The sequence below is a fragment of the Streptomonospora alba genome (assembly GCF_000826685.1).
GTDB classification, from domain to species: Bacteria; Actinomycetota; Actinomycetes; order Streptosporangiales; family Streptosporangiaceae; genus Streptomonospora; species Streptomonospora alba.
Genome location: NZ_JROO01000065.1, coordinates 1 through 41577 on the forward strand (window position 1 = coordinate 1; position 41577 = coordinate 41577).

Annotated in this window: 32 protein-coding genes and 1 tRNA gene; 14 read left to right on the plus strand and 19 right to left on the minus strand. The window is 73.5% G+C overall.

The window, feature by feature from the left end:
• The first annotated feature begins 206 nt into the window (after positions 1-206).
• Both LP52_RS24670 and LP52_RS24675 read left to right on the plus strand, forming a co-directional pair.
• Complete coding sequence (locus tag LP52_RS24670) at positions 207-470, plus strand: mycoredoxin (protein WP_040276814.1); 264 nt, start codon at positions 207-209, stop codon at positions 468-470.
• 77 nt (positions 471-547) lie between these two features.
• On the plus strand, positions 548-1042 hold the full coding sequence (locus LP52_RS24675) for an ANTAR domain-containing protein (RefSeq protein ID WP_052810243.1): 495 nt from the start codon (positions 548-550) through the stop codon (positions 1040-1042).
• Positions 1043-1116: 74 nt separating this feature from the next.
• On the opposite strand, the gene nudC is transcribed toward LP52_RS24675, so the two are convergent.
• Positions 1117-2085 carry an NAD(+) diphosphatase gene (nudC, locus tag LP52_RS24680; RefSeq protein WP_040276815.1) on the minus strand — a complete coding sequence of 323 codons (969 nt, stop codon included), beginning with the start codon at positions 2083-2085 and terminating at the stop codon, positions 1117-1119.
• Positions 2086-2222: 137 nt separating this feature from the next.
• Positions 2223-3611 carry a dipeptidase gene (locus tag LP52_RS24685; protein WP_040276816.1) on the minus strand — a complete coding sequence of 463 codons (1389 nt, stop codon included), beginning with the start codon at positions 3609-3611 and terminating at the stop codon, positions 2223-2225.
• A 255-nt stretch (positions 3612-3866) separates the two neighbouring features.
• Here LP52_RS24685 and LP52_RS25960 point away from each other — a divergent pair, with 255 nt between their 5' ends.
• The 4 genes from LP52_RS25960 to LP52_RS24705 all read left to right on the plus strand — a co-directional run bounded on the left by LP52_RS25960 (position 3867) and on the right by LP52_RS24705 (position 9564).
• Positions 3867-6377 (plus strand): sensor histidine kinase, encoded by a 2511-nt coding sequence (locus LP52_RS25960; protein WP_052810244.1) that lies wholly within the window; start codon positions 3867-3869, stop codon positions 6375-6377.
• A 9-nt stretch (positions 6378-6386) separates the two neighbouring features.
• Positions 6387-7043, plus strand: a complete 657-nt coding sequence (locus tag LP52_RS24695) for a response regulator (protein WP_084723471.1) — start codon at positions 6387-6389, stop codon at positions 7041-7043.
• 320 nt (positions 7044-7363) lie between these two features.
• Entirely contained in the window at positions 7364-8212 is an 849-nt protein-coding gene (locus LP52_RS24700) for an alpha/beta hydrolase (protein WP_169775406.1), read from the plus strand.
• A gap of 143 nt (positions 8213-8355) precedes the next feature.
• Positions 8356-9564 carry an acyltransferase family protein gene (locus LP52_RS24705; RefSeq protein ID WP_040276837.1) on the plus strand — a complete coding sequence of 403 codons (1209 nt, stop codon included), beginning with the start codon at positions 8356-8358 and terminating at the stop codon, positions 9562-9564.
• Between the two features lie 211 nt (positions 9565-9775).
• Here LP52_RS24705 and LP52_RS24710 read toward each other — a convergent pair whose 3' ends face one another.
• The 4 genes from LP52_RS24710 to LP52_RS24725 all read right to left on the minus strand — a co-directional run bounded on the left by LP52_RS24710 (position 9776) and on the right by LP52_RS24725 (position 19387).
• Complete coding sequence (locus tag LP52_RS24710) at positions 9776-10663, minus strand: alpha/beta fold hydrolase (RefSeq protein WP_040276817.1); 888 nt, start codon at positions 10661-10663, stop codon at positions 9776-9778.
• 178 nt (positions 10664-10841) lie between these two features.
• A complete protein-coding gene (locus tag LP52_RS24715) occupies positions 10842-14420 on the minus strand; it encodes an ATP-dependent DNA helicase (RefSeq protein ID WP_040276818.1) in 3579 nt (1192 codons plus the stop codon).
• On the minus strand, positions 14417-17851 hold the full coding sequence (locus LP52_RS24720) for an ATP-dependent DNA helicase (RefSeq protein WP_040276819.1): 3435 nt from the start codon (positions 17849-17851) through the stop codon (positions 14417-14419). Before LP52_RS24720 ends, LP52_RS24715 begins: the two co-directional genes overlap by 4 nt.
• Positions 17852-18004: 153 nt before the next feature.
• A complete protein-coding gene (locus tag LP52_RS24725) occupies positions 18005-19387 on the minus strand; it encodes a ubiquitin-like domain-containing protein (protein WP_338011662.1) in 1383 nt (460 codons plus the stop codon).
• Between the two features lie 426 nt (positions 19388-19813).
• Here LP52_RS24725 and LP52_RS24735 point away from each other — a divergent pair, with 426 nt between their 5' ends.
• Positions 19814-20920, plus strand: coding sequence for a CaiB/BaiF CoA transferase family protein (locus tag LP52_RS24735; protein WP_040276821.1), 1107 nt, complete (start codon positions 19814-19816; stop codon positions 20918-20920).
• A gap of 127 nt (positions 20921-21047) precedes the next feature.
• Here the strand turns inward: LP52_RS24735 and LP52_RS24740 are convergent, their stop codons facing one another.
• Complete coding sequence (locus tag LP52_RS24740; RefSeq protein ID WP_040276839.1) at positions 21048-21971, minus strand: TatD family hydrolase; 924 nt, start codon at positions 21969-21971, stop codon at positions 21048-21050.
• A gap of 257 nt (positions 21972-22228) precedes the next feature.
• A complete protein-coding gene (gene metG / locus LP52_RS24745) occupies positions 22229-24049 on the minus strand; it encodes a methionine--tRNA ligase (RefSeq protein ID WP_040276822.1) in 1821 nt (606 codons plus the stop codon).
• A 221-nt stretch (positions 24050-24270) separates the two neighbouring features.
• Here metG and LP52_RS24750 point away from each other — a divergent pair, with 221 nt between their 5' ends.
• Entirely contained in the window at positions 24271-24687 is a 417-nt protein-coding gene (locus tag LP52_RS24750; RefSeq protein ID WP_157036473.1) for a hypothetical protein, read from the plus strand.
• A gap of 72 nt (positions 24688-24759) precedes the next feature.
• Positions 24760-27477, plus strand: coding sequence for a protein translocase subunit SecD (secD, locus tag LP52_RS24755; protein WP_040276824.1), 2718 nt, complete (start codon positions 24760-24762; stop codon positions 27475-27477).
• Between the two features lie 134 nt (positions 27478-27611).
• Here the strand turns inward: secD and rsmI are convergent, their stop codons facing one another.
• Positions 27612-28490 carry a 16S rRNA (cytidine(1402)-2'-O)-methyltransferase gene (gene rsmI, locus LP52_RS24760; protein WP_052810246.1) on the minus strand — a complete coding sequence of 293 codons (879 nt, stop codon included), beginning with the start codon at positions 28488-28490 and terminating at the stop codon, positions 27612-27614.
• Positions 28491-28695: 205 nt separating this feature from the next.
• On the opposite strand from rsmI, the gene LP52_RS24765 reads away from it, so the two are divergent.
• Positions 28696-30327 carry a dolichyl-phosphate-mannose--protein mannosyltransferase gene (locus tag LP52_RS24765; protein WP_040276825.1) on the plus strand — a complete coding sequence of 544 codons (1632 nt, stop codon included), beginning with the start codon at positions 28696-28698 and terminating at the stop codon, positions 30325-30327.
• 317 nt (positions 30328-30644) lie between these two features.
• The gene (locus LP52_RS24770) at positions 30645-30848 is read left to right on the plus strand and encodes a cold-shock protein (protein WP_040276826.1); all 204 of its coding nucleotides are present in this window, start codon (positions 30645-30647) and stop codon (positions 30846-30848) included.
• 74 nt (positions 30849-30922) lie between these two features.
• On the opposite strand, the gene LP52_RS24775 is transcribed toward LP52_RS24770, so the two are convergent.
• The gene (locus LP52_RS24775; RefSeq protein ID WP_238581082.1) at positions 30923-31888 is read right to left on the minus strand and encodes an ion transporter; all 966 of its coding nucleotides are present in this window, start codon (positions 31886-31888) and stop codon (positions 30923-30925) included.
• A gap of 254 nt (positions 31889-32142) precedes the next feature.
• Here LP52_RS24775 and LP52_RS24780 point away from each other — a divergent pair, with 254 nt between their 5' ends.
• Positions 32143-32466 carry a sec-independent translocase gene (locus LP52_RS24780; RefSeq protein ID WP_040276827.1) on the plus strand — a complete coding sequence of 108 codons (324 nt, stop codon included), beginning with the start codon at positions 32143-32145 and terminating at the stop codon, positions 32464-32466.
• A 62-nt stretch (positions 32467-32528) separates the two neighbouring features.
• On the opposite strand, the gene LP52_RS28610 is transcribed toward LP52_RS24780, so the two are convergent.
• The 9 genes from LP52_RS28610 to galU form a co-directional block, all read right to left on the minus strand.
• Complete coding sequence (locus tag LP52_RS28610; protein ID WP_084723474.1) at positions 32529-33134, minus strand: hypothetical protein; 606 nt, start codon at positions 33132-33134, stop codon at positions 32529-32531.
• Between the two features lie 263 nt (positions 33135-33397).
• Positions 33398-33532 carry a hypothetical protein gene (locus LP52_RS28820; protein ID WP_274518838.1) on the minus strand — a complete coding sequence of 45 codons (135 nt, stop codon included), beginning with the start codon at positions 33530-33532 and terminating at the stop codon, positions 33398-33400.
• A 758-nt stretch (positions 33533-34290) separates the two neighbouring features.
• Positions 34291-34364 (minus strand) — tRNA-Ala (locus tag LP52_RS24790).
• An 84-nt stretch (positions 34365-34448) separates the two neighbouring features.
• A complete protein-coding gene (gene sepX / locus LP52_RS24795; protein ID WP_040276828.1) occupies positions 34449-35204 on the minus strand; it encodes a divisome protein SepX/GlpR in 756 nt (251 codons plus the stop codon).
• A 476-nt stretch (positions 35205-35680) separates the two neighbouring features.
• Complete coding sequence (locus LP52_RS24800) at positions 35681-36328, minus strand: GNAT family N-acetyltransferase (RefSeq protein WP_040276843.1); 648 nt, start codon at positions 36326-36328, stop codon at positions 35681-35683.
• 144 nt (positions 36329-36472) lie between these two features.
• The gene (locus LP52_RS24805; RefSeq protein ID WP_040276844.1) at positions 36473-36988 is read right to left on the minus strand and encodes a MogA/MoaB family molybdenum cofactor biosynthesis protein; all 516 of its coding nucleotides are present in this window, start codon (positions 36986-36988) and stop codon (positions 36473-36475) included.
• A gap of 26 nt (positions 36989-37014) precedes the next feature.
• Positions 37015-37503: a cyclic pyranopterin monophosphate synthase MoaC gene (gene moaC, locus LP52_RS24810; RefSeq protein WP_040276829.1), complete on the minus strand. Its 489-nt coding sequence runs from the start codon at positions 37501-37503 to the stop codon at positions 37015-37017.
• Positions 37504-37558: 55 nt separating this feature from the next.
• Entirely contained in the window at positions 37559-38794 is a 1236-nt protein-coding gene (gene glp / locus LP52_RS24815; protein ID WP_040276830.1) for a molybdotransferase-like divisome protein Glp, read from the minus strand.
• 70 nt (positions 38795-38864) lie between these two features.
• Entirely contained in the window at positions 38865-39794 is a 930-nt protein-coding gene (gene galU / locus LP52_RS24820) for a UTP--glucose-1-phosphate uridylyltransferase GalU (RefSeq protein ID WP_157036474.1), read from the minus strand.
• Between the two features lie 193 nt (positions 39795-39987).
• Between galU and LP52_RS24825 the strand changes: the two genes are divergently transcribed.
• Positions 39988-40548: a 5-formyltetrahydrofolate cyclo-ligase gene (locus tag LP52_RS24825; RefSeq protein ID WP_052810249.1), complete on the plus strand. Its 561-nt coding sequence runs from the start codon at positions 39988-39990 to the stop codon at positions 40546-40548.
• A 180-nt stretch (positions 40549-40728) separates the two neighbouring features.
• Entirely contained in the window at positions 40729-41136 is a 408-nt protein-coding gene (locus LP52_RS24830; RefSeq protein WP_040276832.1) for an FmdB family zinc ribbon protein, read from the plus strand.
• Positions 41137-41577: the final 441 nt, after the last annotated feature.

Here is a 41577-nt window from a genome sequence, read left to right on the forward strand (position 1 = left end):
CCGGTCGCGGCGGGGGCCGCCGCAGGCCGCAACCGATCGCGACCCGTTCGGGAACCGGGGTCGGGCCCACCGCGTCCCAGCTGACACGAAGCGGTGCCAGGGAAGCTCCGCGCCGTGCGCGGCGTTGGGAATGAACGCGTTCCACGTTGCCTCCGGCGGATCCGGCAGAATGTCGCGACCCGCCCCTACGGTTAGGAGACGGAGTGATGGACACCCAGAACGGCGGTGCGGTCACGATGTACACAACGCCCTGGTGCGGCTTCTGCAAGCGGTTGAAGAGCCAGCTGGGGCGCGAGGACATCGGGGTCGAAGAAGTCGACATCGAGCAGAACCCCGATGCGGCCGAATACGTCATGCGGGTCAACGGCGGCAACCAGACCGTTCCGACCGTGGTCTTCGCCGACGGCTCGGCGATGACCAACCCGTCGCTGGCCCAAGTCAAGGAGAAGCTCGCGGCGTCGGTCTCGTGACCGACCGGCACGCCACGCCAGGCCAGGCCGCCGCCCGAACGGACGGCGGCCGCCGCCCTTCACGGGGGAGTGAGGATATGGGGAAAGACGTGACGCCGAACACCACGTCCGGTGCGGCCGCGGAGACCGCCACGCTGGGCGTGATCGAGCGGACGTCGGCGGGGTGGCGTGTGCACAACGGCGAGGAGCTGTCCGACCTGCTCAACGCCATGGTGCTCGCCGACCTGCTGGCCGCCGAGGACCACCGGCGCGGATCCGCGCCCGCTCCCCCTAGGGCCTCCGACGAGGAGGACGAGTCCGCGCGCCTGCGGCTGACCGTCGCCCAGTTGGAGCACGCCCTGAACACCCGGGTCGTCACCGAGCAGGCCATCGGCGTGCTCTCCGAGCGCCACGGGATGGCCCCGCGCAAGGCCTTCGAACTGCTGCGCTCGGCCTCGCGCTCGCGCGGCCGCAAAGTCGCCGACATGGCCCGCGAGGTGGTGGCCAGCTGCACCAACCCGCTGACCGCCCTTCCCGGAGAACTCGCCGCCGAGGGCGCCGCGGCCCAGACCTCCGGACGCCGCGGCGACTGACCGGTCCCCTTCGCGCCCGTCCCCAGCACCCCCGCCCCCGACGGGCACACCGCACCTGCGCAGCGCGCCCGCTGTCACCACTCGCCGGGCAGGCTGCCGCCGTACCAGTGCTCGATGAGCTTCCGGGCGATGGAGACCGACCCCGGAAGCAGCACCTCGCCCGATTCCGCCGCCTCGCGCAGGGCCGGGCGTGTGAACCAGCGGACGCGGGAGATCTCCTCATCGTCCGTGCGCTCCACCCGCCCCGTGGCTCGGGCGGTGTAGCCCAGCATCAGGCTGCGCGGGAACGGCCAGGGCTGCGATCCCTGGTAGACCGGGTCGGCCACGGTCACGCCGACCTCTTCGGCGACCTCGCGCACCACGGCCTGCTCCAGCGACTCCCCCGGCTCGACGAAGCCGGCGAGCACGGAGTAGCGGCTCTCGGGCCAGCGCGGGTTGTGGCCGAGCAGGCACTCCTCGACACCGTCGACCTCGCGATGCACCAGCATGATCACCGCCGGGTCCGTGCGCGGGTAGTTCTCCGTGCCCTCCCGCGTGCACACCCGCAGGTGGCCGGCGCCGGCCGGGGCCGCCGGCGCCCCGCACGCCGGGCAGAAGCGGTGGGTGGCGTTCCAGTGGGCCAGCGCGACGGCACGGGTGAACAGGCCCGAGTCGCGGTCGCCCAGCAGTGCCCCCGCCTCGCGCAGCGACGCGGGTTCGGCGCCGGGCACCTCGGGCACCCGGGCGTCGGCACCGGCCAGGACGGCGAAGTACGCGCGGCCGGACTCGTCGACGCCCAGCAGGTAGCGCTCCCCCTCAGGCGCCTGCTCGGGCGGGGAGAACACCAGGCTCGGCCCCTCGTCGCCCTCGGTCACCAGGGCGTAGGAGCGGCGGCCCATCCGGCGGCGGTGGTCCTCGGTGCAGGGATCGCCGTCCTGGAGGACCAGCACTCGGGTGCGGGCATCGGCCCAGGCCTTCTCCAGCCATTCCTCGTCGCCGCGCCGGTGGCCGGCCGCGTCGATCGTCGCGCGGGACAGCGCTGGGGTCTCGTCGGAGGAAAGCATCGGCCCTTCTCATCGTAGGCAGGCGGCGGGCGGGGCATGCGCCGCCGTTGCACCGCACGGGTGGAGGCGCCGCGCCGACGGTGGGCGCCGACGGCGGGCGGCGCCGGTCGGACAGCGCCGGGGACCGGGCGGGGCGCTCAGCCGGGCGCCGACCGGTGGGCGCCCAGCTGCTCCCACAGGTAGGCGGCGCTCTCGGCGCCCTTGAGCAGCAGGGGGATCTCGACCTTCTCGTTGGGCGCGTGGATGCGGTCCTCGTCCAGTCCCACGGCGACGAAGACCAGCGGCGCACCGAGGATCTCGGCGATGTCGGCCTCGGGACCGCTGCCGCCCTCGCGGGTGAACAGCACCTCGGTTCCGAACGCCCGCTCCATTGCCGAGCGCGCCGCGCGCACGGCGGGCGAGCCGATGTCGGAGGCGCAGGCCCGCACGCCGGGGCCGCCGAAGTCCACCTCGGCGCGCATCCCCGCAGGCACGCGGTCGGCCACGAACGCACTGACGCGCTCCTGCACGTGCGCGGGCTCCTGCCCGGGCACCAGCCGGAAACTGACCTTGGCGTGGGCGGAGTGCGGCACGATCGTCTTGGTGCCCGAGCCGGTATGGCCGCTCCACATCCCGTTGATCTCGGCGGTGGGGCGTACCCAGATGCGCTCCAGCGTGCTGTAGCCCGCCTCCCCGGAGGCAGCCGGGCTGCCGGCGGTGCGCAGCCACTCGGCCTCGTCGAAGGGGAGCTTGGCGATGAGGTCCCGCTCCTCACCGCTGATCTCGGCGACGCCGTCGTAGAAGCCCGGCACGGCGACGCGGCCCCCGTCGTCGTGCAGCGCGGAGAGCAGGTCGGCCATGGTGCGCGCCGGATTGGGGACCGCACCGCCGAAGGATCCGCTGTGCACGTCGGTCTCCGGGCCGGTGATGCTGATCTCGCAGTCGGTGAGCCCCCGCATGCCCACGCACATCGAGGGGACCTCGGCCGACCACATGGTGGTGTCGGAAACGACCACCACGTCGCAGGCCACGCGGTCGCGGTTGCTTTCGAGCAGCTCGGCGAAGTGCGGGGACCCCGACTCCTCCTCGCCCTCGATCAGCATCCGCAGCGTCACCGGCGGTGCGCTCGCCCCGGAGGCCGCGAGGGCGGCGCGCACGCCCAGCGCGTGGAAGAGCACCTGCCCCTTGTCGTCGGAGGTGCCGCGGCCGATCAGCCGGTCGCCGCGCTCCTCGGGCAGGAAGGGCTCGGTGTCCCACCCGTCGGCCGCACGCGCCGGCTGCACGTCGTGGTGGCCGTAGACGAGCACCACCGGAGCACCGGGGTCGGCGGCGGGCCACTCGGCGAAGACGGCGGGCATGCCGCCGCTCTCCCAGATCTCGACGGTGGGGAACCCGGTCGCCGCGAGGTGGTCGCGCAACCACTCCGCCGAGCTCCGCACGTCCCCGTGATGGCCGGGATCGGCGGAGACCGAGGGGATGGCCGCCCACTCCTTGAGCGCGGCGACGAACTCGCCCCGGTGCTCCTCGACGTACCCGCGCACATCCATTCCCGACCGCTTCCTTTCCCTCGACTCCCTCGGCCCGCGTTCGGCGATCACCGCGCATACGAGCCTAGCCGCCGGTTCCGCCGACCGATCGCGCCCCCGACTGGGAGGGGGATACCTGAGAACCACGTCGGCGCGATACCTGCGTGGGACGCCCCGAGCGCGGTCGGCGTCCTAGAGTTGCGGTGAGCGCGACCGGGCGGCGGTGACGGCCGGCACGGCAGGGCTCGGTACTTCGGGTGCGACGGTGAGCGGGAGATGTCCGGCGAGGAGCGGTCGACGGGGGACGCGCGGTCCCGGCGAGGCGGTTCGGCCGCCGCGGCCGGCGCCGCGCGCGATGCGCTGTGGCGGCGGCCGGCAGACGTCCCGCGGTGGCTGCCCGCAGACGGCGCCGCCGCCGACGCCCCGGTCCTCGGCGGCGTGTGCGCGGCCCTCGCGGCGCGCAGCGGCCGCCCGGCGCCCCTGGTGCGGCGGCGCTTCGCGAAGCTGGTGGCGCCCGCACTCGCCTACCCGCTGCTGTGGCTGGTGCGGCTCGCCGAGCGCCCGGACGCCGAAGGGCGCGAGCGGTTCGACGGAACCCTGTTCCTCGCCGCGGCGGCGCTGGGCACGGCCGCCGCGAGCGCCGCGCAGCTGAGCCTGCACGGCGTCCCCGCCGCCGTCTCCGCGGTCCTCGGCGTCGCGCTGGGCGCGCCGCTGCTGGCGCTGAGCACCTCGGTGCTGCTGACGTGGCGGTGGATGACGGCGGCGCTGCTGCTGACGGCGCTCATGACGGCGACCCTGCCTCCCGCCGCGCCCCCTCTTCCCGGCATACCGGTCCCCGCCGCCGCCGCGGCGCTCTACCTGCTCGTGCTCTACCTCGCGGGCACCCAGTACGCCCGTCCCGTGGCCGCGGCCGTCGGCGGGTGCGGCGCGGCGACGACGGCGGCCGCCGCGGCCGCCGGGTCGGCGCCCGCGGGAGTGTGGTCGGCGGCAGCCGCGGCCGCGGTCGTGCTGGTCGGTGACAACGTGCGGATGCGCCGCGCGCACGCCGACCAGCTGCGGACGGCGCCCGGCGGCGGACCCGGGCGATCGGCACCGCCCGTTCCCGCCGCCGACCCCGGGGGCGCCTCCACACCGCAGACCGGTCTTCCCGGCGGCGCGCGCGAGAACCGGCCCGGCGACGACGGCGGCTCCGCAGCGGCCGGCGCCGCAAGCACCGGCCCGCCGGGCCCGGCTTCAGCCGTGCGCGCTGTGGCGGACGCGCTCTGGCGCACCCCCGGCGCCCTCCCCCGGGGCCCGCTGCGGCTGGTCCACGGCCCGCGCCGCCCGGTGCGGGGCCGTGTCGCGGCGGGCGTGTGCGCCGGGCTGGCGCGCGGGTCCCAGCCGATGACGCTCGTGCTGCGCGTCCTCTTCCCGCTGGTCTCCTTTCCCGTGGGCATCGTCGTCTACCTGCTGCTGTGGGTCGTGCTGCCCCGGGCCGACGAGGCCCCCGACGAAGACGGCGAGGCCGGGCCGGACGACGGCGGGCGCCTGCCGCCGGTGCAGCCCCGCGAGGTGACCGCGTGGTTCCTGCTGCTCGGGGTCGGCGGCGGGATCGCGGCCCTCGTCGCCGTGCAGCTGGTCCAGTTCCACCGCGTGGACACGGTGTTCTCGATCCTGCTGGGTCTTGTGGTCGGCCTGCCGTTCGCCCTGCTGCCGGTCGCTCCGCTGACGGCCTGGCGGATCATGGCGGCAGGGCTGTTCGCTGTGCTGATCGCCGTCGGCGCGAGCGCCCCGCCGAGCCACCTCGGATCCGCCTACACCACGCCCTACGAGCTGTGGCCGTGGCCGGTGGCGGCGCTCGTCGCGCTTCCGGTGGTTCTCTACGCGGTCGCCGTGAACCATCCGGGGCGGACGACCGTCGGCGTCGGCCTGGTCACCGTCGGCGCCGACATCGCCGCCGCCTCCCCCCTGGTCGGCACCCACCCCGGACAGGTCCTCTGGATCGCCGCGGTGGCCGCGGCCGTGCTGCTGTTCGGCTACAACGTGCGCAGCCGCCGGACGGCGCAGCGGCGGCTCGCCGAGGAGAGCGCCCTGCGCCGCCAGGACCGCGCCCGCCAGGCGGTGCTGGAGGAGCGCTCGCGTATCGCCCGCGAGCTGCACGACGTGGTTTCGCACCACATGTCCATGATCGCCATCCAGGCCGACGCCGCTCCCTACAAGTTCCCCGATCTGACACCGGGGCCCGCCGCCACCTTCACCACCCTCCGCGACGCCGCCCGCGACGCGCTCGCGGAGATGCGCCGCGTCGTGGGGCTGCTGCGCGAGGAGGACGAAGCGCCCGAGGACGCGCCCCAGCCGGGCCTGGGGACACTGCCCGACCTGGTGGAGAGCGCCCGCAGGGCCGCCGTGGACGTGAGGCTGGAGGGCGGCGCCGACGCGGCTCGCGAAGCCGCCCGCGGCCTGCCCGGCGCCGTGGACGTGTCGGCGTACCGCATCGTGCAGGAGTCGGTGAGCAACGCCGGGCGGCACGCGCCGGGCGCCACGGTCGTCGTCGGCATCGAGCGCACGGCCGCGACGCTCACGGTCCGTGTCGCCAACGGACCTGCGCCCACTCCAGGAGACGCCGACGAGCGCGGAGGCGCGCCCCCCGCCGTATTCGACCGCGGCGGCCACGGGCTGGTGGGCATGCGCGAGCGCGTGGCCATGCTCGGCGGCCGGCTGCGGGCCGCGCCCACGGCGGACGGCGGATTCGACGTCGTCGCCGAGCTCCCCGTGGACGGCGGCCCAGCCGGGACCGCAGAGCACTAGGCTGTCGCCGTGCCCATCACCGTCATCGTCGCCGACGACCAGGACATGGTCCGCGACGGCATCGCCACGCTCCTCGACGCCGCCGAGGACATCTCGGTCCTCGCCCAGGCCGCCGACGGGCACGAGGCGGTGGCGCTGACGCGCGAACACCGACCCGACGTCGTGGTCATGGACGTGCGCATGCCCACCATGAGCGGTCTCACCGCCACCCGCGAGATCGTGGAGGGGACCGACGGCGAGGGCCCGCGCGTGCTCATGCTCACGACCTTCGACCTCGACGAGTACGTCTACGAGGCCCTGGGTGCGGGTGCCAGCGGCTTCCTTCTCAAGGACGCGCCGGTGGAGGACCTCCGCTCGGCGGTGCGCGTCGTCTCCGAGGGCGAGGCCCTGCTGGCGCCGTCGGTCACGCGCAGGCTGATCGCCGACATCGCGCGCAGCCGCCGCGAGAAGGTCCACGCGCGGCCGGAAAGCGTCGAAGCGCTGACCCCGCGCGAGGCCGACGTGCTGCGCTACATCGCACGGGGGCTGTCCAACGGCGAGATCGCCGAGGAGCTCTTCCTCGCCGAACAGACGGTGAAGACCCATGTCGGGCGGATCCTCACCAAGCTCACGCTGCGCGACCGCACCCAGGCCGTCGTGTTCGCCTACGAGAACGGCCTGGTCTAGCTGTACTGACAATGGAGGTTGGTGACAGCGCCCCCGCTGACACACGCAAAGAGGCCCTCCGGTAGCGGTGTGGACTGCGGAATCCGCACCCGACCGGAAGGCCCTCAGCACCTCACACCGCCCACGCCAACCAGCTCGGTCCGTGAGCTCGCCTGCCCCCGTTGATCTTGTACCTACGGTCACTGTGAGCGATCACATGTGCCCGTAGGTACAAGATCAACGCTGGAGCGGGGCGCTGCCGCGTCACCCGCAGGGGGCAGGCGCAGATTCGCTCCGTGCGGTGACGTGCGGTCGGGAGCCCGATTTCTAGCGTCATGGCCATGACGCGACGGATTTCCGCCCTGCTGCTCGGTGCGCTTCTGACCACCGCGGTGCTGTCCTGCGGAGGCCGCCCCGAGGCCGCGGCTCAGGTCGTGCCGCCGGAGCCGCTGGACTACGCCGAGACGACGGTGGACGGCCACCACCTGCTCGCCGACGACACCTCGGGGTCCGGGCGCGTGGTGGAGGTGCTGGGCGACCTCGCCGGCGCCGAGCACATCGCTGTGGTCGTGCCCGGCTCGGGGCAGAACCGCGACAACTTCCGCGCCGGCGCCCACCCCGGCGCGGTTCCGCTCGTCAACGGGCGCGCCCTGTACGCCGCGATGCGCGAACGCGCTCCCGAGGGCGGCACCGCCGTCGTGGTCTGGCTGGGCTACCTGCCGCCGCAGGGGTACGGCGCCGATCTCGTCGGGACCGCTCGTGCGCGGGAGGGGGCCGAGGCCCTGGTGCGGTTCGCGCGGGAGGTGCTGCCCGCCGACGCGCACGTGACCCTCTCCTGCCACAGCTACGGCACCGCCGTGTGCGGCCTGGCCGCCGCGCAGGCGCGGACGGCCGACGACGTGGTCGCGCTGGCGAGCCCGGGCATGGGCGTCGACGCCGCGCACGAGATCCGCGCCCGCGTCTGGGCGACCCGCGCCGAGGACGACTGGATCCGGTGGGTGCCGAGCCTGCGCATCGGCCGGCTGGGGCTCGGCGGCGACCCGATGGACCCGGAGTTCGGCGCCGTCCGGTTCGACCCGGGCGCCGTGAGCGGCCACACGCAGTACTACCGCCCGGGCAGCGCCGCCCTGTCCGCGACCGCGGCGGTCGCGGTCGGTGACAGCGGGGCCGTCTCCGGAGGGCTGCTGTGACCGGGGGGCCGGGCGCGGGCCCCGACGATCGCGTCCGCCCGGCGCGCACCGGGCCGGAGTCCGCGGATCGGCACCACCCGGCCGCAGCGGAACGCCGGACCGCCCGCCGGCCCGGCGGTTCCGGGACCGGCCCGCTCCGGGCCGTGCGGCGCCACGCCGAGCGGATCGACCGTGCGACCCCGCCGACGCGCGACCGGGCGCTGGACGGGATCCGGGGCGTCGCCGTCGTCGGGGTCGTGCTGGGCCACTGGATGGTGACCGGTTTCGTGCTCGTCCCCGGCGGCGGCCTCGCCCCGGCCAGCCCGCTCGCGGCCATGCCGTGGGCCGCCCCTGCGACGTGGCTGCTGGACACGCTGGCGCTGTTCTTCTTCGTGGGCGGCTGCGCCGCGGCGCTCGCGCTTCGGCGGGCGCGCGAGCGGGGCGAAGGCTGCGCGCGCTGGATGCGGTCCCGATCGGTGCGGCTCGCCCGTCCCGTCCTCGTCGTCGGCGCGGTGTGGGGCGCGGTCCTCTCCGCCGGGCCGGCCCTGGGGGCGCCGGTGGAGACGATGCTCACCGGGGCGCTGCTCACCTTGCAGCCGTTGTGGTTCGTCGCCGTCTACGCGGCCGCGACGGCGCTGACCCCGGCGGCGCTCGCCGCCGACCGGCGCTGGGGCACGGCGGCCGCACTCGTGCCGCTGGCGGCGGTGGCGGCGGTCGACCTGGCGCGGTACGGACCGTGGGCGTCGGCGCTCCCGGACTGGGTGGGATACGCCAACGTCCTGCCCGTGTGGCTGTTCGCGTACCAGCTCGGCGTCTCCTGGGCCGGCGGGCGGCTGCGCCGACCGCTCGGGCTGCTCCTGCTGCTCGGCGGGGTACTGGGACTGGCCGCCCTGGTGCGGGCCGGATACCCGGTGAGCGCGGTCGGGGTGCCCGGCGCCGAGCGCTCGAACTCGGCTCCGCCCTCGTTGCTGCTGCCGGCGCTCGCGGCGGCCCAGATCGGCGCCGCCGTGCTCCTGCGGGCGCCGTTGGAGCGCCTGCTGCGCCGACCGGTGCCCTGGGCGTGGGTGGCGGGACTGAACCTGTGCGCGCTGACCGTGTTCTGCTGGCACCTGACGGCCCTGCTGGCGGTCGGCGCCGCAGGCGCGGCCTGGGGCACGGTGCCCGGCCTGACCGACGTGCCCGTCGGCCCGGCGTGGCTCGCCTGGCGCCTGGCCTGGCTCGTGCCGGCGGCGGCCGTCCTGTGCGCCGCGGTTGCCGCCTTCCGGCACTTCGAGGGCCCCTGGTCGGACACGCTCCTGCGCCGCCCGGCGGCGCGCACCGCGGTCGCCCTCGCCGCGGCCGCGTTCGCGGTCCAGGCACTGGCTCTGCTGTGACGGCGCCGGGAGCGGAACACCGCGCGCGCCGCCGCGAGCCCGCAGCCGAGCCGGTCACACCGACCCGCCGCGACGCGTCCGGCCGGCGGATCCCGGCCGAGGACGCCCGGACCGACCGCCTGCGCGCCGACGGCGGGGGCGCTGCCCACCGGCCGCGTCCCGGGCCGAGCGGTCGGCGCGCTCCCGCGGCGCCGGCCGCCCCGGCGAACGCTCAGCCCGCCGACAGCACCTCCCGCAGCTTGGCCGCGAAGGCCTCGGGCTCGCCCTCCATGCCGAACTCCCCGGACATGAAGCCCGCGTGGTGGCTGGGGAACATCGCGGGTTCGGTGCCCAGGCGCTCGGCGACGGCGATCGCGGCGCGGCCCGGCATCTCGGTGGCGGACTCCCGCCCGGCCGCCAGGACGATGCGCGTCGGCGCGGCGGCCAGGGCGTCGAAGTCCAACGCGACGGTGGGGTTGGTGCGGATGTTCTGCATCAACGCGTCGTCCCGGGAGCCGTCGTCCTCGGCGGGCAGCCCGAACTGCTCCGGGGCCGGGGCGGGCCGGTCCAGGTAGTCGGCGGGCAGGGGTCCCGAGTACTGCACGAACGCGATGAACTTGGCCATGGCCGGGCCCATCCCGCTGCGGTGGTAGGTGTCGTAGATGTCCTCGCAGACCGCGGTGAGCTGCTCGCGGTCCGGCAGGACGTCGACCACCGGCGGCTCGTGGGCCACCAGCGTCCGCACCCGCTCGGGGGTGCGGGACACCAGCACCAGGCTGTTGAGGGCGCCGCCGCTGCTGCCGAACAGGTCCACCCTGTCGACGCCGAGGGCCTCGATCACCCGGCGCAGGTCCTCGGCGTGCTCCTGCGGAGTGGACTCGCCGCCGTCGGTGCGGAGACTGCGCCCGGCACCGCGCGGGTCGTAGGTGACGACGGGGCGGTCGGTGAAATACCCCGCCAGCGTGGTGAAGCCGCTCGCGTCCATCGGCGAGCCGACCAGCATGAGCACGGGGGTCTCGGCGGTCGCCTCGCTCAGGTCGCCGCGCACATCGTAGTGGATGGTCGCACCGGGGGCCTCGACGCTGCGGGTTGCGGTCTCGCGGGTGGTCGGCTCTGTCATGGCATCGCTCCTTGTGGTCCGTCCAGCCTGTCTGTACAGACCGGCGCGCGCGGCGGAACTCATCGCTCGCCGTACCACAGGATGGACGGGACCCACGACACTTCCGCTCCCATGCCGACACCCCCGGCCCGTACCAGGTCAACCGGTCCAAGGGCGGTGCGCGCCCGGAGCCCGGCCGTCACTCCTCGGGCAGGTTCTCCAGCAGGGCGGCCAGGCCGTCCGCGTCGAGGAGGTCGGCGGGGCGGACGGTCTCCTCCGCGCGGACGTAGTGGAAGGCGGCGCGCACATCGTCGGGGGAGACCCCGGCCAGCTCGGCCCATGCGATGCGGTAGGCCGCCACCTGCACGGCCACCGCCCGGCGCTCGTCCGCCGTCTGGGGCGGACGTCCGGTCTTCCAGTCGACGACGTCGTAGGTGCCGCTGTCCTCGTCGAAGAAGACCGCGTCCATGCGCCCGCGCACGAGGCGGTCACCGATGATCGTCTCGAAGGGGACCTCGACCTCCAGCGGCGTACGGCTTCCCCATTCGCCCGCCTCGAAGCGGCGCTGCAGCTCGGCCAGCTCCTCGTCGGCACCGGCGCCGTCGTCGGCGGCGCCGGGGAGTTCGCTGGGCCCGAGCAGGCTCTCCTGGCCGAAGCGCTGCTCCAACCAGGCGTGGAAAGCCGTGCCGCGGCGGGTGTGCGGCGCCGGCGGCCGCGGCAGCGGGCGGCGGATCCGGCGCGCGAGCGCGGAGGGATCGCGGGCCAGCGACACCAGCGAGGACACCGAGAGGTGGGCGGGCAGCTCGACGGGAATCGTGCCGTCGCCGGCCGCGGGCGCCGTGTCGCGGTGGGCCAGCAGCAGGTCGGTATCGCGACTCCAGCCGTCCAGTCGCCGCCGCATGCGCTCGGGCATCCGGGCGCGGTCGAGCGTGGCGAGCCACCGCTGCCCGAAGGTCTCCTCATCGGCCGTCGGCGCGTACGGCGCCTGCGCTCCGCTCCCCCCGCCGGACCGGGCTTCCGCCGCACGGCCCTCCGCGGCCTCCGCGGGCCGCCCGCCCGCCGCACCGGAATCGCCGGCCGTGTCCCGCCGGTCCGCACCGCCTCCGCCGCCGGCTTCCGGCGCGCGCTCGGCGTTCTCGGCCTCCTCCGACGGGCGGCGCCGTGCTTCGGCCACCAGCTCGGCGCCCTCCACGATGTCGCGGTGCCGCCGTGCCGCAGCCTCGCCCTCCTCGTCGGGCGACTGCGGCCAGGCCACCGGCTCCGACGCGACGGTCTGCGGATTGGCCTCGCCCTCCTCCGGCGGGGCCGCCCAGGCCGCCACGTCCCCGGCGCCGTGCTCGCAGGCTTCGCGGATCTCGTCGAGGAACTCCGAGGGTCCGCGCTTGCCCGAGCTCGCGTGCCCCCACCAGTGCCCGGAGCACAGCAGCCCGAAGGACGCCCGCGTCACGGCGACGTAGGCCAGCCGGCGCTCCTCCATCCGGTGCCGGTCGCGGTCGGCGGCGACGAACTCCTCGATGCTCTCCTTGTCCACATCGGCCAGCTTGGGCAGTCCGTGCGCGTCTCCGCGCAGCGGGAACGGGAGCTTCTGCTCCTTGCGCGCCCAGCCGCCGGCGTCGCGCGGCTTGGTGGGGAACACCGGCGAGGCGGTCCCGCCGGAGAGCCCCGGCACCGCCACCAGCGGCCACTGCAGGCCCTTGGCCGCGTGCACGGTCATCAGCTTGACCGTGTCGCTGCCGCCGACCCGCTCACCCGGCTCCAACCCCTTTTCGGCGTCCTCGGCCGAGCGCAGATAGGTCAGGAAGGTGCCCAGCGTAGGGTCCTCGCTGTTGCCCACGAAGCGCACCGCCGCGTCCAGGAACGCGTCGAGGTCGGCGCGGGCGGCGACAGGGTCGCGCCCGGGCCGCGCCGCCACCTCGATGTCCAGGCCCATGGTCCGCTCGACCTCGCCGATCAGGTCGGGCAGCGGCTGAGCGGCCAGGCGGCGCAGCGTGCGCATCTCCGCGCCGAGGGCGGTCAGCCTCCGGTAACCGGTCTCGGAGTAGCGCTCGGGTGATCCGGGATCGTCCAGAGCGTCGACGAGGCTGCCGCTCTCGGCGGTCAGGTCGAGCACCGTGCGGCGCAGCAGGTCCTCGTCATCGTCGTCCGCGGGCTCCGGCGCGGAGGCGGCCAGGTCGCGGCGCGTCTCCTTGGCGAGTTCGGCCGCCCGCCCGCCCAGCGCCACCAGGTCGCGCGGGCCCAGCCGCCAGCGCGGGCCCGTCAGCAACCGCGCGAGCTCGTTGCCTGCCGTGGGGTCGTGCAGCACGCGCAGCGTGGCGATGACGTCGCGCACCTCCGGCACCGTCATCAGTCCGCCGAGTCCGACCACCTCGACGGGGATGCCGCGTTCCTCCAGCGCCTCGCGCAGCACCGGGAACTGGGAGCGCTTGCGGCACAGCACCGCCACGTCGCTGTAGCGCAGCCCGTCGCCGCCCTCGCCGACCGGCCAATCGGCGCCGTCGGGGGCGATGCGGGCGGGTCGGCCGATGCGGTCTGCCACCGTGTCGGCGATCCAGCGCGCCTCCTCGGTTTCGGTGGCGAAGAGCCCGCAGGCCACAGCGCCCCGCCCGCGGCGCGCCGCCCCCGGATACAGCACGGGCACATACCCGCTCTCCGCACGCAGCGGCTCGGAGATGCGCCGGGCCGCCTCCAGCACCCGCTCGCCGTTGCGGAAACTCGTGGCCAGCTTGCGCACCGGGGCCGGGCGCCCCGGCGCCGCGGGAAAGTCGGTGGGGAAGCTGGTGAGGTTGCCCGCACTGGCGCCGCGCCAGCCGTAGATGGACTGGCAGGGGTCGCCGACCGCCGTGACCGGGTGGCCGCCGCCGAACAGCGCCCGCAGCAGCATGAGCTGAGCGTGGCTGGTGTCCTGGTACTCGTCCAGCAGCACCACCCGGAACCGGCTCTGCTCGATCAGCCCGACCTCGGCGTGGCGAAGCGCGATACGCGCCGCGAGCGCCACCTGGTCGCCGTAGTCCATGACCTCGCGGTCGGTCTTGGCTGCGATATAGCGCTCGACCAGCGGCAGCAGCTGCTCGCGGCGGCGCTGGACCTCCGCGAGGTCGCGGGTGGGCGCAAGCGGCTTGCGGGGCAGCGCCGCGACGCGCTCGGCGATCCAGGTGCCGATACCGCGCACGTCCTCAGGCGTGCGCAGGTGGTCGGACAGCTCGCCGGCCAGTTCCAGCGTCCGGTCGGTGACCTCGCGCGGCCCTACGGTGACAGCGTCCATGGGGCCGTCGTAGTCGGCGACGACGCGCGCGGCGAGCTGGTAAGCCTGGCCCTCGCTGAGGAGCCGGACGGAGGGCTCGACGGCCTCGCGCAAGGCGTGGTCGCCGACCAGGCGGGCGGCATAGGAGTTGTAGGTGGAGACCGCCGGGTCGCCGTCGAGGAGCTCCTCGGGCACCTGCTCGGTTTCGCGCAGCTGATCCAGCCGCTTGCGCACCCGTTCGGCCAGCTCGGCGGCCGCCTTTCGGGTGAAGGTCAGGCCCAGGACGTGCTCCGGGCGCACCAGCCCGTTGGCTACCAGCCATACGACCCGCCCGGCCATGGTCTCGCTCTTGCCGGAGCCGGCGCCGGCGACGACCACACCCGGCTCCAGCGGGGCGGCGATGACGGCGGCCTGCTCGGCGGTGGGCTCGGGTTGGCCGAGCAGACGGGCGAGCTCGGCAGGGCTCAGCCGGCTCCTGGACGCGCCGGCATAGGCCGCGGCGCCCGTCGGCGCGGTCCGGTACTCCGCGGCGGTCACAGGCGCTTCCCCTCGTCGTGCGCCGGACAGCTGGAGCGCACGGCGCAGGAGTCGCAGAACTCGTTGCGCATCGCCTGGAAGCGTGCGCCCGACATGCCCTCGGCCACGCCGCGCACCAGCTCCTGCGACCACTGCGGGTCGGGATCCTCGCCCAGCGGGGCCTGGGCCTGGGTGCGGGCCCCGCTCTTGAAGGAGGCCCGGGTGCCGACCTGCACGAGCTCGGCTCCGCCGGGCTCGGCCAGGCCCAACTGGGCGAAGGCCGATTTCAGCACCGCCAGCTGGTACACGCCCAGCTGCGGGTGGCGCGCCAGTTCGGCGTCCTTGGGCTTGCTGTTTCCCGTCTTGATGTCGACCACCACGGCGCGTCCCTGGGCGTCCTTCTCCAGCCGATCGACGCGCCCGGTGATCTCGATACCGCCGATGTCGACCTTGAATCCCTCCTCGGTCACCACGAGTTCGCGCTCGCCGGACTCGTGCCAGGCGATGAGCTTGCGCACCATCTCGTCGGCACGCTCGCGCTCCTTGCCTGCGAACCACGGGCCGCCGAAGTCCAGTTCGGACCAGATGTCGTCCATGCGGCGCCGGATGTCCTCCATCCCGGCGCCGTCGGCGACGAGTACGGCGACGGCGTGCACGATACTCCCCAACGCCGAGGTGACCTCCATCGAGGAGGCGCCGGCGGCGTTCTCCAGCAGCCAGCGCAACTCGCAGGTGGTGAAGCGCTCGACCTGGGAGGGCGAGACGCGGATACCGCCGTCGTCGGATTCGTCGACCAGCGGGCGGTCGTCGGAGACCGTCGTCAGGGCGTACCACTCGGCGGGGTCGGCGCCGCGCACCCCTTCGTCGGCGAGCCGGGCGAGGTGGGCGGCGGCGGCGCGGCGCACCGGGTGGGAGCGCTGGGGATCGGTCACCACCGAGCGCAGGTCGGCCACCAGAGCGGGCAGGGACAGCCAGCGGCGGCCGGTACTGACGCGCTCGGGCTCGCCCAGGCCGAGCTCGGCGAGGAAGCGCGAAGGGCGTTCCTCGGTGTCGTCGCCGCCCACGGCCGTGACGACCAGGTGCCGGCGGGCGCGGGTGCAGGCGACGTAGAACAGGCGGCGCTCCTCGTCGAGCAGCTTGGAGGCCGCGGCCGCCCCCGCGGCCCCCGCTGCGGCGGGGCCGGCTCCCGCGGCGGAGGCGCCGAAGCCGGTGGAGGAGTCGACCAGCTGCTCGACGCCCAGCAGCGAGCCGCGCAGCCGCAGGTCGGGCCAGTCGCCCTCGTGGACGCCGGCGACCACGGTCAGGTCCCACTCCAACCCCTTGGCTCGGTGCGCGGTGAGGATACGCACGGCCTCGCCCTCGGGGGCGCGCTCGGCGAGGCTGTCCGCCGGGATCTCCTGGGCCTCCAGGTCCTCGAGAAAGCCCAGCGGCAGGCCGGGCGGGAGCCGGTCGCAGTAGCGCGCGGCGCTTTCGAACAGGGCGACGACGGCGTCGAGGTCGCGGTCGGCCGCCGCGCCGCGCCGCCCGCCGGCCTGGCTGGCGCGCAGCAGCCGGTCGGACAGGCCGCCGGCCTGCCAGACCTCCCAGAGCACGTCCTCGGCCGAGGCTCCGGCCGCGGCGCGGTCGCGGACCAGCCGCAGGTAGCCGGCGATGCGCTGGGCCGGGGCGGCCACGTCGGGATCGACCAGGGTCAGCTCGCGCGGATCGCGCAAGGCGTCGGCGAGCAGCGCGGACGAGGGGCGGTTGCCGCGCGTACGGCCGTGCGGCGCCTCGCCGAGGGGGCCGGGGGAGGTCCCGTCGCCGTCGAGGGCGTCCGCGCCGTCGCGCGACGCCGACGTATCGGCGGACTCGGCCGCATCGCCGCCGTCGTCGCGGCCCGACGCGGCGTCCGCGCCCTCGCCCGGCCCTCCCCGGTCGCCGGGCGTGTGCTGTTCGGCGGCGAGGGCCGCCGCGGGCTCCCCTCCCCCGCTCCCGGCGGCGTCCTCGCCCCCGTGCTCGCCGGTGCGGCGCTGGGCGGCGCGGTAGTCCAGGTCCAGGCGGCGCAGGGCGCGGGCCAGGCGGCGCAGCCGGACGGTGTCGGCCTCACCGAACTGGCTGGTGAGCAGCTCGTGCGCCGCGGCCTCGTCGATGGTCTCGGGCCGCAGCGCGCACCGGATGAGCAGCAGCATGGCGCGCACGATCGGCTCGACGGCCAGCGGCATCTCGTCGCCGCCCACCGCCACCGGAACCCCGGCGGCCGACAGCGCACGGCGCAGCGTCGGCATCTGCCGGGAGGCCGAGCGCACCAGGACCGCCATGTCCGACCAGGGCACGCCGTCGATCAGGTGGGCGCGGCGCAGGATGTCGGCGACGACGGCGGCCTCCTGCGCGGTGCTTTCGGCCAGCAGCACCCGCGCCGCGCCCTCGGGGGCGGAGTCGGCGGGCTCCAGCGCCCGGTGCGCGTTCACCGACCCGCCGCCGGCGGCGGGAGCGGCAGGCAGTCGGCGGGCCACCCCGCGCGAGGCGTCGAGCAGGCCCGAGCCGCTGCGCCGGCATGTGCGCAGTGCCACCACGGGCGCGGACTCGCCGCCGATTTTCGGGAAGCGCTCCGGAAACTCCAGGATGTTGCGCACGTCGGCGCCGCGGAAGCCGTAGACGGACTGGTCGGGGTCGCCGACAGCCACGAGGTCGCGGCCCTCCCCGGCCAGCGCGTGCAGCAGCTCCTCCTGAGCGGGGTCGGTGTCCTGGTACTCGTCGACGAAGACCACCTCGCGGGCGGCACGCTCACGCGCTTGGACCTCGGGGTCGTCGAGCAGGTTCGCCGCCACGCGCACGAGCTCGGCGTAGTTGAAGGTCGGCGCCGGTGCGACGTCGAAGCGGCCGGTGTAGCGGTCCAGGAAGTCGCCGACGGCCACCCAGTCGTCGCGCCGGTGCTCGCGGCCCAGGCGGTCCAGGTCGGCGGAGTCGATTCCGCGCTCCTGGGCACGCATCAGGAAGTCGCGCAGCTCCTCGGCGAACCCGCGGGTGTGCAGGGCGGGCCGGAGCCGCTCGGGCCACATCTCGGCGCCGTCGAAGGCTTCGCCGGCCAGCAGCTCGCGGACCTCCATCAGCTGCTCCGGACCGGAGAGCAGCCGCGGCGGGTGGTCGCCCAGGCGCCCGAACTCCCGGCGGATCAGCGCATAGGCGTAGCTGTGGAACGTCAGCGCCAGCGGCTCGCGCGTGGTGCGGCGCAGACGTGCGGTGATGCGCTCGCGCAGCTCCTGGGCGGCCTTGCGGCTGAATGTGAGCACGAGGATCCGGGCGGGGTCGACGCCGCGGTTCTCGATGCGGTCCACCACCGCCTCGACGATGGTGGTGGTCTTGCCCGTGCCCGGCCCGGCCAGCACCAGCAGCGGACCGCCCGCGTGCGCGACGACCCGGCGCTGGTTCTCGTCCAGGCTCGGGGGCGGCGTCTGGGCATGCACACGTCGCACAAGACGGTACGGGGAGGATCTCACCCCACCCAGTTCACCAGACCCCCATGACAATCCGGGGCGCTCTCCGCTATCACCTGGGTCACCCGTCGCGGAGCGGCGCGGCCGGAGGCCCCGCCGGCAGGCCCTTCGCCGCGACCGCGATCGGGGCCGTCAGTCGAACAGGTGCACGCCGCACTCGGGCCACTGGCCCTGCCAGTTGCCGCCGACCATGTCGTAGAGCTTCTGCGCGCGCATGGTCTGCTCGCTGGCGCTGGCCTCGGCCGGGTTTCCGGAGCCGCCGGCGGACTGCCAGGTGGCCATGGAGAACTGGTAGAGCCCGTAGTAGCCGCCGGCCGAGTTGACCGCGGTGGGGTCGCCGCCCGACTCGCACTCGGCCAGCGCCGACCAGTTGAGGCTGGAGGCCTCGGCGGAGGAGTCGATCTCGGGCTCGGGCTCCTTGGTCCCGATCTCGGTGATCCCCTTGGTCGGCTTCTCGACGACCTTCTCCTTGAGGACGTGCTCGGTCTCCACGCCCTCCTTCATGATCGTGGCGGTGGTGACCTCTTTGACGCCGTCCTCGGGCTCCTGCACCACCTTCTCCTCGCCCTCGGGCAGGTCCGGGTTCTCCCGCTCCTCGACCTCCGCCTCGACCGGGACCTCCTCGGTCTCGGGCTCGGAGAGCAACTGGGTGACGTCGATGACCATGCCGTCGGTGGGCTCGGCGCCCGCCTTGGGCTCGACGACGTCGTGCTCGCCCAGGGTGACGCCGTTGTCCTCGAGGACCTCCTCGACGGTGCCGGCGGTGGTGGCGGTCTCGATGCGGACCCGGTCGCGCAGGATGACGACCCGGCGTGCGGCCGTGGCCTCGACCTCCAGTCCGGCCTGGGGGACCGCCTTGTCGGGTTCGACCGACAGCTTCATCGACTCCGGACTCATGCCGATCTGGTTCATCGCCTCCCCCACGGTCAGGGCGGTGACCCAGTGCGTCTGGGACTCGCCGTCGACCGTCAGGGTCAGCTCGCGCCCGGAACGCACCAGCACGCTGTCGCCCTGGCCCAGTTCGGTGCCGAGCGAGGGTGCGACGGCGTCGTGCTCGCCCAGGGCGACGCCCGCTGAGTCGAGTACGTCCTGCACCGTGGCGCCGTAGGTGTGCACCGTGCTGCGCTCGCCGTCGACGCTGAGGGTGATGCGCTGATCCATGGCGAAGGCGGTGCCGCCGGCCACGAGCAGCAGCACCGCCGCCACCGCGCCGATCACAACACCGCGGGACCGCAGCCCGCGTGGAAGCGCGAAGCGGCGGGCGCGCCCGCCGGACGCGCCGTCCGAACCCCCGCCGTCGGCGGGAACGGCGGCCATGGCGGCCGTCTGGCCGTACTCGCCGCCGGGATGTCCAGGGCCCGCGGGACCGCCCGCGGGCGCACCCGCGCCGGAGTAGGCGGCGGTTCGGGGACCGGCGGCGCCGCTCTCGCGGGCGCCGCGCCGACCGGAGGCGCCCGGCTTGCTCAGTGCCCTGCGGCTGCCGCGGTGGGAACGGCGATTCGACGGACTACGCACGTTGGTCTCGACCTTCGCGATCGCGCACGGACGGGAGGGGTGGTCTTCAGGACGCGAGCGGGCCGGAGGAGCGGGAGGTCCCCGGCGCACGGCTCACAGCGGGTCGGGGGCGGCTGCGCCTCGCCCGACCACGGGCTGCTGGAGAAAGTATCACACAGCTACAGACCCGCTTTGCTCTTGACCGAATCTCGGGGCGGGCCTGGCGCGATCGGTCCCGCCCGTGCTGGTGAGGGGCCGTGGCCGCCGCCCGTGCGGCCGCACGGGCGGCGGTGTCGTGCACTCTCTCCGTCCGCGGCGGCCGGGCTCGCGGCCGCGGGGGTTCCACGGCGCCGCATGGCCGGTGGCGCCGGAACGCGGCGCCCCTACAGAATGGCCCGTGAAACCGAACGGCGTTCGCGTCACGTCCGAAACCCAGGAAGGTCGCCCATGGGTCCGCTGCACGGAATCCGGGTCGTGGAATTCGCCGGGATCGGCCCCGGGCCGATGGCCGCCATGCTGCTCGCCGACCTCGGGGCGTCGGTGATCCGGCTGGACCGGCCCGCCGCCGCGGAGGCCGCGGCTCAGGGCGCCCGCCCGCACATGAGCGCCGGGCGGCCGGTGATGGGCGCGGACCTGAAGTCCGAGGACGGCCGGGCCACCGCCCGCGAACTCGTCCACGCGGCCGACGTGCTGCTGGAGGGATTCCGCCCCGGGGTCATGGAGCGGCGCGGCCTGGGCCCGGACACCTGCCTGGAGCTGAACCCGCGGCTGGTCTACGCCCGCATGACCGGGTGGGGCCAGGACGGCCCGCTGGCGTCGGTCGCCGGACACGACATGAACTACATCTCGCTCAACGGCGCCCTGCACAGCATCGGCCGCCAGGGCGGCCCGCCCGTCCCTCCCGTCAACCTGCTCGGGGACTTCGGCGGCGGCACCATGTTCGTGGTCACCGGGATTCTCAGCGCACTGGTGGAACGCCAGTCCTCGGGCCGCGGCCAGGTGGTCGACGCGGCCATGGTCGACGGCAGCGCGCTGCTGATGTCCATGGTCTACGAGGACCGCGAGCGCGGTGCGTGGTACGACGAGCGCGGCACCAACTACCTGGACACCGGCGCCCCCTGGTACGACGTCTACGAGTGCGCCGACGGCCGCCACGTCTCCGTGGGCTGCATCGAGCCGCAGTTCTACGCCGCCTTCCTCGAAGGCCTGGGGCTGTCCGGCGCCGACCTGCCCGACCAGTGGGACCGGGAGAACTGGCCGGTACTGCGCGAGCGCTTCGCCGAGGTACTGCGCACCCGGTCCCGCGATGCGTGGGCGGAGGTCTTCGGCGACACCGAGGCCTGCGTCCAGCCCGTCCTGTCGATGGCCGAGGCCCCCGACCACCCGCACGTGCGCGCCCGGGGATCGGTGGTGCACAAGGACGGCCGCCTCTACCCGGGACCGGCGCCCCGCTTCGACCGGACCCCGGGCCGCGCCACCCGCGACCCCGAGTTCCCCCGGCCCTCGCTGGAGGAGACCCTGGCCGAGTGGGGACTGGACACCGGCGCGACCTAGCACCGCCGGCCCGGTCCCGAACTTGCGCATCAGCGTTGATCTTGTACCCACGGTCATTGTGAGCGATCACAGGTGACCGTAGGTACAAGATCAACGGGGAGGGAACGGGGAGGGAGAGGACCGTCTCCTAGTCGAGGCCGAATGCGCGGCGTCCATTGGCGGCGACCGCCGCCGCCAGGTCGTCCTCGGCCATGCCCTTGGCCTCCGCCAGCGCACGCAGGGTGTAGGGGACCAGGTAGGGCGCGTTGGGCCGGCCACGGTAGGGCTTGGGAGTCAGGAACGGGGCGTCGGTCTCGACCAGCACCAGCTCGGGCGGCGCGAGAGCGGCGGCTTCACGCAGCTGGTCGGCGCTGGCGAAGGTGACGTTGCCGGCGAAGCTCATGAAGTAGCCGTTGTCGGCGCAGATCTTGGCCATCGCGGCGTCGCCGGAGAAGCAGTGGAAGATCACCGCCTCGGGCGCACCCTCCTCGGCGAGGACGGCCAGCACGTCGTCGTGGGCGTCGCGGTCGTGGATCATCAGCGCCCTGCCGTGCCGCTTGGCGAGGGCGATGTGCCGGCGGAACGAGTCCTGCTGGGCCGCCCTGCCTTCGTCGCCGGTGCGGTAGTAGTCCAGGCCGGTCTCGCCGACCGCGCGGACCTCGGGCAGGGCCGCCAGCCGATCGATCTCGGCGATCGCCGCGTCCAACCCGGCCGGGCCGCCCGCCGGCCGGGCCTTGCCGGCCCAGTCGGTGTCGTCGGCCTCGACGCCCGGGGCCCCGTCGCCGTGCACGATGCGCGGAGCCTCGTTGGGGTGCAGGGCCGCGGCGGCCCACACGCCCGGATGCTCGGCCGCCACCTCGGCCGCCCATTGCGAGGAGGAGACGTCCACGCCGACCTGCATCAGCGGGGTGACCCCCACCGCCTCGGCGGCGGCGATGATCTCGTCGACCGCGGGGGTCTGCATGTCCATGTGCGTGTGGCTGTCGCCGACGGCCACACGCAGCGGCTCCGGAGGTTCCGGCGGCGTCTGCGCGTTCCTGTTGCGCACGGCGCTGCCGCTTCGCTTGCCCATCGGGGCTTCTCCCATCGCTTGCTCGTCCGAGAACCGTGCGGGTCCGCCGCGGACCCGCGCTTGTGCCGGCGCTCGCGCCGCCCGTCCGGCGCCCGTCCGGTGCGCGAGGGGAGGCGGACACGGGTGCGGCGGGCCGCCGCTGGGGCGACCCGCCGGTGTCCGCTGGGTCCGCGCGACCGGGCGCGCCGACCCGCGGCCGCGCTCCTATCGTGCAGTGCGCGCCGGCGCGTGCGCCGCTCGCGCGAGGCCGCCGATCGCTATTCGACGGCCTCCTGCTCCAGGCGGGCGACCTCCTCGTCGGCCACGCTGGGGTCGAGTTTGGTGAACAGCGGCGTCGGCGCCGACAGCGGGGTGCCCGGTCGGAGGGGCACCGACGCCCATACCGCCTCGCTGTCACCGTAGTCGCCGGTGATGATCGGGTACTCGCTGGTCTCGGTGTCGCCCCCGATGGTGTCGGTGGCGGCTTCGATACACGGCATCGCCGACCACGTCCCGGTCCCCCCGAGCATGGCGTAGACCTTGTTGGAGGAGTCCGGAAGGAACGGCGTCATCAGCGTCTTGGCGTCGCTGACCAGTTGCAGCGCGACGTGCAGCACGGTCCGCATCCGGTCGGAGTCGGTCTTGCGCAGCGCCCAGGGCGCGTGCTCGGAGATGTACTTGTTGGCCTCGGCGACGGTGCGCATCGTCTCCTGCAGGCCCGCCTTGAACCGGGAGTGGTTCAGGTGCTCGCCCACCGTGTCGAAGGCGGCGGCGGAGTCGGCCAGGACGCGGCGGTCCTCGTCGGTGAGCTCGCCGGCTTCGGGGATCTCGCCGAGGTACTTGGCGGCCATGGAGATCGACCGGTTGACGAGATTGCCCCAGGTGGCGACCAGCTCGTCGTTGTTGCGGCGGACGAACTCGGCCCAGGTGAAGTCGGTGTCCTGGGTCTCGGGCCCCGCCGCGATGATGTAGTAGCGCAGCGCATCGGCGGAGTAGCGCTCCAGGAAGTCGCGGACGTAGACGGCCACACGCCGCGACGAGGAGAACTTGCGCCCCTCCATCGTGAGGAACTCGCTGGAGACCACCTCGGTCGGCAGGTTCAGCGCGCCCATCGAGCCGGGATCGCCGCCGCGGTCGCCCTGACCGCTGTAGCCCATGAGCATCGCCGGCCAGATCTCGGAGTGGAAGACGATGTTGTCCTTGCCCATGAAGTAGTAGCCCTCGGACGCGGGCTCCTGCCACCAGCGGCGCCAGGCCTCGGGGTCTCCGGTGCGCCGGGCCCACTCCACCGACGCCGAGAGGTAGCCGATGACCGCGTCGAACCACACGTACAGCCGCTTGTTGGGGTTGTCGCGCCAGCTCTCCAGCGGGATCGGCACGCCCCAGTTGAGATCGCGGGTGACCGCGCGCGGCTGGAGGCCCTCGAGCAGGTTCAGCGAGAACTTCAGCACGTTGGGCCGCCACTGGCCGCTCTTGGACTGCAGCCAGGTGCCCAGCGCCTCGGCGAACGCCGGAAGGTCGAGCATGAAGTGCTCGGTGTCGACGAACTCGGGGACCTCGCCGTTGACCTTGGAGCGCGGCTCGATCAGATCGATCGGGTCGAGCTGGTTGCCGCAGTTGTCGCACTGGTCGCCGCGCGCGTTGCCGTAGCCGCAGATGGGGCAGGTGCCCTCGATGTAGCGGTCGGGCAGGGTGCGCCCCGTCGACGGCGACATGGCGCCCTTGGTGGTGTGGGTGAAGATGTAGCCGTTCTCGTAGAGCCCGGTGAACAACTCCTGGGCGACGGCGTAGTGGTTGCCGGTGGTCGTACGCGTGAACAGGTCGTAGGACAGCCCGAGCGCGACCAGGTCCTCGACGATCACCCTGTTGTAGCGGTCGGCGAGTTCGCGCGGGGTGACGCCCTCCTGGTCGGCCAGGACCAGCACCGGCGTACCGTGCTCGTCGGTGCCGCTGACCATCAGGACCTCGTGCCCGGACATTCGCTGGAAGCGCGCGAAGACGTCGGAGGGGACACCGAATCCGGATACGTGCCCGATGTGGCGGGGGCCGTTGGCGTAAGGCCAGGCCACCGCGGTCAGGATGTGGCGTTTCGACGACATGCCACAACCCTATAAGGGGCCGCGGCCCCGATTCACCCGCATTCCCGCGGCCTGTGGACGGCGCCGGCCGCCCTCCACAGCCCCCGGCGCAGGGATCACAGGAGCCTCGCGAATCGGTAGGCTTGGCGTCCAGGCTCGTCTGCCTGGACGACGTGCCCGCCCGGTTCCCTCCCGGGCCCGCGCAGGCGGCCGGACACGCGGCCCCACGTTCGACTAAGGCGGTGGTCACCACGGTTTCCCGTGCCCTGGCCTCGCTAGCGGTGATGGCCCTGCTCCTTATGGGCGCACCGTTGTCGCAGGGCGCCTCCGCGCTGGCCGCCCAGACCGCGCGGCACGCGCCGCTGGCCGTCGCCACAGCGAACCACGACGATTCCAGCGACGACGACTCCGGCTCCGGCCGGACGCTGGTCGTCGAGCGCGACTCCGGCGCCGTCGCCGTCGCACTGCCCGGCTGGAGCTCCGAACACCGCCCGCCGGTGCGCGACCTGTCCGAGGTCTACAGCCCGGCGCTGCCGTGGCTGGCCGACCTCGGCGCCCGGGTACTGATACCGGCGCCCGAATCGGTCGGCATCCCGCATCTCGACGACGCGTTCGCGCTGCCGTTCGGCCGCGCGCCACCGCTCACCCGAGGCATGTGAACCCGTCCACAGCCGGCAGTGCGCCCCGCCCTGCCGCAGAGGCCGCATGACCCGTTCGTGAGAGGTAATCCATTGTCCACCCAATCGGGAGCCGGAACGCGCTGGCTGCGCGGGATCGTCTCCCTAGCCATCGTCATCGGCGCGTTCGGCGCCGCATGGTTCATACCGCCGCAGCTGGGGCTCGACCTCAGCGGCGGCACCCAGATCGTCCTGGAGACCCGGGACGGACGCGCCGGAACCGAGGCCAACGCCGAGAACACCGACCAGGTGATCGAGGTGCTGCGTGAGCGCATCGACGGGCTCGGTGTCAGCGAGGCCACCATGTCGCGGTCCGGCGAGAACCGCATCATCGTCGAGCTTCCGGGGGTGCAGGACCCCACCGAGGCGGCCGAGATCCTCGGCCAGACCGCGCAGCTCACCTTCCACCCCGTCCTGGGCGTCCAGCCGCAGCAGGGCGGCGGCATGCAGGCGCCGGGCGGCGGCATCGGCGGCGGTGGCGGCGACTCCGCCAAGGCACCCGCCGATGAGGCGCGCGCTCCCACCGACGGCCAGGGCGGCCAAGGCGGCGGCCAAGGCGGAGGCGGCGCCGGCGGCATGTCCGAGGAGGAGCTCCAGCAGCTCATGGAGAGCCAGGGCGGCCAAGGCGGCGGCCAGGGCGGCGGCGCCGAGGACATGACCCAGGAGCAGCTCGAGCAGCTGATGCAGGGCCAGGGCGGCGGCCAAGGCGGCGGCCAGCAGGCCGCCGACCCCGACAAGGTCGCCCGCACCCTGCCCGACGAGCAGGGCAACCAGCTCCAGCTGGGCGAGTCCAAGATCGAGGGCGACCAGGTCGCCAGCGCCGAAGCCGTGCTCGACCCGACCACCAACACGCAGTGGCAGGTCAACGTCGACTTCCGCGGGCAAGGCCAGGACGCCTGGGCCGACCTCACCGGCCAGGCCGCCTGCAACGACCCCGGCCAGCCCCAGCGGCGCGTCGCCATCGTGCTCGACGACGAGGTCATCTCCTCGCCCGAGGTCAACCAGGACACCGCCTGCGACGTCGGTCAGACCGGCGGTTCAACGACCATCACCAGCTCCTCCTTCGACCAGGAGAGCGCCAACGACCTGGCCGTGCTGATCGAGGGCGGCTCGCTGCCGCTGCCGGTCACCGAGGTGCAGCGGCAGACCGTCGGCCCGACCCTGGGCGCCGACGCCATCAAGGCCAGCTTCATCGCCGGCGCTGTCGGCCTCCTGCTGACCGGCGCCTACATCTGCGTGGCTTACCGCCTCGTCGGCTTCCTGGCCGCGGTGGCGCTGGCCTGCTACACGTTGATCGCCTACGCGGCCCTGGTGGCGCTGAGTGCGACGCTCACGCTGCCCGGTCTAGCCGGGTTCGTGCTCGCGATCGGCATGGCCATCGACGCCAACGTGCTGATCTTCGAGCGAGCGCGCGAGGAATACCAGCAGCAGTCGAAGGTCTACAAGGCCAACAAGTCGGCGGGGATGGCCGACGCCACCGATTCCGAGACGGAACAGGCCGAGGCGGGCGTGCTTTCCCGGCGCCGGCGCCGGGCGATCCCGCCGAACCTGCAGAAGGCGTTCCTCGGCGGTACCCAGAAGGCCTGGAGCGCGGTGCTGGACACCAACATCACCACGCTCATCGCCGCGGCGCTGCTGTTCTTCTTCGCCTCGGGCACGGTCCGCGGATTCGGTGTCACCCTGGGCCTGGGCACCATCGCTTCGATGGTCTCCGCCCTGGTCATCGCCCGCGTGCTGGTCGAGTGGGCGGTGCGCCGCAAGGTCGTGCGCCAGCACCCCGCCGTCACCGGCATCTCCAGGATCAGCCGGGTGCGCACCTGGCTGATCGAGCGCAACCCCGATCTGATGTCGCGCAGCAAGCTCTGGCTGGGCATCGCCGCGGGGATCGCGGTCGTCGCGGTGGCCGGCGTGCTGATCCGCACGCCCGACTTCGGTGTGGAGTTCACCGGCGGCCGGGTCATGGACTTCACGACCGAGCAGGACATCAGCGTCTCCGCCGCCCGCGACGCCGTCACCGAGGCCGGCCACCCCAACGCGGTGGTGCAGGAGTCGGGCGACGGCGATGTCGCGGTGCGCACCGGCCCCGTCTCCGACGCCGAGGCACACGCGATCCAGGACGCGCTGTCCGAGGAGGCCGGAAACGTCGAGCGGCTCTCCGACGAGAAGATCGGCCCGAGCATGGGCGACGAGCTGCGCAACCGGGCGCTCATCGCGCTGGTTGCGGCGCTCGCCCTGCAGATGGTCTATCTGGCCTGGCGGTTCCGCTGGTCGTTCGGCGTCTCGACGATGCTGGCGCTGGCCTTCGACATCACTCTGGTGATCGGCCTGTTCACGTGGCTGGGCCGGCCCATCGACGGCGTGTTCCTCGCCGCCATCCTGAGCGTCATCGGTTTCTCGGTGAACGACTCGGTGGTGGTGTTCGACCGAGTGCGCGACGAATGGGCCAACGACAGCAAGTCGGGCTTCAGAAAGATCGCCAACACGGCCATCCTGCACACCATCCCGCGTACGGTGAACACCACCATCGGCGGCGTGTTCATCCTGGGCACGCTGGCGATCTTCGGCGGTTCGTCGCTGCGCGACTTCGCGGTGGCGATGCTGATCGGCCTGATATCGGGTGTCTTCTCGACGGTGTTCGTGGCGGCCCCGCTGGCGGCGTGGCTGCAACGGTGGGACAAGACGCCCGCGCCGCACGTCATCCGCGAGAAGCGCACCAAGCAGCGCAAGGAGCTGCGCACCGCCCGTGAGCAGACCGACGGAGCAGTGGTCTAGCGCCGCACCGGTGCCGCAGTCGCGGTAGCGGATTCGCAGGCGGGGTCGGGCACTGCCCGGCCCCGCTTTCGCGTGTGAGGGGCCCGGCGCACGTGCGGCGATCGGCCGCCGCGGCCGGAACGGCGCCGCGTGGGTCAGCGGTGCGCCGCGTCGTAGACCTCGCGCTTGGGCACCCCGAGCTCCCGGGCCACCTCGCGGATCGCGTCCTTGCGGGATACGCCCTCGTCCTCGCGCTCGGCCACCGCCGCCGCCAGGTCCTCGGGGGTGCGCGCGACGGCGGCCGGGGCCGCGCCGGCCACCACGACGGTGATCTCCCCGCGCACCTCGCCCTGCGCCCACTCGGCGAGCTCGCCCAGCGGCGCGCGCCGCACCTCTTCGTAGGTCTTGGTCAGCTCTCGGCACACCGCGGCGCGCCGGTCGGCGCCGAACCCCTCGGCCATCGCCGCGAGTGTCGCGGCCAGCCGGTGCGTGCTCTCGAAGAACACCATGGTGCGGCGTTCGCCGGCCAGGTCGGCGAAGTAGGCCCGCCGGCCCTTGCGCGGCGGGAAGCCCTCGAAGCAGAAGCGGTCGGTGGGCAGCCCGGACAGCACCAGCGCGGTGGTCGCCGCGGTGGGCCCGGGGATCGCCGTCACGGGGACTCCGGCGTCCGCACACGCCGCGACGAGCCGGTAGCCGGGGTCGGAGACCCCGGGCATGCCGGCGTCGGTGACCAACAGGACGTCGCGGCCCGCCTGCAGCTCGCTCAGCAGCTCCTCCGCGCGGCGCGCCTCGTTGGCGTCGTAGTAGGAGACCACGCGCGCCCCGGTCTCGCCGCCCAGCCGCAGCTGCGCCCGGGCGGCGAAGCGGCGCAGCCGCCGGGTATCCTCCGCCGCGATGGTCCGTGCGTCCCCAAGCGCGCGCAGCAGCCGGGGCGGAGCGTCGTCACCGTTGCCGATCGGCAGCCCCGCCAGCGTCAGGGTTCCCGTCGCGTGTGCGGCGCGCGGCTCCTCGGCCTCACTCGGCCCTGCGGTCACGGTCCACCCGCTTTCTAGACGCTACGGTAAGGGAGTGCTCCGCGGGCGGCCGCCGACCGGCCCTCGGCCCCGCCGCAGCGGCGGTTTGCGGAGCGCGCCCCGGTCGGCGCACCCCGTCGGCCGCGCGGCATCGCCCGGCACGATCGATCCAGCCGCGAGGCGCCCCCGAAGACCGTCCACCCGTGCCCCAACCTTAAGAGCCGACATGACCACCACCGCACCCGAAGCCACCGTCGACCCCGATCCGAGCTGGCGGGCATCGGTCCGCTCCCGCCTGGTGCCACCGATGCCGACACCGGCGTGGCCGGGGTGGGTCGGCGCGGTGGCGCTCGCCCTGTTCGCCGGCGCGCTGCGCGTGATCGGGCTGGGGCGGCCCGGCCACATCTACTTCGACGAGACCTACTACGCCAAGAACGCGCTGTCGATGTGGGTCTTCGGCTATGAGCACGAAACCCTGGAGAACGCCGACGAGATGCTGGCGCGGGGCAACGGCGACATCTGGAGCGGCGGCGCCGACTTCGTGGTGCACCCTCCGCTGTCGAAGTGGCTGATCGCAGCGGGCGACCGGCTGTGGGGCCTGCTGCCGGGCACCGCCGCCGTCGAACCCGAAGGCTGGCGGCTGGCCTCGGCGGTCTTCGGTGCGCTGTCGGTGCTGCTGCTGGTGCGCATCGCCCACCGACTGACGCGCTCGTGGCTGCTGGGCTGCGCGGCGGGCCTGATCATGGCGCTGGACGGGCTGCACTTCACGCTCAGCCGCATCGCCATGGTCGACATCTTCCTGACCTTCTTCATCCTGGCCGGTTTCGGCTGCCTGGTCGTCGACCGCGACCGCACCCGGGAGCGGCTGGCCGCCAACGCCGAGCGCGGCGGCGGCGTGCTCAACTGGCTGGGGATGCGCTGGTGGCGCATCGCCGCGGGCCTGTTCCTGGGCCTCGCGGTGGGCTGCAAGTGGTCGGCGCTGTTCTACGTTGCGGCGTTCGGACTTCTGACGGTGGCCTGGGACTACGGCGCGCGGCGCAGCGTCGCCCACGACCGCACCGCGCTGCGCTGGTTCGCCTTCGACGCGGTGCCGGCGTTCTTCCAGACCGTGGGCGTCGCCGCGGTGACGTACCTGGCCACCTGGACCGGCTGGTTCGCGACCGCGGGCGGCTACGCCCGCGGGTGGGGGGCGGCCCACATGCCGGGGTGGCTGGAGAGCGCCCCGGGGTTCGTGCAGGCTCCCGTCAACGGGCTGCGCAGCCTGGCCCACTACCACAACCAGATGTACTCCTTCCACAGCGGACTGTCCAAGCCGCACGACTACGCGTCGCAGCCGTGGGAATGGCCCATCATGCGCACGCCGGTCGCCTTCCACTACAGCGACCAGCCCTCCGACTGCGGCGCCTCCGACTGCTCCACGACGATCCTGAGCCTCGGCACCCCTGCGGTGTGGTGGCTGGGGTCCGTGGCCGTCGTGGTGATGCTGGGCTGGTGGCTGACCTACCGCGACTGGCGCGCCGGCGCGGTGCTGCTGGGCGTGGCCGCGGGGTGGCTGCCGTGGTTCGCCTATCCCGAGCGGACCATGTTCGCCTTCTACGCGCTGCCGGCGCTGCCTTTCGTCGTGCTGGCGACGGTGCTGGCCCTGGGCCTGGCCCTGGGTTCGGGCGAGACGCGGCCGGAGTACTCGCCCTGGGCCCGGGTGGCCGGCGGCGTGGCCTTCGGTGTTGTGCTTCTCCTGGTGGTCGCCAACTTCGCCTACCTGTACCCGGTGCTCAGCGCCGAGACGATCCCCTACGACGCCTGGGCGGAGCGGATGTGGTTCGACACCTGGATCTACGGCAACGGCGGCGGAAGTTAGCCCTGCGCCGAGAGCGGAAGGGGGAAGGGCCTCAGCGCGGCATGCGTCCGGCCCTTCCCTGCTGCTCACGGCGACGCGGAAACAGGGAATGACGGATTCTGGAAATCGGGTTCCCGCGGCGGAAAGCCTCGGCACGGCGCATGTCCGCCTGGTAGTCTCATGATCCGGTTGCGGTTGTAGTTTCCATTGATGGCCCAGGCGCCTCACGGAACTTCACGTGGGCGCTGGTCGTTCGGGCGGAAACTCCCTGGGGCGAGCGCTCAGCGACCCGGGGCCAGCAGGGTGCGGCCCCGAAGTAGTCCCCAAAGGGAGAGCAGATGGCTCAGGGCACCGTGAAGTGGTTCAACTCTGAGAAGGGTTTCGGTTTCATCGCCGTTGAGGGCGGTGGACCGGACGTGTTCGTGCACTACTCGGCGATCGCGGGTACCGGCTTCCGGAACCTGGAAGAAGACCAGTCGGTCGAGTTCGAGATCACCGAAGGGCCCAAGGGCCCGCAGGCGTCCAACGTGCGTTCGCTCTGACGGCGCCTGAATCCGTTTCTCGGCCCTTCGCTCGGTCCCGGGCGAAGGGCTTTGTGCATTGGGAGGACGGCGCCCTAGGTGCTGGGACTTCCGTCGGTGCCCCGGGCTCCGGAAGGCGCAGCCGCCGAATCGCTGCTGCGGCCGCGTGGCACCACCGCCGATTCCGCCCTCGCCCCGCCGTCCGCACCGTCGGGTCCCGAGGCCGCCTCTCGCCCGTCGTCGGTGCCGCTGAGCACCCGCACCTGTTCGCTGAGCCGGCTCACCTGCTCGGTCAGCTCCTCCAGCCGGTTCATGACCGACTGGTGCTGGGCAAGCTCCAACTCCTGGTCCTCCTGCCAGCGCTCGGCGTTGACCTCCTGCTCCAGCGCGGTGACGATCACGCCGATCACCAGGTTCAGCATGATGAAGGCCGTGACCACGATGTAGCCGACGAAGAACAGCCACGCTGCCGGCTCCTGTGCCAGCACCGGCGCGGCCACCTCGGGCCAGTCCTCGGTGGTGAGCAGCACGAACATGGTGTAGAGGGTCGTGCCCAGGTCGCCGAAGTGCTCGGGGTCGATGTCGTGGAAGAGCCGCTCTCCCAGTACCGCCGCGGTGTAGACGATGATGAGCAGCAGCCCGATGACGGTCCCCATGCCCGGGACCGAGCGGAACAGCGCCGTGACGATCGTGCGCATCTGGGGCAGGACGCTGACCAGCCGCAGGATCCGCAGGATGCGCAGCATCCGCAGCACCGAGAACCCGGAGGACGCCGGGACCGCGGCGATGCCGACCACGGCCATGTCGAACCAGTTCCACGGGTCGCGGAAGAACCGGCGGCCGTAGGCGAAGATCTTGAGCGCCAGTTCGACGGCGAAGAAGGTGACGAACCCGGCTTCGGCCAGGGCCAGCCAGCCCTCGGCACGGGCGAGAGGACCGTCGACATAGGTCTCCATCCCCAGTGCTGCCGCGTTCAGCAGGATCAGTGCGACGATCAGCGACTGGAACCAGCGGCTGCCGACGATCGTCCCTGCCTGTTCGCGCAACCCCGTGCTGCCCACTGCACCTCTCCCGCCCGACTCCCCTACCGGGGGCACTCCGCGCCGCGATTCCCACCGGCCGCCGAAGCACCTGCGGATGCGAACCGCCCCAACCCTAGCGCTGCGCCCCGCTGCCGCGGCCGAACCGATCGGCCGGGCGGAGATAACGCGAGTCGTCATCCACAGGCCGCCCCTCCGTTGCCACGACGGGTACAACAACGGTTAATCTGCTAGAAGGCCGGAGCAACCCCCACGGGCCATCGGAGGAGCCGGACATGTTCAACATCGGCATGGGCGAGTTCATCGCCCTGGCTGTGCTTGCACTCGTGATCCTCGGCCCGGAGCAGCTGCCGAAGGCCGCCACGCAGGTCGCCCGCGTGCTGCGCCAACTGCGGACCATGGCCAACAGCGCCAAGTCCGACATCCAGAAGGGGCTGGGGCCGGAGTTCAATGACTTCGACGTCGAAGACCTCAACCCGCGGCGGTTCGTGCAGAAGCACTTCTGGGACGCCGACGACGAGGACGATCCCTCCTCCGGCCGCCGTCCCGCCTCCCAGCTGAACGGCAAGCGCCCGCCCTTCGACAGTGAGGCCACCTGAGCCGGACCCACCGGCCGCGCCCGCGCCGCGCGGGGTCCGGCCGCACAGGCGGCCCGCAGGCCTCAGCCGAACAGCGACACCAGGAAGAATCCGACCACGAGGACCACGACCGATCCGATCATGGCCGCGGTGGAGCCCACCGTGGCCACCAGGACTTCGGTCGCGATCGTGCCTACGACGGCGGCCGCGGGCCAGGGCCAGCGCGGCGCCGCCTTCCAGGCGTTGCGGCGCTCACGGTAGAGCGCGAACAGCGCCGCGGCGCCCAGCAGTGCCCAGAACACCAGATGCCACACCGCGCGGGTGGTCGGCTCCAGGTAGTCGGCCCAACTGGCCGTGAACATGACGAACAGCACTGTGGTGGTCCACAGGCGCCAGTGCCCCTTGCTGCCGAAGGCCGGTATGGCCTTGCGCCGGGCGGGTTCGGCGCGGCGGAACCGCTCGGCCGCCACCGGTGCCGACTCCTCCCGGCCCGCGCCGGTTCCGGGGGCGTTCTCGCTCGCCGAGGGGTTCGCGGGCGGCGGGGGCTCGGAGGGATCGACGGGCAACTGGTAGCCGCCGGGGGCGTGGTGGCCGGGCGGGAACTCGCCGCCGCCCGGATGGCGGCCGCGCCGAGGGCGCGGCTGGGACCCGGGGGGCTCTGGCGGGGGCTGCTCGGGGTGGTCGGGCACAATCCTCGCCGTCCTTCTGCCGCCGGCCTGAATCACTCCGAGTTGCCTACCCGTTCGGCGCGGCTCCCCAACCCGGGCCGACCGCCGCGGCGGTGTCCGCAACCGGCGGCGAGGCCGGGGAGTGGAGACGCGTCGCGGCCCGCGCAGAGGCACGTCGGGGCCGGGGACGGCTGTACACACGCAAACGCCGCCTTCCGACCCGGGGGCACGGGCCGGAAGGCGGCGTTCTTGCTCTGCAGGCTCCCGGCGAACGGGCGACCCGCTTAGTACCAGTTGAAGCCGGCTGTCGACGCCTCGGCCGTATCGGCGCTGGCGGCGGGAATCGAAGGCGCGAGAACCGCGGTGATGGCAAGCGCCATGACCGCGAAGGACTTCTTCAGCACAGTGCACCTTTCCATTGCATCATCATCCATCCCCGGCACGTAAGATAAGCCACCGGCCACACTTCGCGCAAGCCCCAAACCGGGATTTACCAGCCTTCTACCGGATATATATGCCATGACGCTGAAATGCGCATAAACAATGCACTGCACAACGGAACCCGTCGTCGCCCACCGTGTTCGGCGGGGCCGCTCGCCGCCGCACCGACCGCCTGTGCATTCGCCGCCCTCGCGCGGGCTCTGAACTGGGAAAACAGCGGTCCGACGAATGCCGGGCCCCGTCCAGGAGACCGAATCCGCAGGCGCACGGCACCCGAGGGGCCGGCGCCCGACCTCCTACCTGCGAATTCTCGCGTCGCCCGGAAATACCGGCCCGCCGTCCCGCCAATCCGATCGCGACGGCTCCATTGGCCCGGGCGCCATTCCGTCCGCTCTCGCCAATGCATTGCGTGACCGCGGTCGCACTCGCGCCGCCCGATCCGGCGGCGGCGACAGAGACAGCGGGGTGGCGGGTGAGCCCGCTGCAGCACACGATACCCGGGAGCGCCCGAGTGCGCCGGATTTTCCCGACGTCGCCCCGGTCCGTCACGCGGGGGCGCGGCCGCCCAAGGGGCCGCGCGGGTGCGAACGCTCACAGTGACGGTGACTCCACGTCGGCCGCGGGTCCGCGGTCGTCCCGTGACGGCCCCCTGTGTCCGCGTGTCCCCGTACCGCCGACCGGGCGACGCACGAAATACGAAGGCCAGGCCAGAGATGATCTCTGACCTGGCCGAATGTGGAGCTGAGGGGATTTGAACCCCTGACCCCCTCGATGCGAGCGAGGTGCGCTACCGGACTGCGCCACAGCCCCTGAACAACGCTCCAAATCCTAGCAGCTTCAGCCGTGTGCTCCGAATCGGCTAACGAGGCGGGCGCCGCGGGCGCCGAGCGGTCCTCAGTCGCCCGCGGCGCGCTGGTGGGCGTCGGTGTACTGGTCGTAGACCTCCTTGCGGCGCTCCATCAGCTCGATGACCTGAGCCCGGCGCGCCGCCTGGGCCTCCTCGCGGGCCGCACGGGCGCGGCGCAGCTCGGCCGCACGCCGACGGCGCCGCAGTTCGGCGACGCGGCGCTCGGCGTCGGCCTTGGCCGCCTCGCGCAGCAGGGCCAGGTGGCCCAGCAGCAGTACCGCCGGAGGCGCCAGCACCCACCACGGCCCCAGACCGGTGGCGACACCGATGCCGGCCAGTACGAGCAGCGCAATCAGCCCGGAGGTGCGCCGCCGGCGCCGCGCGATGACCGTCGCCCGGCTCAGGCGCCGCCGCGGCGCGGGCGGAGGCGGCGCGGCCTCCATCACGGCCTCCTCCTCGCGCGGCTCCTCCGCATCCCGGTACTCCAGAGTGCGGGTGGGCTCCGGCTCGGAGGCGCGCCGTGCGGCGTGCGCCCGCCGGACATCCGCCTCCCGGACCTCCGGCGCGCGGACGCGCTCGTCCCCGGGGGCGGCTTCCTCGGCCCCGTCGTCCTCGACGTCCTCGCCATCCTCACCGTCGTCGGCGCGCTCGTCGTCCGGACGGGTCTGCGGGTCGTCGTCGAGATCGGCGTCCAGGTCGGTGTCGTCCTCGTAGTGGACGGCGGAGTCGCGACGCAGCAGCATCGGCACCAACACGATGAGCCACACGACCACGATGGCGAGATACAGAGGAGAGCTGCTCATGACCCCTCCTCGTACCGCCGACCACAGGACAGTCCCAGACGCTCCGGCGACAAGGCCCGTTCATGGCTCATGGCTGGTGGCGACCCCTCGGCGGGCCGCCCCGAGGTCACGATCCGGCGCCCGCGCCGTTCACCGTGCCACTCGTCATTCGCCGTCCCCCATGCGCCATATGTACGTGTTGCCTGCATCGTTAGTGCGTCTACGTTCCGCACGGTACGACCAGGTGTCCATAAATGCGCAGTATTCGGACCGGAGTGTCGTGAGATTACAGCCTTTCCCCATTGACGTTGGCCGCCGGCTACCGGTTCCGCAACGGCCGCCTGACACCCGGACACGCTCGCGGGCCGCGACACGACAGGCCGCGCCGCCGACAGCCGTGCGGCCGGGTCATCGGCGATTATCCCGCGAACGGAGGCCTGCTGACACCGGTTTCTCAGCGCCGATCCCGGCCGCCTCCGGCCCCTGGGCGCGCCGGGCTAGACCGAGCCTCCGGCTGCGCTGTCGGAACCTGCGACCTGGCCGCGTTGGCGCCGCCAGCGCGCGAGCAGGCCACCGGGGACGTCCTCGGTGGTCAGTGCGTAGCCGATGTGGTCGCGCCACGCGCCGTCGATGTGCAGCTGGCGCTTGCGCACACCTTCCTCGCGAAAACCCAGCTTCTCGACCACGCGCCGGCTCGCCTGGTTCTCCGGCCGGACGCAGGCCTCGATCCGGTGCAGCCCCACGGTGAAGAACGCGTGGTCGACGGCCAGCGCGACCGCCGTCGGGGTGATACCGCGCCCGGCGTGGGCCCTGTCGATCCAGTAGCCCACCTGCGCCGAGCGCGCCGACCCCCACACGACGGCACTGATCGTGAGCTGCCCGGCGAACTCGCCGTCGTAGGTCACGGCCCAGGGCATCGATATGCCGTGGCGTGCCTCGCGGCGGATCGCCTGCACCATCGCCACATACGGCGACAGCCCCGAGGTGTGCAGCGGCATCTCGGGATAGGTGGGCTCCCATGGGCGCAGCCAGTCGGCGTTGCGGGTGCGGGTGTCGCGCAGCGCGCCGGCGTCGCGCAAGCGCAGCGGGCGCAGGCCCACCGGCCCCTCCGTGAGGGTGATCGGCCAGCCGCGGATCCGATTCACGTCGCGTCCTTCCGGCGCCGCCCGGTCCCGGTGCCCCCGGTGACCGGCCGGCGGGTGCTGTGGTCCCGCCCCTGCCGCGACGGGCGGGGAGCGGGTGGTGCCCCCTTCGCTTTCCTCCAGTATTCCACCACGCGCTGAACGCCGTCAGCCTGCCGAGGCAGGGTGGTCGCCGCCGCGCATCTGATCGATGGCGTGGCCGAGGATGGGGGCCAGCACCCCCATGCCGTCGCGGACCCCTCCGCTGGAGCCGGGCAGGTTGACCACAAGCATGCGCCGACCGCCGCGTTCGGCGACGCCGGCCAGCCCGCGGGAGAGTACCGCCGATGCGACGCCCTTGTCCCGGCCCGCGTCACGCAGCGCCTCGGCGATGCCGGGGATCTCATAGGTCAGCAGCGGGCGGGTGGCCTCGGGGGTGGCGTCGGTGGGGTTGAGCCCTGTGCCGCCGGTGGTGACGGCGGCGTCGCAGCCCACGCGCAGGGCACGGAGCAGAGCGTCGGCGACGGGCGGCCCGTCGGCGACCACCCACGGGCCCTCGACGGCGACGCCGTCCAGGCGCGCGAGCTCCTCACGCAGTACAGAGCCCGAGCGGTCGGCGTAGACGCCGGCGGCGGCCCGGTTGGACGCGGTGATCGCGGCGACGCGGTAGCGCGGCCCCGTCACACCTTCGTCGTCGGCGAACACCCCGTTCACTGCGACCGCCTCCAGTCCCCGGTCTTGCCGCCGGTCTTCTCCTCGACACGGACCTCGGTGACCACGGCTTCGGGATCGATCGCCTTGACCATGTCCACCAGCCCCAGCGCGGCCGTCGTCACGCAGGTGAGCGCTTCCATCTCCACTCCGGTGCGGTCGGCCGTGCGCACCGTCGCGCTGATGAGGACGCCCTCGTCGACGACCTCCAGGCCGACGTCGACGCCGTGGATGGCGATGGGGTGACAGAGCGGGACGAGGTCGGGGGTGCGCTTCGCCCCCTGGATTCCGGCCAGCCGCGCCACGGCCAGCGCGTCGCCCTTGGGCACGCCCTCCCCGCGCAGCGCCGCGACGGTCTCGGCCGACAGCAGCACCTTGCCGGTGGCGGTGGCGGTGCGGGCGCTGACGTCCTTGGCCGACACGTCGACCATCCGGGCCGCGCCGGCGGAGTCCAGGTGGCTCAGCCCGGAGGGATGGTCCTGTGACATGGTGTTCGTCCTCCTCGACGGAATGCGGGGTGCCTGCCGGCGGGGTGTCCGGCTGTCAGGGGGCGGCGGGCAACTGGAGGACCTCTACCACGCTGCCCTCGGCCAGCTCCGTGACCGCTTCGGGCACCACCGCCAGCGCATTGGTCTCGGCCAGCGCGGAGAGCTGGTGGGAGCCCTGGCGTGTGGCGATCCGAGCGGTGTAGGGGGTGGGGCCGCCGGCGCCGTCGTACTCCAGCACCGAGCGCAGGTAGGAGCGCCGCCCCTTCGGCGAGTGCGGAACGGGCGAGGTCAGGCGCGCGTGTACGGCCGGAAGCGGGTCGGGCGACAGGCCCCGCAGTCGGCGCAGCACCGGGCGCACGAACAGCTGGAAGGAGACGTAGGAGCTGACCGGGTTGCCGGGCAGGGTCAGGATCGGGGTGGCGGAGTCGCCGACGGTGCCCGCCCCCTGCGGCATCCCCGGCTGCATGGCGACCTTGTCGAAGCGCACCGTGCCCAGGCGGGAGAGCACCTCCTTGACGACGTCGTAGGCCCCCATGCTCACCCCGCCGGTGGTGAGGACGACGTCGGCCTCTACCAGCGCGTCCTCGATGGTCTCCATGACCGTGGCGGGATCGTCGCCGACGAAGCCGCGGCGGAACGCCGAGCAGCCCTCGTCCAGCGCGGCGGCGGTCAGCATGTAGCTGTTGGACTCCCAGATCTGGCCGGGCCCGATGGGCGAGCCCGGCTCCACCAGCTCGGCTCCGGTAGAGAGCACCACCACGCGCGGACGCGGATGGACCGGCACCGATCCCCGCCCCACGGCGGCCAGCACCGCGAGCTCCCCCGCGCCCAGGCGCGCGCCGCGCTGCAGCACGGTAACGCCCTTCTCGACGTCCTCACCGGCCCGGCGGATCGCGTTGCCCGGGCGCACGGGCCGGTCTACGGCCACGGTGGCCAGGCCGCCGTCGGTCCACTCGACGGGGACCACGGCGTCGGCGCCGCGCGGCAGGGGCGCTCCGGTCATGATGCGGGCGCAGTGGCCGCGGCGCACTGCGGTGGCCGCGACGTCGCCGGCGGGGATGTCGGCCACCACGGGCAGGCGCACCGGTTCCTCGGCGGAGGCGCCGGCGAGGTCGTCGGCCGTCACCGCGTAGCCGTCCATCGAGGAGTTGTCGAACGGCGGCAGGGCGACTCCCGAGGCCACGGGTTCGGCGAGAACGGCGCCGTGGGCGCGCAGGAGGTCCAGGTCGATGGGTTCGAGCGGCTCGACCAGGTCGAGGACGTCGCGGATGTGCTGCTCGACGGATTTCATCGGTGTTCCTCACCCGGTGTCGGCGGTACCGCCCTCGCGCGGGGCCGCGGCGAGGGGCGTTTGGGTGTGCTCAGGCGTCGTCGCCGGCGGCGGGGTGCCGGTCGACGAAGTCGCGCAGCCACGGCAGGAACTCCGCGGCCAGATCCTGGCGCTCACAGGCGAACTCCACCACAGTGCGCAGGTAGTCGATCTTGTTTCCGGTGTCGTAGCGCTGACCGCGGAACAGCACGCCGTGCACCGGACCGCCGTCGGCGGGCTTGCGCTGGGCGAGCTGCAGGAGGGCGTCGGTCAGCTGGATCTCGCCGCCGCGCCCGGGCGGGGTCTCACGCAGCACGTCGAACACGGCGGGGTCGCAGATGTAGCGGCCGATGACGGCCCAGCGGCTGGGGGCCTGATCCACCGCGGGCTTCTCGACGAGGTCGGTGACGGTCACGACGTCGTCCTCGTCGGTGGGCTCGATCGCGGCGCAGCCGTAGAGGGACACGTGGTCGGGTTCGACCTCCATGAGGGCGACGACACTGCCGCCGTAGGTTTCGCGGACCTGGATCATGCGCCGCAGCAGGGCCTCGTTGCGGCCGATGAGGTCGTCGCCGAGCAGCACGGCGAAGGGCTCGTCGCCGACGTGGGCGGAGGCGCACAGCACCGCGTGGCCCAGGCCGCGCGGCTCGCCCTGGCGTACGTAGTGGACCTGCGCGAGTTCGCTGGACTCGCGCACGGAGTACAGGCGCTGGGTGTCGCTCTTGGCCCGCAGCGCCTCCTCCAGCTCGTAGGCGCGGTCGAAGTGGTCCTCGATGGAGCGTTTGGACCGGCCGGTGACCATCAGTACGTCGTCGAGACCGGCGTCGACGGCCTCCTCGACGACATACTGGATCGCCGGCTTGTCGACGATGGGCAGCATCTCCTTGGGGGTCGCCTTGGTGGCCGGGAGGAACCGGGTGCCCAATCCGGCCGCGGGGACGACCGCCTTCCCCACGCGCGAGGGGTGTTCTGTATCTGTCATGTCGGCACTTTAGGACACCTCCCCGGCGCGCGGCGCCCGGCGCGCGTGGCGGCGCCGCAGCGGTTCGCAGCGGTGTCCGTACACCCGGCGGGGCCGGCGGCGGGTGCCCGCCGGCGGGCGGACCGGACTGCGCGCTCAGGGGCGGGAGCTGGGAGACTGCTGTGTCGTGACCGCACAGGAGAGCAAGCAGGAGATGCGCCGGCGTCTCGTCGCGGCGCGGCGGGCGATGCCCGAACGGGAGCGCGAGGAGTCGGCCTCGGCGATCCGCGACGCGCTGGCCGCCGAGCCGCTGTTCACGACGGGCGGGACGGTCGCCGTCTACTACTCGGTGGGGACCGAGCCCGGCACCCGCAAGCTGATCGCGGCGCTGTGGAAGCGCGGTACCTACGTGCTGCTGCCGGTGTTCCTCGACAGCGGGGAGCTGGACTGGGCGGCCTATGAGGGGCCGGACAGCCTGGAGGGCGCCCGGTACGGGCTGCTGGAGCCGGCGGGCCGCCGCTACGGGCCCGACGCGGTGCGCAGGGCGGCCGCGGTGGTGTGCCCGGCGCTGGCCGTGGACGGCGCCGGACTGCGGCTGGGCCGGGGCGCCGGGTGCTACGACCGCGCGCTGTCGCGGGTGGGCCCCAACACGCTCACTCTGGCGGTGATTTACGACACAGAGCTGGTGGAGTCCGTTCCGGCCGAGCCGCACGACCGGCCCGTGGACGGGGTGGTGACGCCCGAACGGGGGCTGCGTGTGCTCGACCGGCGGTGACCGGGCGGGAGCCGGATACGCAGGGCAAGGGGGAACACCCCCGTTCCGTGCGGCGTTGACGGATGTCGGCAGCCCGCTCCCAGTGATCTCTACGGCGCCACGCCCCCGATGTCGCGGCTGCGCTGCCCGACCGCGTAATATTTGGCAGTCGACGGGTGAGAGTGCCAAAAGGAGGACCCAGTGCCGACGTACCAGTACGCATGTACCGAGTGCGGCTCCGAGATGGAGGTCGTGCAGAAGTTCACCGAGGACTCGCTGACCGACTGCCCGCAGTGCGAGGGCCGGCTGCGCAAGGTGTACTCCGCGGTGGGCATCGTCTTCAAGGGCTCGGGCTTCTACCGCACCGACAGCAACTCCTCCTCCGACCGCTCCTCCACGGCGGCGTCCGCCTCCAGTGAGGACTCCGGCGGCTCGTCGAACGGCGAGTCGGCGTCCTCCGGCTCGGACTCCGGCTCCGGTTCGGACTCCGGTTCGGGCTCGGGTTCCTCCTCCGGCACGTCGGACTCGTCCGGCTCCGGCTCCAGCGGCGCCAAGGAGAGCAAGACTCCGGCCTCGTCCGGCGCATCCGCCGCGGCCGCCGGCAGCTGACCCGGGCCGACGGCACACGCCGGCCCGGCGCCCGGGTCCGCCTGAACGTACCGCTGCCCGCCCGCTGCGCCTGCCGCGGCCGCCGACACTCACTCTCGCCCGTCGCGACGACCCCTGAGGTGGACGGCCGGGGGCAGGCAGCGCGGAAGGGCCCGTTTCCGACGGCGGACGACGGCCCCTGGCACGCGGCGGCGCGGAGGGCTTTCCTGCGGCTCCGCGTGCGCGCACGCGGAGCCGCACACCCGGCTCGACCGCGCATGGCACTGCCGTAGCGCCCGTGCGGACCGGTCGGCGCCCGTCCGCACGGGCGGCGCCGGCTCCCCTCGCCTTCACTCCGCGAAAGGCCTGTGGACGACGGCGACACGCGCTGCGGTCGGCGTCCTACCGTACGGGCATGCCATGCGTCCCCCGGTTCCCGTCCCACACAGCGATCGGCCGCCC

Bases quoted from the DNA above. Each gene is read 5' to 3' on its own strand.
- LP52_RS24670 (WP_040276814.1), top strand. From the start codon at position 207: ATGGACACCCAGAACGGCGGTGCGGTCACGATGTACACAACGCCCTGG.
- LP52_RS24675 (WP_052810243.1), top strand. From the start codon at position 548: ATGGGGAAAGACGTGACGCCGAACACCACGTCCGGTGCGGCCGCGGAG.
- nudC (WP_040276815.1), bottom strand. From the start codon at position 2,085: ATGCTTTCCTCCGACGAGACCCCAGCGCTGTCCCGCGCGACGATCGAC.
- LP52_RS24685 (WP_040276816.1), bottom strand. From the start codon at position 3,611: ATGGATGTGCGCGGGTACGTCGAGGAGCACCGGGGCGAGTTCGTCGCC.
- LP52_RS25960 (WP_052810244.1), top strand. From the start codon at position 3,867: ATGTCCGGCGAGGAGCGGTCGACGGGGGACGCGCGGTCCCGGCGAGGC.
- LP52_RS24700 (WP_169775406.1), top strand. From the start codon at position 7,364: ATGACGCGACGGATTTCCGCCCTGCTGCTCGGTGCGCTTCTGACCACC.
- LP52_RS24710 (WP_040276817.1), bottom strand. From the start codon at position 10,663: ATGACAGAGCCGACCACCCGCGAGACCGCAACCCGCAGCGTCGAGGCC.
- LP52_RS24735 (WP_040276821.1), top strand. From the start codon at position 19,814: ATGGGTCCGCTGCACGGAATCCGGGTCGTGGAATTCGCCGGGATCGGC.
- LP52_RS24740 (WP_040276839.1), bottom strand. From the start codon at position 21,971: ATGGGCAAGCGAAGCGGCAGCGCCGTGCGCAACAGGAACGCGCAGACG.
- metG (WP_040276822.1), bottom strand. From the start codon at position 24,049: ATGTCGTCGAAACGCCACATCCTGACCGCGGTGGCCTGGCCTTACGCC.
- LP52_RS24765 (WP_040276825.1), top strand. From the start codon at position 28,696: ATGACCACCACCGCACCCGAAGCCACCGTCGACCCCGATCCGAGCTGG.
- LP52_RS24770 (WP_040276826.1), top strand. From the start codon at position 30,645: ATGGCTCAGGGCACCGTGAAGTGGTTCAACTCTGAGAAGGGTTTCGGT.
- LP52_RS24780 (WP_040276827.1), top strand. From the start codon at position 32,143: ATGTTCAACATCGGCATGGGCGAGTTCATCGCCCTGGCTGTGCTTGCA.
- LP52_RS28820 (WP_274518838.1), bottom strand. From the start codon at position 33,532: ATGGAAAGGTGCACTGTGCTGAAGAAGTCCTTCGCGGTCATGGCGCTT.
- sepX (WP_040276828.1), bottom strand. From the start codon at position 35,204: ATGAGCAGCTCTCCTCTGTATCTCGCCATCGTGGTCGTGTGGCTCATC.
- moaC (WP_040276829.1), bottom strand. From the start codon at position 37,503: ATGTCACAGGACCATCCCTCCGGGCTGAGCCACCTGGACTCCGCCGGC.
- glp (WP_040276830.1), bottom strand. From the start codon at position 38,794: ATGAAATCCGTCGAGCAGCACATCCGCGACGTCCTCGACCTGGTCGAG.
- galU (WP_157036474.1), bottom strand. From the start codon at position 39,794: ATGACAGATACAGAACACCCCTCGCGCGTGGGGAAGGCGGTCGTCCCC.
- LP52_RS24825 (WP_052810249.1), top strand. From the start codon at position 39,988: ATGCGCCGGCGTCTCGTCGCGGCGCGGCGGGCGATGCCCGAACGGGAG.